60 protein-coding genes and 1 pseudogene (1 of these 61 cut by a window edge) are annotated in these 53,563 nt (G+C 71.0%); 25 read left to right on the forward strand and 36 right to left on the reverse strand.

Annotation, left to right across the window (positions count from 1 at the left end):
* Window positions 1-23: the 5' portion of an aquaporin gene (locus tag ACICHK_RS03440; protein WP_406835609.1), read on the reverse strand. 760 nt of this gene lie to the left of the window's left edge; the window shows 23 of its 783 coding nt (coding positions 1-23); its start codon is at window positions 21-23; the stop codon falls past the left edge of the window.
* Window positions 24-72: 49 nt separating this feature from the next.
* Window positions 73-387 (reverse strand): ArsR/SmtB family transcription factor, encoded by a 315-nt coding sequence (locus ACICHK_RS03445; protein WP_406835610.1) that lies wholly within the window; start codon window positions 385-387, stop codon window positions 73-75.
* Between the two features lie 106 nt (window positions 388-493).
* On the opposite strand from ACICHK_RS03445, the gene ACICHK_RS03450 reads away from it, so the two are divergent.
* Complete coding sequence (locus tag ACICHK_RS03450; RefSeq protein ID WP_406835611.1) at window positions 494-913, forward strand: arsenate reductase ArsC; 420 nt, start codon at window positions 494-496, stop codon at window positions 911-913.
* A 54-nt stretch (window positions 914-967) separates the two neighbouring features.
* Here ACICHK_RS03450 and ACICHK_RS03455 read toward each other — a convergent pair whose 3' ends face one another.
* The 6 genes from ACICHK_RS03455 to ACICHK_RS03480 all read right to left on the reverse strand — a co-directional run bounded on the left by ACICHK_RS03455 (window position 968) and on the right by ACICHK_RS03480 (window position 5,330).
* Window positions 968-1,342, reverse strand: a complete 375-nt coding sequence (locus tag ACICHK_RS03455) for a VOC family protein (RefSeq protein WP_406835612.1) — start codon at window positions 1,340-1,342, stop codon at window positions 968-970.
* Window positions 1,343-1,587: 245 nt separating this feature from the next.
* The gene (locus tag ACICHK_RS03460) at window positions 1,588-2,565 is read right to left on the reverse strand and encodes a CU044_5270 family protein (protein WP_406835613.1); all 978 of its coding nucleotides are present in this window, start codon (window positions 2,563-2,565) and stop codon (window positions 1,588-1,590) included.
* A complete protein-coding gene (locus ACICHK_RS03465; RefSeq protein WP_151471914.1) occupies window positions 2,558-3,175 on the reverse strand; it encodes an RNA polymerase sigma factor in 618 nt (205 codons plus the stop codon). Before ACICHK_RS03465 ends, ACICHK_RS03460 begins: the two co-directional genes overlap by 8 nt.
* Window positions 3,176-3,315: 140 nt before the next feature.
* The gene (locus tag ACICHK_RS03470) at window positions 3,316-3,699 is read right to left on the reverse strand and encodes a hypothetical protein (RefSeq protein WP_406835614.1); all 384 of its coding nucleotides are present in this window, start codon (window positions 3,697-3,699) and stop codon (window positions 3,316-3,318) included.
* Window positions 3,696-4,268 (reverse strand): MarR family winged helix-turn-helix transcriptional regulator, encoded by a 573-nt coding sequence (locus ACICHK_RS03475; RefSeq protein ID WP_406835615.1) that lies wholly within the window; start codon window positions 4,266-4,268, stop codon window positions 3,696-3,698. The genes ACICHK_RS03470 and ACICHK_RS03475 overlap by 4 nt, the downstream gene beginning before the upstream one ends.
* Before the next feature lie 279 nt (window positions 4,269-4,547).
* Window positions 4,548-5,330 carry an SDR family NAD(P)-dependent oxidoreductase gene (locus ACICHK_RS03480; RefSeq protein ID WP_406835616.1) on the reverse strand — a complete coding sequence of 261 codons (783 nt, stop codon included), beginning with the start codon at window positions 5,328-5,330 and terminating at the stop codon, window positions 4,548-4,550.
* A 53-nt stretch (window positions 5,331-5,383) separates the two neighbouring features.
* Between ACICHK_RS03480 and ACICHK_RS03485 the strand changes: the two genes are divergently transcribed.
* The 3 genes from ACICHK_RS03485 to ACICHK_RS03495 all read left to right on the forward strand — a co-directional run bounded on the left by ACICHK_RS03485 (window position 5,384) and on the right by ACICHK_RS03495 (window position 6,815).
* On the forward strand, window positions 5,384-5,818 hold the full coding sequence (locus ACICHK_RS03485; protein ID WP_225860728.1) for a MarR family winged helix-turn-helix transcriptional regulator: 435 nt from the start codon (window positions 5,384-5,386) through the stop codon (window positions 5,816-5,818).
* A gap of 66 nt (window positions 5,819-5,884) precedes the next feature.
* Window positions 5,885-6,223 (forward strand): co-chaperone YbbN, encoded by a 339-nt coding sequence (locus ACICHK_RS03490; protein ID WP_151471910.1) that lies wholly within the window; start codon window positions 5,885-5,887, stop codon window positions 6,221-6,223.
* A gap of 253 nt (window positions 6,224-6,476) precedes the next feature.
* Window positions 6,477-6,815, forward strand: coding sequence for a nuclear transport factor 2 family protein (locus ACICHK_RS03495; protein WP_151471909.1), 339 nt, complete (start codon window positions 6,477-6,479; stop codon window positions 6,813-6,815).
* 233 nt (window positions 6,816-7,048) lie between these two features.
* On the opposite strand, the gene ACICHK_RS03500 is transcribed toward ACICHK_RS03495, so the two are convergent.
* Together ACICHK_RS03500 and ACICHK_RS03505 are read right to left on the reverse strand one after the other, a co-directional pair.
* Window positions 7,049-8,056 carry a helix-turn-helix domain-containing protein gene (locus ACICHK_RS03500; RefSeq protein ID WP_406835617.1) on the reverse strand — a complete coding sequence of 336 codons (1,008 nt, stop codon included), beginning with the start codon at window positions 8,054-8,056 and terminating at the stop codon, window positions 7,049-7,051.
* Between the two features lie 137 nt (window positions 8,057-8,193).
* Window positions 8,194-11,790 carry a S8 family peptidase gene (locus ACICHK_RS03505; protein WP_406835618.1) on the reverse strand — a complete coding sequence of 1,199 codons (3,597 nt, stop codon included), beginning with the start codon at window positions 11,788-11,790 and terminating at the stop codon, window positions 8,194-8,196.
* Between the two features lie 446 nt (window positions 11,791-12,236).
* Between ACICHK_RS03505 and ACICHK_RS03510 the strand changes: the two genes are divergently transcribed.
* Complete coding sequence (locus tag ACICHK_RS03510; RefSeq protein WP_406835619.1) at window positions 12,237-12,809, forward strand: MarR family winged helix-turn-helix transcriptional regulator; 573 nt, start codon at window positions 12,237-12,239, stop codon at window positions 12,807-12,809.
* A 100-nt stretch (window positions 12,810-12,909) separates the two neighbouring features.
* Here ACICHK_RS03510 and ACICHK_RS03515 read toward each other — a convergent pair whose 3' ends face one another.
* Both ACICHK_RS03515 and ACICHK_RS03520 read right to left on the reverse strand, forming a co-directional pair.
* Window positions 12,910-13,620, reverse strand: a complete 711-nt coding sequence (locus ACICHK_RS03515) for a gamma-glutamyl-gamma-aminobutyrate hydrolase family protein (protein WP_406835620.1) — start codon at window positions 13,618-13,620, stop codon at window positions 12,910-12,912.
* Window positions 13,617-15,104, reverse strand: a complete 1,488-nt coding sequence (locus ACICHK_RS03520; protein WP_406835621.1) for an aldehyde dehydrogenase — start codon at window positions 15,102-15,104, stop codon at window positions 13,617-13,619. Before ACICHK_RS03520 ends, ACICHK_RS03515 begins: the two co-directional genes overlap by 4 nt.
* Window positions 15,105-15,223: 119 nt before the next feature.
* On the opposite strand from ACICHK_RS03520, the gene ACICHK_RS03525 reads away from it, so the two are divergent.
* The gene (locus tag ACICHK_RS03525) at window positions 15,224-15,934 is read left to right on the forward strand and encodes a type 1 glutamine amidotransferase (RefSeq protein WP_406835622.1); all 711 of its coding nucleotides are present in this window, start codon (window positions 15,224-15,226) and stop codon (window positions 15,932-15,934) included.
* A 15-nt stretch (window positions 15,935-15,949) separates the two neighbouring features.
* Here the strand turns inward: ACICHK_RS03525 and ACICHK_RS03530 are convergent, their stop codons facing one another.
* The 8 genes from ACICHK_RS03530 to ACICHK_RS03565 all read right to left on the reverse strand — a co-directional run bounded on the left by ACICHK_RS03530 (window position 15,950) and on the right by ACICHK_RS03565 (window position 23,877).
* A complete protein-coding gene (locus ACICHK_RS03530; protein ID WP_406835623.1) occupies window positions 15,950-17,410 on the reverse strand; it encodes an APC family permease in 1,461 nt (486 codons plus the stop codon).
* Between the two features lie 171 nt (window positions 17,411-17,581).
* Entirely contained in the window at window positions 17,582-18,208 is a 627-nt protein-coding gene (locus ACICHK_RS03535) for a TetR/AcrR family transcriptional regulator (RefSeq protein WP_406835624.1), read from the reverse strand.
* Window positions 18,209-18,363: 155 nt separating this feature from the next.
* Window positions 18,364-19,209 carry a fumarylacetoacetate hydrolase family protein gene (locus ACICHK_RS03540; RefSeq protein WP_151471900.1) on the reverse strand — a complete coding sequence of 282 codons (846 nt, stop codon included), beginning with the start codon at window positions 19,207-19,209 and terminating at the stop codon, window positions 18,364-18,366.
* A 12-nt stretch (window positions 19,210-19,221) separates the two neighbouring features.
* Window positions 19,222-20,157: a 3,4-dihydroxyphenylacetate 2,3-dioxygenase gene (locus ACICHK_RS03545; protein WP_406835625.1), complete on the reverse strand. Its 936-nt coding sequence runs from the start codon at window positions 20,155-20,157 to the stop codon at window positions 19,222-19,224.
* A complete protein-coding gene (locus ACICHK_RS03550) occupies window positions 20,150-21,613 on the reverse strand; it encodes an aldehyde dehydrogenase (RefSeq protein WP_406835626.1) in 1,464 nt (487 codons plus the stop codon). Before ACICHK_RS03550 ends, ACICHK_RS03545 begins: the two co-directional genes overlap by 8 nt.
* A gap of 34 nt (window positions 21,614-21,647) precedes the next feature.
* Window positions 21,648-22,454: an acetoacetate decarboxylase family protein gene (locus ACICHK_RS03555; RefSeq protein ID WP_406835627.1), complete on the reverse strand. Its 807-nt coding sequence runs from the start codon at window positions 22,452-22,454 to the stop codon at window positions 21,648-21,650.
* Between the two features lie 20 nt (window positions 22,455-22,474).
* The gene (locus ACICHK_RS03560; RefSeq protein WP_406835628.1) at window positions 22,475-23,683 is read right to left on the reverse strand and encodes an NAD(P)/FAD-dependent oxidoreductase; all 1,209 of its coding nucleotides are present in this window, start codon (window positions 23,681-23,683) and stop codon (window positions 22,475-22,477) included.
* Between the two features lie 5 nt (window positions 23,684-23,688).
* The gene (locus ACICHK_RS03565) at window positions 23,689-23,877 is read right to left on the reverse strand and encodes a ferredoxin (protein ID WP_037622194.1); all 189 of its coding nucleotides are present in this window, start codon (window positions 23,875-23,877) and stop codon (window positions 23,689-23,691) included.
* Between the two features lie 517 nt (window positions 23,878-24,394).
* Between ACICHK_RS03565 and ACICHK_RS03570 the strand changes: the two genes are divergently transcribed.
* The gene (locus tag ACICHK_RS03570; protein WP_406835629.1) at window positions 24,395-25,750 is read left to right on the forward strand and encodes a glutamine synthetase family protein; all 1,356 of its coding nucleotides are present in this window, start codon (window positions 24,395-24,397) and stop codon (window positions 25,748-25,750) included.
* Between the two features lie 31 nt (window positions 25,751-25,781).
* Window positions 25,782-27,098 carry a cytochrome P450 gene (locus ACICHK_RS03575; protein ID WP_151471894.1) on the forward strand — a complete coding sequence of 439 codons (1,317 nt, stop codon included), beginning with the start codon at window positions 25,782-25,784 and terminating at the stop codon, window positions 27,096-27,098.
* Between the two features lie 98 nt (window positions 27,099-27,196).
* Here the strand turns inward: ACICHK_RS03575 and ACICHK_RS03580 are convergent, their stop codons facing one another.
* Entirely contained in the window at window positions 27,197-27,931 is a 735-nt protein-coding gene (locus tag ACICHK_RS03580; RefSeq protein ID WP_406835630.1) for a calcium-binding protein, read from the reverse strand.
* A 231-nt stretch (window positions 27,932-28,162) separates the two neighbouring features.
* Complete coding sequence (locus ACICHK_RS03585) at window positions 28,163-29,530, reverse strand: DUF3500 domain-containing protein (RefSeq protein WP_406835631.1); 1,368 nt, start codon at window positions 29,528-29,530, stop codon at window positions 28,163-28,165.
* Between the two features lie 127 nt (window positions 29,531-29,657).
* Between ACICHK_RS03585 and ACICHK_RS03590 the strand changes: the two genes are divergently transcribed.
* Window positions 29,658-30,116, forward strand: a complete 459-nt coding sequence (locus ACICHK_RS03590) for a pyridoxamine 5'-phosphate oxidase family protein (RefSeq protein ID WP_406835632.1) — start codon at window positions 29,658-29,660, stop codon at window positions 30,114-30,116.
* Between the two features lie 93 nt (window positions 30,117-30,209).
* On the opposite strand, the gene ACICHK_RS03595 is transcribed toward ACICHK_RS03590, so the two are convergent.
* Window positions 30,210-31,250, reverse strand: coding sequence for an epoxide hydrolase family protein (locus ACICHK_RS03595; RefSeq protein WP_406835633.1), 1,041 nt, complete (start codon window positions 31,248-31,250; stop codon window positions 30,210-30,212).
* Window positions 31,251-31,287: 37 nt separating this feature from the next.
* Between ACICHK_RS03595 and ACICHK_RS03600 the strand changes: the two genes are divergently transcribed.
* Window positions 31,288-31,848, forward strand: a complete 561-nt coding sequence (locus tag ACICHK_RS03600) for a TetR/AcrR family transcriptional regulator (RefSeq protein WP_151473387.1) — start codon at window positions 31,288-31,290, stop codon at window positions 31,846-31,848.
* Between the two features lie 64 nt (window positions 31,849-31,912).
* Here the strand turns inward: ACICHK_RS03600 and ACICHK_RS03605 are convergent, their stop codons facing one another.
* On the reverse strand, window positions 31,913-32,572 hold the full coding sequence (locus ACICHK_RS03605) for a GNAT family N-acetyltransferase (protein ID WP_406835634.1): 660 nt from the start codon (window positions 32,570-32,572) through the stop codon (window positions 31,913-31,915).
* A gap of 136 nt (window positions 32,573-32,708) precedes the next feature.
* Between ACICHK_RS03605 and ACICHK_RS03610 the strand changes: the two genes are divergently transcribed.
* Window positions 32,709-33,434: a siderophore-interacting protein gene (locus ACICHK_RS03610; protein ID WP_406835635.1), complete on the forward strand. Its 726-nt coding sequence runs from the start codon at window positions 32,709-32,711 to the stop codon at window positions 33,432-33,434.
* A 418-nt stretch (window positions 33,435-33,852) separates the two neighbouring features.
* A complete protein-coding gene (locus ACICHK_RS03615) occupies window positions 33,853-34,302 on the forward strand; it encodes a hypothetical protein (protein ID WP_406835636.1) in 450 nt (149 codons plus the stop codon).
* Between the two features lie 51 nt (window positions 34,303-34,353).
* Here ACICHK_RS03615 and ACICHK_RS03620 read toward each other — a convergent pair whose 3' ends face one another.
* Window positions 34,354-34,977 carry an alpha-ketoglutarate-dependent dioxygenase AlkB gene (locus ACICHK_RS03620; protein WP_406835637.1) on the reverse strand — a complete coding sequence of 208 codons (624 nt, stop codon included), beginning with the start codon at window positions 34,975-34,977 and terminating at the stop codon, window positions 34,354-34,356.
* A 96-nt stretch (window positions 34,978-35,073) separates the two neighbouring features.
* The gene (locus tag ACICHK_RS03625; protein ID WP_406835638.1) at window positions 35,074-35,919 is read right to left on the reverse strand and encodes an NAD(P)H-binding protein; all 846 of its coding nucleotides are present in this window, start codon (window positions 35,917-35,919) and stop codon (window positions 35,074-35,076) included.
* Window positions 35,920-36,068: 149 nt separating this feature from the next.
* Between ACICHK_RS03625 and ACICHK_RS03630 the strand changes: the two genes are divergently transcribed.
* Both ACICHK_RS03630 and ACICHK_RS03635 read left to right on the forward strand, forming a co-directional pair.
* A complete protein-coding gene (locus ACICHK_RS03630) occupies window positions 36,069-36,458 on the forward strand; it encodes a helix-turn-helix domain-containing protein (protein WP_151473381.1) in 390 nt (129 codons plus the stop codon).
* A gap of 236 nt (window positions 36,459-36,694) precedes the next feature.
* Entirely contained in the window at window positions 36,695-37,258 is a 564-nt protein-coding gene (locus ACICHK_RS03635; protein ID WP_406835639.1) for a DUF6817 domain-containing protein, read from the forward strand.
* A 26-nt stretch (window positions 37,259-37,284) separates the two neighbouring features.
* On the opposite strand, the gene ACICHK_RS03640 is transcribed toward ACICHK_RS03635, so the two are convergent.
* Window positions 37,285-37,914, reverse strand: a complete 630-nt coding sequence (locus ACICHK_RS03640) for a TetR/AcrR family transcriptional regulator (protein ID WP_406835640.1) — start codon at window positions 37,912-37,914, stop codon at window positions 37,285-37,287.
* Window positions 37,915-38,126: 212 nt separating this feature from the next.
* On the opposite strand from ACICHK_RS03640, the gene ACICHK_RS03645 reads away from it, so the two are divergent.
* Complete coding sequence (locus ACICHK_RS03645) at window positions 38,127-38,339, forward strand: DUF4287 domain-containing protein (RefSeq protein WP_151473379.1); 213 nt, start codon at window positions 38,127-38,129, stop codon at window positions 38,337-38,339.
* 176 nt (window positions 38,340-38,515) lie between these two features.
* On the opposite strand, the gene ACICHK_RS03650 is transcribed toward ACICHK_RS03645, so the two are convergent.
* Complete coding sequence (locus tag ACICHK_RS03650; RefSeq protein WP_406835641.1) at window positions 38,516-38,839, reverse strand: hypothetical protein; 324 nt, start codon at window positions 38,837-38,839, stop codon at window positions 38,516-38,518.
* 390 nt (window positions 38,840-39,229) lie between these two features.
* On the opposite strand from ACICHK_RS03650, the gene ACICHK_RS03655 reads away from it, so the two are divergent.
* From ACICHK_RS03655 to ACICHK_RS03665, 3 genes and pseudogenes are all read left to right on the forward strand, one after another.
* Window positions 39,230-39,748, forward strand: a complete 519-nt coding sequence (locus ACICHK_RS03655; protein WP_406835642.1) for a hypothetical protein — start codon at window positions 39,230-39,232, stop codon at window positions 39,746-39,748.
* A 68-nt stretch (window positions 39,749-39,816) separates the two neighbouring features.
* Window positions 39,817-39,921, forward strand: a pseudogene (locus ACICHK_RS03660) (DUF6191 domain-containing protein); the annotation flags it as partial.
* 167 nt (window positions 39,922-40,088) lie between these two features.
* Window positions 40,089-40,829 (forward strand): VOC family protein, encoded by a 741-nt coding sequence (locus tag ACICHK_RS03665; RefSeq protein WP_406835643.1) that lies wholly within the window; start codon window positions 40,089-40,091, stop codon window positions 40,827-40,829.
* A gap of 112 nt (window positions 40,830-40,941) precedes the next feature.
* Here the strand turns inward: ACICHK_RS03665 and ACICHK_RS03670 are convergent, their stop codons facing one another.
* Entirely contained in the window at window positions 40,942-41,571 is a 630-nt protein-coding gene (locus tag ACICHK_RS03670; RefSeq protein WP_406835644.1) for a flavin reductase family protein, read from the reverse strand.
* A 66-nt stretch (window positions 41,572-41,637) separates the two neighbouring features.
* Between ACICHK_RS03670 and ACICHK_RS03675 the strand changes: the two genes are divergently transcribed.
* Window positions 41,638-42,348, forward strand: coding sequence for an ArsR/SmtB family transcription factor (locus tag ACICHK_RS03675; RefSeq protein ID WP_406835645.1), 711 nt, complete (start codon window positions 41,638-41,640; stop codon window positions 42,346-42,348).
* A gap of 148 nt (window positions 42,349-42,496) precedes the next feature.
* Here the strand turns inward: ACICHK_RS03675 and ACICHK_RS03680 are convergent, their stop codons facing one another.
* The 4 genes from ACICHK_RS03680 to ACICHK_RS03695 all read right to left on the reverse strand — a co-directional run bounded on the left by ACICHK_RS03680 (window position 42,497) and on the right by ACICHK_RS03695 (window position 46,210).
* Window positions 42,497-42,871: a signal peptidase I gene (locus ACICHK_RS03680; RefSeq protein ID WP_406835646.1), complete on the reverse strand. Its 375-nt coding sequence runs from the start codon at window positions 42,869-42,871 to the stop codon at window positions 42,497-42,499.
* A 188-nt stretch (window positions 42,872-43,059) separates the two neighbouring features.
* Window positions 43,060-43,626, reverse strand: coding sequence for a hypothetical protein (locus ACICHK_RS03685; RefSeq protein ID WP_406835647.1), 567 nt, complete (start codon window positions 43,624-43,626; stop codon window positions 43,060-43,062).
* Between the two features lie 142 nt (window positions 43,627-43,768).
* Entirely contained in the window at window positions 43,769-44,560 is a 792-nt protein-coding gene (locus ACICHK_RS03690; protein WP_406835648.1) for a maleylpyruvate isomerase family mycothiol-dependent enzyme, read from the reverse strand.
* A gap of 141 nt (window positions 44,561-44,701) precedes the next feature.
* Window positions 44,702-46,210 carry an MFS transporter gene (locus tag ACICHK_RS03695; RefSeq protein ID WP_406835649.1) on the reverse strand — a complete coding sequence of 503 codons (1,509 nt, stop codon included), beginning with the start codon at window positions 46,208-46,210 and terminating at the stop codon, window positions 44,702-44,704.
* Between the two features lie 113 nt (window positions 46,211-46,323).
* Here ACICHK_RS03695 and ACICHK_RS03700 point away from each other — a divergent pair, with 113 nt between their 5' ends.
* The 5 genes from ACICHK_RS03700 (at window position 46,324) to ACICHK_RS03720 (ending at window position 50,436) form a co-directional block, all read left to right on the forward strand.
* A complete protein-coding gene (locus tag ACICHK_RS03700; protein ID WP_406835650.1) occupies window positions 46,324-46,773 on the forward strand; it encodes a MarR family winged helix-turn-helix transcriptional regulator in 450 nt (149 codons plus the stop codon).
* A 217-nt stretch (window positions 46,774-46,990) separates the two neighbouring features.
* Window positions 46,991-47,590 (forward strand): DUF4328 domain-containing protein, encoded by a 600-nt coding sequence (locus ACICHK_RS03705; RefSeq protein WP_406835651.1) that lies wholly within the window; start codon window positions 46,991-46,993, stop codon window positions 47,588-47,590.
* A 53-nt stretch (window positions 47,591-47,643) separates the two neighbouring features.
* Window positions 47,644-48,216 carry an EF-Tu/IF-2/RF-3 family GTPase gene (locus ACICHK_RS03710; RefSeq protein WP_406835652.1) on the forward strand — a complete coding sequence of 191 codons (573 nt, stop codon included), beginning with the start codon at window positions 47,644-47,646 and terminating at the stop codon, window positions 48,214-48,216.
* Between the two features lie 384 nt (window positions 48,217-48,600).
* Window positions 48,601-49,674, forward strand: a complete 1,074-nt coding sequence (locus ACICHK_RS03715; RefSeq protein ID WP_406835653.1) for a glycoside hydrolase family 19 protein — start codon at window positions 48,601-48,603, stop codon at window positions 49,672-49,674.
* Between the two features lie 177 nt (window positions 49,675-49,851).
* The gene (locus ACICHK_RS03720; RefSeq protein ID WP_406835654.1) at window positions 49,852-50,436 is read left to right on the forward strand and encodes a DUF2231 domain-containing protein; all 585 of its coding nucleotides are present in this window, start codon (window positions 49,852-49,854) and stop codon (window positions 50,434-50,436) included.
* A gap of 223 nt (window positions 50,437-50,659) precedes the next feature.
* Here the strand turns inward: ACICHK_RS03720 and ACICHK_RS03725 are convergent, their stop codons facing one another.
* Complete coding sequence (locus ACICHK_RS03725) at window positions 50,660-51,010, reverse strand: hypothetical protein (RefSeq protein WP_406835655.1); 351 nt, start codon at window positions 51,008-51,010, stop codon at window positions 50,660-50,662.
* 207 nt (window positions 51,011-51,217) lie between these two features.
* On the opposite strand from ACICHK_RS03725, the gene ACICHK_RS03730 reads away from it, so the two are divergent.
* Window positions 51,218-51,946, forward strand: coding sequence for an SDR family NAD(P)-dependent oxidoreductase (locus ACICHK_RS03730; protein WP_406835656.1), 729 nt, complete (start codon window positions 51,218-51,220; stop codon window positions 51,944-51,946).
* A gap of 142 nt (window positions 51,947-52,088) precedes the next feature.
* On the opposite strand, the gene ACICHK_RS03735 is transcribed toward ACICHK_RS03730, so the two are convergent.
* Together ACICHK_RS03735 and ACICHK_RS03740 are read right to left on the reverse strand one after the other, a co-directional pair.
* A complete protein-coding gene (locus ACICHK_RS03735) occupies window positions 52,089-52,544 on the reverse strand; it encodes a hypothetical protein (RefSeq protein ID WP_151473364.1) in 456 nt (151 codons plus the stop codon).
* A gap of 31 nt (window positions 52,545-52,575) precedes the next feature.
* On the reverse strand, window positions 52,576-53,403 hold the full coding sequence (locus ACICHK_RS03740; protein WP_406835657.1) for an RNA polymerase sigma factor SigF: 828 nt from the start codon (window positions 53,401-53,403) through the stop codon (window positions 52,576-52,578).
* Window positions 53,404-53,563: the final 160 nt, after the last annotated feature.

A 53,563-nucleotide genomic window follows, 5' to 3' on the forward strand; every position in this document is an offset into this window, starting at 1 on the left:
GCGGCGGGCTCGGTGGCGGTCAAGGAAGGTTCTCCTCGGGCAGGTGAGGCAGGGCGGGCAAGGCGCGAGGGCCTACGGGCAGGACCGCTTGAGGTTCGCCTCGGCGGTGGTTCGCGCGGTCCGGGCGAGGTCGGCGAACTGACCGGCGAGCGTTTCGATGACTTCCGGGCGCAGGCGGTAGTAGATGTACCTCCCGCATGGCTCCGTCTCCACGACCCCGGCCTCCCGCAGCACCTTCATGTGGTTGGAGAGGTTCGTCTGCTTGGCGCCCGTTTCCTCCACGAGGTGGGTGGTGCAGAGCGTCTCGCGGGCGAGCAGGGTCACGATCTTGAGCCTGAGCGGGTCGGCGAGCACCCGGATCAGATCAGTGTCGACTGACGTCATCATCCGCTGATACTGTCACATCACCACGAGCTGATACCAGCCCTGGCTGAACCGTGCCGCCGGACGACGGTGGTGCCGCAGCCGCGCCTGCCACCACAAGGAAGAGCCGATGCCCGCGAACCCGCTCGCGTCCGTCCTGTTCGTCTGCATCCACAACGCCGGCCGCTCCCAGATGGCGGCCGGGTTCCTGCGCCACCTCGCCGGGGACCGTGTCGAGGTCCGCTCCGCCGGCTCGATGCCCGGCGACCGGATCAACCCCTCCGCAGTGGCCGCCATGGCCGAGCTGGGCATCGACATCTCCGACCAGAAGCCCAAGGTCCTCAGCCCCGAGGCCGCGCAGGCGTCGGACTACATCATCACCATGGGATGCGGCGACGCCTGCCCGTACTTCCCCGGCAAGACCTACCTCGACTGGCAGCTCGAGGACCCGGCCGGCCAAGGCGTCGAGGCCGTCCGCCCCATCAGGGATGAGATCAAGGGCCTCATCGAGGGCCTGATCGCCGAGATCGACACCAAGCAGAAGGCGTGACCCGGACACGCCCTGCCGGCCAGGCAGCGGTCAAGGCCACAGTCCCGGAACACGTCACCGGGCCGGGATCGGCTGGGTGAGGTTCACCGGGTTGCCGTCGGGGTCCTTGATGTGGGCGACGCGCTGTCCCCAGGGCATGTCGTCGGGGCCGCCGTGGACCGAGCCGCCCAGCGCCTCCACCCGGCCGAGCGTCTCGTCGACGTCGTCGACACCGATGCTGAGCACGATCCGCGGTGCCGCCCCGGCCGCCGCCTCCGCCTCCGTCTTGGCCACCAGCCCGAGGTCGGTGTCGCCGATGCGCAGGCCGAGGTAGAAGGCCGGGCCTTTTGCCGGTACCCGGAAGATCTCCTCGGCGCCGAACAACTTCGTGTAGAAGCCGGCCAGGACGTCCTGGTCGGCAGTGATGATCACTGGCTGGATGGTGGACATGGCACTCCTGTCGAGAACGGTCGCGTCGCCGGGTAGACCGTTCGAGGACGGTGAACTCATCGGCGGAACCGCTCCCGCCGGACGGTCCACGACACGGACCTCCGTCCACGACCGGCACGGGCACCCCGGAGCGAGGTCACGCCACCCCACCGTGAAAGTGCCTTCCCGGCCCGGAGTTCCCGGGCCGGGAGGGCACTTTCACGCTTCCGCACCGACGACGGCCTCGCCCGAACGGAACCGTGAGGCTACGGGCGCTCCTTCAGCCGGTCGACGATCGCCCACTCCACCACGTGCGACAGCTGGATGTACGTCTTGTCGCCGGACGCCGAGGTCCGTTCGTCGCGGAAGCCCAGGAATTCGTAGGACCCCGGGTCGAAGATGAGGTACTTGCCCTTCCCGAACGGGCTCTCGGGGCAGGAGATCCCCACCCCGGCGCGCCCGGCGGAGTCCTTCACTCCCGGGACCGCCTCGACACCGGGCACCAGGGCCAGCGCCTTGTACGCGGCGGGACGCAGCCCCTGGGGCAGCACCGGCCACTTCAGGAGCTCACCGAGCATGAAGTAGGCGTCGAACCAGTCCTGTGCGGTGAAGTCGCTCGTCGACCTGCTGGACGACCCGATGTCGGTGATGACCGGAATCAGTTTCTCCGGGTCGGTGGGCAGCCTCTTCAGCTCGCTCCACTTCCGGGGCGGCCACACGCCTTCGCCCTTCTTCATGGGTTTCTCCCAGATCACCCGGCCGAGTTCCATGGTCAAGGAGCGCTTGGAGCCGTCCACCGAGTCCCAGTTCACGTCCTCGTAGGTCTTGACCTCGCCGGTCCCGCGTTCCGTCTCCTTGATGATCCGCTTCGAGTAGATGTACTGGTCGTCGCGCGGCGCCACGGGCCTCTCGTGCCTGCCCGTCCGCGCCGCCGCCCCGTTCAGCACGGTCACGGCGCTGACGTTGCTCATCCTCGGGGTCGCCGTACCCGACACGCGGTCGGAGCGATCGCCCCCGTCGGCGCCGCCCTCGGTGATCAGCACCGCCGTTCCCGTGACCGCCACGGCGACCACCGCGGCGGTCGCGAGCCGGAGCGCGCGGCGTCGGCCGAGGACCGCGGCGGAGTGCCGCTGCGCACGCGCGATCGTGTTGAGCAGTCGGTGGCGGGCCTCCGCCCGGGCCGGGTCGGTGAGCGGGGCGGCGTCCGCGTCCCAGTCCCGCAGCAGTTCGAGTTCGTCAGTCATGGCCGGGTACCTCTCGCAGTGTCGTCGGATCGGATCCGCCCAGCGCTTCACGCAGCTTGCCGCGAGCCCGGTGCAACCGTGATCTGACCGTGCCGATGGGAACGCCGAGGGCCTGGGCCACCTCCTCGTAGCCGAGACCGCCCCACGCCACCAGCAGCAGTACGTCCCGGTGCCGTGCGGACAGCGCGGCCAGTCCCGCCGCCAGCTCGCGGCGTACGGCCTGCGCTCCCACCCGGGCCGCGGCACGGTCGGCCAGTGGCTCCTCGTGGTCGGCCGGGACCGGGACGCGGGCCAAGGCCCTGAAACGGCGGCCCTCGGCCCGCCGGTGCCGGCCGACCAGGTTGGTCGCTATGCCGAACAGCCAGGGCCGGGCGCCGTCGCCCGTGGCCCGCGAGGGGTCGTACCGGTGCCGCTGCTGGAAAGCGGTGGTGAAGGTCTCCGCCATGAGGTCGTCGGCCGGCTCGTCACCGAGCCTGCGGGCCAGATAGCGGTGCACCTCATCCGCGTACCGGTCGAAGAGCACGGCGAATGCTTCGGGTTCGTCCCGGGACCGCGCAATCACCGAGGCATCGCTCTCCGCCCCCGTGCGGACGCCTGGCTCGACGGTCATCGGGGCTCCTCTCGTTCAGGGGAACATGCTTCGAAGGTTTGGGCTTTCACCTCTCCTTCGCCGCTCGCCCCCGACGGGTTCCATCGGTGCCCCGGCCGATGTCGTCGAGGCGGCCGGGCGCGGCCTGGCCGTGGCCGGTGTCAGGACGGGGTGACCGCCCGCATGACGGCGTGCCAGGGGGTGGCGTCGAAGATGAGGCGGATGGCATCGATCCGGCCGTCGGTGAGGTGGAAGTGTTCGGCCGTGCGCTGGGTTCCGACGGCCGGGACCGAGGTGTGGACGTCGTAGAGCAGGGTGGCCTCGCTCTCGCCGTACAGTTCGCTGACCAGATCGACGCCGCTCACGATCCCCAGGAAGGCGTCCAGCCCGCCGAGATGGCCGTGCGGGCTGTCGGAAGTCAGCAGGGGGCTCTGGAAGCGGAAGGGCTCGGCGAGAGTCCGGACGGCGGCGGGGACGTCGCCACGGAACCGGGCCTGGTGGTAGGCGCGGACGGTGGCGCGTGTCGTGGTCGTGGCGCTTGTCATGCGGAGGTGGCTCCTTCGGCGGCGGCGAGGTGGGCGGCGATGCGCTGCTGGTTCTGGACGAGGCGCAGGCACAGGTGGCGGAGCTGGTGGAGTTCGGCGTCGGTGAATCCGTGGAACAGCGCCGCCATCGCCCTTTGCGTCGGCGCCCGGAACTCGTCCAGCCACGTCAGGCCGGCCGGGGTGATGCGGGCGAGGACGGACCGGCGGTCCCCGGGGTCGGGGTCGCGTCGTACGAGTCCCTGGCTTTCGAGCGTGTCGACCAAGCCGGTGGCGTTGCGGGCCGTCATGCCCGCGGAGCGCGCGAGGTCGCCGAGATGCGCACCGGCCTCCCCGAGAGTGCGCAGCCGGATCAGGACGTCGACGGCTCCGGCGCTGAGGCCCCGGCCTTCCGAGCCGTGTGCGCGAAGCCGTTCGACGGACCTGTGCGCGGCACGCGCGGCGGCTGCCGCCTCCAGGCGGAGGATGTCCTCCCCTGCCGCGAACTCGGCCATCGAAGCGCGGACTTGAGGGTCGTGGAGCAGCCCGTCCGCGTCACGGGTGAGCTCATCCGCATTAGTTACGTGCTTCATAATGAAGTACTACCGAAACTTGTCAGGTTCAGTCAAGGCGGGGAGGCGTCCGGGACGGCGGGGCCGACGCCGGGGTCCGCCGGTCACCGCACGCGGCAATGACAGGCGGGGCACCCAGCGACAGCACGCAGCAGGCAGCAGGCAGCAGGCAGCAGGGCAACCTCTCGCCGATGCCGGCGCGAGTGGCCGCATCGGAATCGGAGACACGCACTCCCCCAGGACGGGCCCCTGCGACCGGACCCGACGGGAGAAACCTCGCGACCTACCGGAGTGACGCCCTCACGCCACCCGGTCCTCGATCCAGGCCACCACGCGACCCCGCGCGCGAGCGTCGAGGGCCTGCTCGTGGGGTTGTGCGCGCTCGAACCGATGGAAGTACGCGCCGCGCACGTCGGCCAGTTCGGAGTCGAGTGCCACCCGGAGGACCGCCAGCGTCCCGTCGTCGAGCGTCGAGGCTATGGGGAATCCTCCCTCGACGACCATGGGGGTGGGCATCTCCCGTGCCGGGTGGACGACGTTCACCGGAACACCGTCTCGGGCCAGCTCGATCGCGGACATCACCAGGGCGACCTTGCTGCGGCAGTAGGCCCGGATCCCGGCGTAGTCGCGCTCGTGGTTCAGATCGTCCAGGTCGAGCGGCAGCTGTCCCATGCTGCCCACCTGCACGATCCGCCCCGCGGGGGTCAGCGCACCGGACAGCTCCCGGGCGATCAGGTGCGGCGTGATCGCGTTCACCGCCATCCGCAGCTCGACCCCCGCGGCGTTGGTCTCCCTGAGGGCGGGATCGGCTCCGCCACCGACCGCGGCATTGTTCACCACGAGGTCCAACCGGCCCTCCCCGGCGACGGTCCGGCACATCCGCCGGACCGCCACGTGGTCGGACAGGTCGCACTCGACGACCAGCGGTGCGGGCGCCCCCATCGCCCTCACGGCCGCCACCACGTCGTGCGCTCGCGTCGCGGTGCGCACGGGCAGCACCAGCCTCCAGCCGCGCCGGGCCAGGTCCAGCGCGATCTCGCGCCCGAGCCCGGAGGCGACCCCTGTCACCAAAGCAGTATTCATGCCTTGAAGATTATCAAGAGCTTGATGGTCTTCAAGGGCCGTAAGCTGGACGCATGGCACTGACGGTGAGCGAGCGGCTCGGGTACGACATCAAGGCCACCGAGATCGCGTTCATGACGGCGAAGACCGAGGCCCTGCGGTCGATGGGCCTCACGGTGGCCCAGTACGCCGCCCTGCTGGCACTTCGCGACAACCCCGGGATCAGCGGCGCGGGCATCGCCAGAGCGTGCCTGGTCACCCCTCAGGCATCGGCGGCCACGCTGAAGACCCTGGAGGCCAAGGGCCTGGTCGTGCGCGAGCAGGACGACTGGAACCGCAACAGCCGGCCCAACCGCCTCTCCGACGAGGGACAGCGCCTGATCGGCCTCGCGGACTCCGCCGCCGGCGCGGTCGAGCAGCGCATGTACGACGCCCTCGCCCCGGCGGACCGCGACACACTGCGACGCCTCCTCGGCCAGTGCCGGGCCGCGATCGCGGAGAACCCCTGACCACGTGCCCTCATCGCGCAGGGGAAGATGGGGAGCAAATGACGGAACGCGAGGTCAGGAGCCTCCATGGTGAAGCGGGTTCACCGACCCCGTGAGGACGCGGAGTTCGACTTCATCCTCAGGATGAGCGCGGTCCCGGTCCTCGCGTACTTCACCGGGACGTGGCCCAAGGCCGTCGAGCCCTGCCGGACGATGGACCTCGTCGTGGGTGCCGTCGCCGACGAGTACGCCGGCCGTCTGACGGCCGTCCGCGCCGACATCACGCGCTGCCCGGACACGACCAAGCGCCACGGGGTCACCGGAGCCCCTTCCTGCGTCCTGCTGAAGGACGGGGAGGCGGTGGCACACGCCACGGGGCCCATGACCACCACCGAGGTACGGAAGTTGCTGGACGACCACCTCTGAGCCGCCGGACGAGGCGGCAACGCGAGGACGCCCCGACTGCTGCGGCAGCCCACGAGACGGGGACGATGCGGCAGCCCGCGAGCGCCGAGCCCGGCGGATCGCCGAACGCCGGGCGGGCGGCTACTCTGAAGACCCGCCGTTCCGGCTCGGGCCCCGCGGTGCTCCCGGCCGACGTCGGGTCGCGGTTTCGCCGATCGCGGCGCACCTGGCGCGGCCCCCGGCGCACTGCCCGGCTCCGACCGAGGGACGTCGAATGAATGACACTCCGACACACATCGTCGAGGCGGCGTTCCGCCACTACCGGTCACAGGATCGCGAGGCGGCTCTCCCCCTCTACGCCGACGACTTCACCTTCACCAGTCCGCAGGACGACCACATCGACAAGGCGGCGTTCTTCGAACGGTGCTTCCCCACTGCCGGCCGGCTCACGGAGCAGCGACTGCTGCACGTGACTCCCGCGGATCGGGAACTCGTCTTCGCCCACTACGAATACGAGCTCACCACGGGCGAACGTCATCGCAATGTCGAGGCGATCACGGTGCGCGACGGGCTGATCCGAGAGGTGCAGGTCTTCTTCGGCGGCAAGGTCTGATCCTGCCGCCCGCCAGGACGTGCACGCACGGGCCGACCGTCGCCGAGCACAGCGGCCGGTCGTCCTCGCGCAAAGGAGGCCCGACGGCGATCACCTCGGTTCCTCCGGCCGACTACCGCTGCAGGTCGCACTCGTCGAGATGCCCGGCTCCAGACGGTCATGCGCGCCGAGGGAGTTGGCCACGGTGGTGCTCCGGCATCCGGCCGGGTACGTTGCGGCAGACAGGTCGAGGTTCAGCGCGTCGGTCCCGGCAGTGGCTCTGCCCAGCCGTGCCGGACCGCGTGGCCGCCGAGCTGCAGCCGGGTACGGACTCCGGCCATGTCCATGAGGTGGCGCAGGCGTCGATGCAGCGTACGCGGTGACACGCCCAGCTGGGCAGCGGCCGTCTGGTCGGTCAGACCGGCCAGCAGGAGCGCGAGGATCCTCCGGTCGAGGTCGGTCGGTCCTTCCGCACCGACCTCCACGGTGGTGTCGGCTTCCGTGCCGGCGTCCGACAGTTCGAGCGGGTGGGCGGTGCGCCATACCGTCTCGAACAGCGCGTCCAACGCGTCCAACAGGCCGCTGCGGTGCAGTAGTACGGCTCCCGGCTCTCCGGCCGGTGTGACGGCGAGCGGGACCAGGCCGAGGTCGGCGTCGGCCAGCACGAGCTTCATCGGCAGTCGGTCGGCGACACGCAGGAGCACGCCGTTGCGCAGGGAATCGACGGCATCGGCGACGATGCCCGGCTCTGCCAGGACCGCCCGGTCCAGCACTGCCCGGAAGTGCACGCCGCGGCCGATGGCCATGGGTTCGGCCGTGTTCTCGTCGGGCGGGACGGCGAGGAACGGCGCGGTGATGAAGGTGCGGACCTGCGTGCGGGCCGCCTGCTGCACCTGGAGGAAGCGATGGCGGATGGCGTCGCGGCCCGTGACGACTTCGATCAGATCGCTGATGCTGTTCCCGGTCATCGCCGCCCGGTGTTCCTCGGCGAGGGTCACCAGCGCCTGCTCGGCCATCCGCAGCCCGTCGCGGCGCTGGGTGATGAGAGCGCCGAACGCCACGGCCGGTGGCGCGGCGGTGAACCGCTCGTCCGCCGTCCCGATCACCAGTCCCCAATCGACCAGTCGGGACAAGGCCTTGTCGACCTGGGCCCGCGGCACGGCGAGCAGATCCGACAGGAGCGTCGCGGTGGAGGTCGGCCGTTTGACCAGCGCCCGGTAGACGGACTCGTCATCGGGTTCGAGGCCCAGGACATCCAGCATCGGCGACCGTGCTCCTTCCGCTTGCCGCAGCGGGGAGAGTATGCGCCATGGCGGCAGACCCTGAGTAGCCCCTGCTGGGAGCGGGTGTGACGGGAAGGGCCCCGGGGATTCACCTCCCCGGGGCCCGACGGTGCGGGTCATCGCAGGCCGTACGCCCGGATGATCTCGTTCTTGACGCTGAAGCCGCGGTCCGTCCCGGTGCTCGCGCGGACGGAGATGAAGCCCCCACGCTTCTTCGCCGTCCTGAACGACCCCTTCCAGTAGCCGTCGGCGCACTTGGTCAGGGTCACCTTCTGCCAGGTGGCGCCGTCGTCGTACGAGACGTCCAACTTCACCGTGGTGACCTTGCCCGGCACGGTGCCGAGGTCCATCGACACCGGCTTGAGCGCGATCCGCTGGGTCGCGTCGGCCTTGACGTCGCCGTGCAGGTCCGACTCCAGCTTGTAGTCCAGGTTCAGCACCGAGAACGGCTCGAAGGCGTCCGAGTCGACGGTGTCGGACATGAACGTCCACTCGGTGTGGGTGCGCGTCGACAGCCGGAAGACGTCACCGGGCCGCTCCACGTCGAGGACGGCGCGGTAGGGCAGGTTGCCCGCCGGCACCTCCTCCCACTGCATGTCTCCGCTGACCGGGTTGTCGTGGATCAGCGTGTCGCCCTGGAAGACCTGCAGGTGTGACGGCGTCTCACCCCACGGGAGGTAGCCGCCCAGCCGCATGGTGTCGCTCGCGGAGGCCCACGCCTGCACGTTCCAGGTCATGTGGTTCTGCCAGCGGGAGTTGTACACACCGAAGGATTCGCTCTGGCCGGGCCGGGTCGCCGGGGCGAACCAGTCCAGACGGGTGGTGCTGCCCTTGGCGTACGTGTTGTCGCCCGACACCATCGACCACGGCAGGGCGCCGTCGACACCCTGCGTGTGGAACTCCCTCCAGTCCTGGCCCGGAGTCACCCACTCGGTGCGGGTGCCCGGGTGCCATTCGCGCTCGGGGAGGTTGAACGACGGGCTGAGGGTGAAGTCGGACCGGTAGCCTTCCGCCGCCCCGCCGTCCGCGGCCGAGTAGTAGCGGGCGTCGATCCGCGCGAGGTCACGCTTGGCCGGCTTGTAGACCAGGGCCCGGTCCGGCACCTGGCCGGGGTAGTTCCGGGTCAGGTCGTAGACGAACGGCGTGTACTCGGTCTGCTTCACGGTCAGCTTGAAGACACCGGCCTTGGCCATCGAGACGAGGGTCTTGCCCGCGTCGCGGTGCACGGCGGCGACCGGGACGGCCGACTCGCCGACGTACTCCGCCAGAGCACCGACACCGTCGTTGACCACGATCAGCGCCTTCGCACCGGCCGCCGCCGCGGCCTCGGCGCGCTCCTGCGGCGAGACCTCGTCACTGCGCCTGACGACGACGACCTTCCCCTTGGCCCTGACCTTCTCGTACTCGGCGGCCGAGCCGTTGCCCGCGTAGACGGCGCCCAGCGTGTCCGTGGCGGTGCCCAGGGCACTGCCCGCCTGCACCAGTGCGTCGAAGCGGAGGCGACCGCCCTGCGTGGTCAGGCCGAGCAGCGGCTCACCCTTGCGCCAGCGGGTGGTCAGGATGAACTCGCCCTGCTTCATCGGCTCCGTCGGCGCGACGTAGACGTCGTCGTACGTCTGCGGCAGCACGTACGCGCTGCGGTAGTCCAGGTACGGGTCGAGGCCCTCGTAGTGGACGTTGAAGTCGACCTTGCGCTGACGGTCCTCGGTGCGCTGCGGCGCCTCGGTCCGCAGCAGGCGTGCCTTGCTCGCGTCCAGCACCACGTCCGCGGAGCCGTCCTCGAGGACGGTCTCCGGGGCGACCAGCACGGCCAGACCCGAGCGGTCCGCCTTCTCACCGGCCACGTCGAGGTATCCCGCGACGGTGTACGTACCGGGTGCCATGCGCATGGTGGTCGAGCCGTCGACGTAGATGCTCCACGGCCAGGAGTCGCCGGCCAGGTTGATCCCGACCCAGCCGGCAGCGGGCTTGCCGTCCCGGCCGACCAGCTTGATGTTCAGGTCGTAGCGCTCGTCCTCCTTGAGCAGCGCCACGGACGTGCGGGTCACCGGCTTCCCGGTGGCCGCGTCGGTGGCCGTCACGTAGCCGACGTGCCGACCGGCCGAGGCGGCTCGCGGGTCGCCGGTCACCGGGACGGCGGCGGTGCCGCCCGCGGGGACGGTCACCTCGGTCGCCCCGAGCGCGAACGGGCCGCCGCCGTCGGTCAGCGCCAGCTTCAGCGTGACGTCGGCCGAACCCGTGTTGGTGTAGGTCAGGTCCTTGGTGACGGCGACGTCGCTCGGCTTCTGCGGCCATGTGTAGCTGCCGAAGAAGAGCGATCCGGTGCCGCGGACCGTGGTGCGCACGGCGGCGGCCACGTCGACGCGGCCGGTGCCGACCTCGTACGGCGAGTACTCGTCGTCCAGACCCTTCGCGGTGCTCATCAGCTGTTCCTTGAGCTGAGCGCCGGTCCAGTCCGGGTGCCGCTGGGCCAGGACCGCCGCCGCGCCGACCACGTGCGGGGTGGCCATGGAGGTGCCGCTGAGGGTGCGGTAGAGACCCTCCCCTCCGTCGGTCATGTCCTGCGAGCGGGCCGCGGTGATGTCCACGCCGGGCGCAGAGATGTCCGGCTTCATGCCGCCGGAGTAGGTCAGCGGGCCGGTGCTGGAGAAGGACGCGAGCCGGTCCTGCTTGTCCGTGGCGGCCACGGTCAACGCCGAGGAGGCCGCGCCCGGGGCGGAGATGCTCTCCGGGCCCGCGTTGCCGGCGGCGACGACGAACAGGGTGCCGTACCGCGCGGACAGCGCGTCCACCGTCTGCGACATCGGGTCGCTGCCGTCCGTCGGGTAGGAGTCGCCGAGGCTCATGTTGACGACGTCCGCACCGGACTCGGCGGCCCACTGCATGCCGGCCATGACCCAGGAGTCCTGGCCGTAGCCCTCCGCGCCGCCGAGCACCTTGCCGACGAACAGGTCGGCGCCGGGGGCGACGCCCTTGTAGTCGCCTCCGGAAGCGGCGCCGGAGCCGACGATCGTGCTCGCCACATGGGTGCCGTGGCCGTTGACGTCGGTGACGTCCTCGCCCGGCACGAAACTGGTCGTACCGTCGATCACGCCGGCGAAGTCGGGGTGGTTGACGTCGATTCCGGTGTCGAGCACCGCGACCTTGACGCCCTTGCCGGTGTAGCCGTCCTTCCAGGCCTCGGGCGCGCCGATCAACGGCACGCTCTCCTTCAGGTTCGCCTTCACACGACCGTCGAGCCACAGTTTCGACACACCCGCGCCCAACGTCTTGCCGCCCTGCGGCGCGACGGTGGTCCAGAAGGTGCGGGCCTTGCGCTTCTCGGTGCTCAGCGCGGCGCCGCGGACGCCTTCGAGCCTGCGGGTCAGCTTGCTGCCGCGGGGGGCCGTCGGCTCTGCGGCGGAGCGGGACTTCGACGCGGCGTACGACGCGATCAGCGGCACCGTGGCCGACTTCGCGTCGTCGTAGCCCATCTCGATCAGGTCGGTGACGTTGAACAACCGCCGGTCCAGCTTCTTCGTGCCCAGCAACGGAGCCGCCTCGTCCGGGACGACGAACAGATCGCCCCCGACCTGCTGGATCTTCACGCCCCCGACGGCGCTGTCCGGACGGTCGACGGCGGCGGTCTGCTTGCCGTCGGCCATGGTGGTGACGGTGACGACGTCGCCGGTGACCAGGGTGACCTTGTGGGTCGCTGAGGGCTTGGCGGGCACCGCGGGCTTGCTCGGAGCGGCTTGTGCGGGCGCTTGCAGAAGCGCAAGCCCCGACGCCAGCAACGGCAACGCGGTAGCGACGGACAGCAGCCGCCGACGCCTGCGCCGAAAGGCGGAAGGCTGGGAGGGGGAAGACATGGCACGGGTCTACCGGCCGGTTCAGGCGGACGTGAAGGCCGGGTGGCGGCAAGTCCTTGCCATGGCAAGGACTTGCCGCCCGCAAACCGCGCGCGTCCGGGCACGGTCGCACTTTTCGGACATGGACGTTCAGCCGTCCATGACTGCCGACCTGGGACCGTCGCAAGGCTGTCCCACGCTGCTCCATGTCCTGGCCGTGCTCGCGCAGGAACAGGCGACCGCGGGCCCGCACCACGAACGAACCGACGAGCCGGGGCCGGGAGGCCGTCCCGTACAATTTGGGTCCGAACGATCAAGGGAGCGTGCCCGTGCCCGGCCATCGGTCCATCACCGAAGCGGAAAAGCTGGCGGCTGCGAAGCTGGGCGGCATACCGATACACCGCGAGCAGATGGCGGTCGTCGCGAACATCTACCGCGCCGCCTCCGCGGTCCGCCAGCACCTCGAGAACTCGGTCCTGCGCGACGCCGATCTGACCTGGACGTCCTTCGTCGTGCTCTGGGTGGTCTGGGTCTGGGGCGAGACGGAGACCCGGTACGTCGCCGAGGAGGCCGGAATCTCCAAGGGCACGCTCACCGGTGTCTCACGGACCCTGGAGGGACGGGGGCTGATGACACGGACCGGCCACCCCTCCGACGGCCGGCTCAAGCTGCTCGGCCTCACCGACGAGGGCGAGGCGCTGATGCAGCGCCTGTTCCCGCGCTTCAACGAGGAAGAGGCGTTCGTCGCCTCACGGCTCAGCGGCGAGGAGTGCCACACCGTCGCCGAAGGGCTGCGGCAGGTCGTGCGCCAGGTCGAGGAGGAGGGCGAGGAACGCCGCCTCACCCTCCTCGACGGCGCCGAACCGGCACCCCGCCGCAGCGGCCGGCGGGCGAAGGGCTGACGGGGCCGGGGGCCGGCAGGGCCGACGGGCGAAAGGCCGTGGCTCATGGTCCCGGCGGCCGGGACCATGAGCCATGGCCGCACGACAGTCCCGCGGGGGATCAGCGTCCGTCGCGCGCCGCGCCGACCAGCGCGTCGAACAGGGCCTGCTGCGCGGGATCCTCGTGCGCGGTGTCCTCCGGGTGCCACTGCACCGCGGTGAACCACCCTTGCGCACCGGGGAGTTCGAGGCCCTCCACGGTCCCGTCCGCCGCGCGTGCGGCGACCGTCAGACCCGGGCCGAGACGCTCGACCCGCTGGTGGTGGTAGCAGGACGCCTCCACCTTCTGTGCGCCGGTGGCCCCCTCCAGCAGGGTCCCGCGCTCGACGGCCACCGGGTGCACGACGTGCCGGTGTTCACGTTCGGGGCCGCCCATGTCCTGTTCCAGGGTGCCGCCGAGGGCCACGTTGACGACCTGCAGGCCGCGGCAGACGGCCAGCAGCGGAAGGCCCAGGTCCAGTGTCCGACGGGCGACTTCGAGGTCGAAGGCGTCCTGGAGGTCGTCGACGTCGTAGACGCTGTCGTGGGTGTCGGCGGCTCCGTAGCGGTGGGGAGCGAGGTCGCCGCCGCCGGGGAGCAGGACGCCGTCGAAACGGGCGAGGCGTTCGGCGACGTCCGTGGTGGCGGGGTCGGCCGGGTGGACGGTCGCCGGTTCACCGCCGGCCCGCCACACCGCCTCGATCAGCGCGCGGGCGTTGACCTCGGCGGCGTACCGCAGGGCGGAGGTCGTCGCGGAGAAGCGGGCGGGGACGGCGATCAGGGGGCGCGTCACAGCTGGATCCAAGTCGTCTTGAGTTCGGTGTACTTCTCCAGGGCGTGGGCGGACTTGTCGCGACCGTTGCCCGACTGCTTCATGCCGCCGAAGGGGACCGTCAGGTCGCCCTCCTCGTAGCAGTTGACCCAGACCGTGCCGGCCCTCAGGGCGCGGGAGACCCGGTGCGCGGTGGAGAGGTCGGAGGTCCACAGGCCCGCGGCGAGGCCGTACTCGGTGTCGTTGGCCAGCCGGACGGCCTCGTCCAGGTCGTCGAACGTGAGGACCGACAGGACCGGGCCGAAGATCTCCTCCCGGGCGAGCCTCATGCCGGGGTCCACCCGGTCGAAGACGGTCGGTTCCAGGTAGCTGCCGCCGGTCTCGGTGAGGGTGCGGGCGCCGCCGGTGCGCAGCCGGGCGCCCTCGGCCAGGCCGGTGGCGATGCGGTCCCGCACGCGGCCGAGGTGCGCCTCGCCGACCAGGGCGCCCATCTCGGTGGACGGGTCGAGGGGGTCGCCGATCCGCAGTTCGCGTGCCCGTCGCACGACGGACTCGATGACCTGCTCGGCGATCGAGGTGTGCACGAGGAGCCGGGAGGGGGCGGTGCACATCTCGCCCTGGTTGAAGAAGATGCCCCAGGCGGCGGTGGCTGCCGCCTTCTCCAGGTCGGGGGCGTCGGGAAGGATGATGTTCGGTGACTTGCCGCCCAGTTCGAGCCATACGCGCTTGAGGTTGGAGTCGGCGGCGTAGCGCAGGAAGTGACGGCCGACCTCGGTGGAGCCGGTGAAGGCGAGGACGTCGACCTCCGGGTGGAGGCCGATCGCCCGGCCCGCCACCGGTCCGGTGCCGCCGACGACGTTGAGGACGCCCGGCGGCAGTCCGGCCTCGGCGGCGATCCGGCCCAGGAGGAGCGCGGACAGGGGCGAGTTCTCGGAGGGCTTGAGGACGACCGTGCAGCCGGCGGCGAGCGCGGGGGCGACCTTCCAGCCGGCGAGGGTCAGGGGGAAGTTCCACGGCACGACGGCGCCGACGACTCCGGCCGGTTCCCGGGTGACCAGGGCGAGCGCGTCCGCGGCGGTGTGCGGGGACTCGTCGGTGACCTTGTCGGCCAGTTGTCCGTACCAGCGGAAGGTGTCGATCAGGGCGCGCAGTTCGATCTCGTACGCGTCGGTGACGGGCTTGCCCATCTCCAGGCTGACGGTGAGCGCGAGGTCGGCCCGGCGCTCCTGGAGGAGGTCGGCGACGCGCAGCAGCGCCGCACCGCGCTCGGCGGGTGCGAGGCGGGGCCAGGGTCCGGTGTCGAAGGCACGGCGGGCGGCGGCGACGGCCGCGTCCACCTCGGCGGTGCCGGCGTCGGCGATCCGGGCGAGCACCCGGCCGTCGCGGGGCGAGACGGCGTCGAAGGCCGCTCCCGAGCCGTCCTCGTCGGTGCCGTCGATGTGATGGGCACCGGAAAGGTCCAGGGACTTGGCTCGGAGCAGCCACTCCTCATGGGTGATGTCCATCGTACGGGGACCTCCAGAATCTCATTTGAATCCAAACGATAGAGTGGGCGCCGAGCGGGGGCAAGGGCTCCCGGCATCGATCCGGCAGGCCGCGGACCCCGCGGGGAAGGGAGCGCCACGTGCGCGCACTCGTCGTCCAGCACGACCACGTGACGGAGCCGGGGCTGGTCGGGGCCCGGCTCGAGGAACGCGGGTACGACCTCACCGTCCTGACGGTCGTGCCCGAGCACCGCCATCACGCCCCGGACGTCGAGTTCGACTTCCCGGCCGCCGGCGACTGGGACCTGATCGTGTCGCTCGGCGCCCCGTGGTCGGTGTACGACCGGACGGCCGTCGGCTCCTGGATCGACGGCGAGCTGGCCCTCCTGCGCGAGGCCGACCGCCTCGGCGTCCCGGTGCTCGGTGTCTGCTTCGGCGCCCAGGCGCTGACCACCGCGCTCGGCGGCCGGGTGGAGGCGTCGCCGCGCCCCGAGATCGGCTGGGTCGAGGTCGCCACGGACGACCCGTCCCTGGTGGGACCGGGCCCCTGGTTCCAGTGGCACTTCGACCGCTGCGTCCTGCCTCCGGGCGCCAAGGAGGTGGCCCGCAACGAGGTGTGCGTCCAGGCCTTCGAGACCGCGCACGGCCTGGGCGTGCAGTTCCACCCGGAGATCACCACCGCGATGGTGAGCGGCTGGATCGAGGCGGGCGGCGCGGAGCAGTGCGTCCGCCACGGCGTGGACCCCGGCGAGTTGCTGGAGCGGAGCCGGGCCATGGAACCCATGGCCCGGACGAACGCCCGCCGGCTGGTCGACGGCTTCCTCGGCCGGACGGCGTACCGGGCCGGCTGACCGGCCCGGTGTGCGTCAGCCGCCGGCGGAACCGGCCTTGTCGCGGGTGAGCCGTGCGGCCACGACGCCCAGGGCGAGGACGGCCGGGACGATCAGTTCGAGCACGAGGGCGGTGCCGCTCTCGCCGCCGATGAGCGTGGTGAAGTTCTGGACGATCAGCCAGATCGCCCCGGCCACACCGAGGGCTCCCAGGGAGGGGGCGATCAGGGTGTTCCACGGCCGGGTGTCGAGGCGTTCACGGCGGAAAAAGACCACCACGGAGACCGAGGTCATCAGGTACAGCGCCATGATGCCGAGGACGGCCACGCCACTGCCCCACGAGAACAGGGTCAGCACCGGGTCCTTGCCGGCCAGCGCGAACGGGACGACCAGCAGGACCGCGACGGCCGTCTGGACCCGGCCGGCCACGCTGGGCGAGTGCCGGCTGTTGATCGACGACAGCGCCTTGGGCAGCAGTCCGTCGCGGCTGAGCGAGAACAGGTAGCGGTTGGCGGAGTTGTGGAAGGCGAGGATGCCCGCGAAGAGGGAGGTGGCCAGCAGGACGGGCAGGACGTCGTTGACCCAGGTGCCGAACAGGTCGGCGATGGGCGCGAAGACGAAGCCCGTCGAGTCGCCGCTCTCCAGGGCCTTGCCCGCCGCCCCGGACACCTTCGAGGGGCCGTAGGCGGAGACCAGCATCCAGGAGGCGAAGCCGAAGAAGCCGGTGACGAAGGCGACGGCCGCGTAGGTGGCCCGCGGGACGGTCCTGCGGGGTTCGCGCGCCTCCTCGCCGTAGATCGCGGTGGCCTCGAAGCCGATCATCGACGCCACGGCGAACATCAGCGCCACGCCCGGGGCGCCGTCGAACGCCGCGCTCGGCGAGAAGGACTCCGTGAAGGCCAGCCCCTCGGGCCCGCCGCCCTTGAAGAAGGTGACCAGCGCGAAGACGCTGAGGATGCTGAACTCCGCCAGGACGAAGACCGCCAGCACCTTCGCGCCCATCTCGATGCCCGCGCTTCCGAGCACCTGGACGATCACCATCGTGACCAGGGCGCAGGCCCACCAGGCCACGTCGAGACCGGTGTAGTGCGCGAGCAGACCGCTGACGGTCGCCCCGTACAGGCCGTACATGGCCGCCTGGATCGCGCAGTAGGCGAACAGCGCGACCCCGGCGCTGCCGGTGCCGACCGTCCGGCCGAGCCCCTTGCCGATGTACGTGTAGAAGGCGCCGGCGTCCACGACGTGCCGGCCCATCGCCACGAAGCCGACGGAGAAGAGCAGTGTGATCAGGCCCGCCACCACGTAGGCGGCGGGCGCCCCCGCGCCGTTGCCCACGCCGACGGCGATGGGCACGGCTCCCGCGACGCCGGTCAGCGGCGCCTGGGCGGAGAGGACGAAGAAGAGGATGCCCAGAACGCCGAGCGAGTTGGGCTTGAGCTTGCCTGCCGTGGGGGCGTCGGGCGCGGTCTGGTTCACGACCGCGGTCTGACTGTCCACTCGGATCACCTGCCAGTGAGGAAAGAGGGATTCGTTTCAGGCCAAACGAGTTGCCTCATACTGGGCTGGAACTATCCGTTTGACAAGGGCCTGGGCCCGGTTTCCCTCCGCTGAACGCGCAAGGCCCCGGACGAGGGACGTCCAGGGCCTCGGAGCACGCGGGCCGGACCGTCAGTCGTGACCCTCGGCGCCGGTGCGCCGCCGGTCCTCCAGCAGCCGGAGCAGCGAGCGCAGCTCCTCGACGGCGGCGTCGGTGATCTCGGGGCCGCCGAAGACGAGCTGGTGCAGCACCAGGCCGTCGAGGGCGGCGAAGACGAGCCGGGTGAGCGGCTGCCCGGCGGCGTCGGGCAGCATGCGGGACAGTTCCCGTCCGGTGGCGTCGAAGTACTGGTCGTACAGCGCGCGCAGGTGCGGGAGCAGTTCGGGGCGGCGCCTGGCCTCCAGCAGCAGCTCGTACTGGAACGACTGGATGTCCGGATCGGCCGTGACCATCTCGGACACCCCCACCGAGAAGTCCTCGATCCTGCCGGTGCCGGGTTCGAGCGCGCTGGTGTCCAGGGAGGTGCGGATCGCGTGGGCGACCGCCTCCTCGATGAGGGCGTCCCGCGAACCGAAGTGGTGCACCACGAGACCGTGCGTGGTGCCGGCCTCCTCCGCCACGGCCCGGTAGGTGAGCCTGCGCAGCCCTCCCCGGGCCACGACGCGCACGGCGGCGTTGAGCAGGGCCTCGCGGCCCTCCCCGTAGTTCATGCGCCGGCGCGGCTTGCGGCCTTCAGGGGTCTCGGCGGTTTCGGTCACGGCCCCGACCCTACCCGCCTGCTCACGGGACCCGGCGCGGGTCGGCACGGGCCCCGTGGGCGCGCCGGAGCCGGGCTCGGCGCGCCGCTTGGTGGAGCGCCCCGCCGGGCGGCTCGTGCCGTCCTGCCCGGCGCGGCGCCCTCGTACGGGGGGCATCAGCGCCGGGGCGGGCGGATGCCGCGGAACTCCCAGTCCCCGCCGAGCGCGGTGGACAGGACCTCTTCGGACTCGGTGGGCTGGGCGCCGACGTCGGTGCGGATCGCGGTGGGTCCGGTCACGATGTGGTTGGTGAGCCGCCCGAGGCCCTCGACCTCGACCTCGACGACGTCACCGGGCTGCACGGGGCGGGAGTTGGCCGGGGTGCCCGACAGCAGCACGTCGCCGGGGTACAGGGTGATGGTGCGGGCGATGTCGGCGACGAGGTAGTGCATGTCCCACTGCATCTCGTCGGTCGAACCGTCCTGCACCACCTCGCCGTTGACGTAGGTGCGCAGGCTCTTGCCGCGGAAGTCCCAGTCGGTGACCAGGCCGGGGCCGAGCGGGCAGAGGGTGTCGGAGCCCTTGACGCGGAGCATGGAGCCGGCGTCGGTGTCCCGGAAGTCGTGCAGGCCGTAGTCGTTGGCGACGGTGTAGCCCGCGATGTACTCCCCCGCCTCCTCCGGGGAGATGTTCCGCGCGGTCCTCCCGATGACGATGGCGACCTCGCCCTCGTAGTTGAGCCACTTGCAGCCCTCGGGGCGGACGATGGCGCCCTTGTGGGAGTTGAGGGCCGAGGTCGGCTTGTGGAAGTACGTGGGAGTGGGCGGGAGGTCGATCCCGAACTCGTCGACGCGGCTCTGGTGGTTGAGGTGGACGGCGATCACCTTGGAGGGCACGACCGGGGGCAGGTGGTGCGCCTCCTCGGTCTTGACGCGGCGGCCGTCACCGGCGACGAGTTCGTCCCCGTCGACGGTGACCTGGACGGCGGCGCCGTCCAGGAGGATGCGGCGGTACTCGGGCATGGAGGTGCCTTTCTAGGCTCGACGGTGCGGGTTGTGGGGTGCGGCGGCCGCGGGGGTCCCCGCGCCGGTCCAGCCGTCGGCCGGACGGTCGAACCAGAGGTGTACCTGGCCGGTGCCGATGGAGTTCTCGTACGCGCCGTACTGGCGGGCCGTGGCGACGCAGGCTCCTTCGCCGAGGGCGCCGGCCATCATCAGGTAGTGGAAGAACTTCGCCTCGGGCTTGTACTTCCAGAACTCGTCCATGGTGTCGAGGACCTTGTCGTGACGGCCCTCCTTGAACCAGGCGATGCGCTCCAGGTCGGCCTCGCGCGCCTCGGGGGTGAAGATGTGCGCCGGGTCGCTGGACTCGTGGTCGCGCAGTTCGCGCAGGGGCCAGAAGGTGTGCGAGAGGGCGCCGGAGGCGATCAGCAGCACCCGGCGGCCGGGGGTGGCGGCGATGCCGTCGGCGAGGGCCCGGCCGAGACGGAGGTGGTCCTCCATGTCGCCGGTCTGGCACACCCCGATGGTCACCCACCGCTTGTCGGGCAGCCCCTCGCCGAGGAACTTCCAGAGGTTGATGGTGGCGTAGTAGACCGGCAAGTAGGCGTCGTCGATCGCGGTGATCCAGGTGCCGTGCTTGTCGGCGAACCTCGCGATGTTGTGCGCGAGTTCGGGGTCGCCCGGATAGTCGTACGGCATCCGGCTCATGCCGCGCGGCAGTTCCTCGGAGGTGAACAGGCCGGCCCTGCGGTCCTGCGCGGTGGCGACGAACTCGACGGTGGTCGCCCAGTGCGAGTCGAGGACCACGACGGTGTCGTAGTCGTCGCGCTCGAAGACGTCCTTGCGCAGCTCCTCCAGGCCGGTGACGAGGGTGATCTCCTTGCCCTCGTTCAGCTCCAGCCGGATCTCCTCGGGGAGCACGATGGTGGGGACATGGGCGAGGAGTCCCGCCCCGACGATCTCACCCATGGTCCTTCCAACCCTTCGGCGCGGTCACGGTGTTCTTCAGGTCGCAGTAGAAGTCGAAGCTCCAGGTGCCGCCCTCGCGGCCGACGCCGGAGTGCCGGGAGCCGCCGAAGGGCGCCTGGAGGTCGCGCACGAAGAAGCAGTTGACCCAGACCGTCCCGGCGACGAGCCGTTCGGTGACGCGCGCCGCGCGGTCCCGGTCGCCGGTGGCGAGAGTGGCGGCGAGCCCGAAGCGGGTGTCGTTGGCGAGGCGGACCGCCTCCTCCTCGGTGGTGAAGGTCTGGAGGGTCAGGACGGGGCCGAAGACCTCCTCCTGGACGATCTCCGAGTCCTGGGCGACGTCGGTGAGCAGGGTCGGCGCGTAGTACTGGCCCTCTCCGCGCCGGCCGCCGACGACCGCGCGGGCGCCCGCATCGAGGGCGCGCCGCACGAAGCCGTCGATCTTCTCCAGCTGGCGCTCGTGGATGTTGGGGCCGATGTCGGTGGCCTCGTCGCGCGGGTCGCCCTGCACGATCGTCGCGGCCTTCTCCGTGAACCGGCGGGTGAACTCCTCGGCGACGGACTCCTCGACCAGGATGCGGGTGGCGGCGAGGCAGACCTGGCCCGCGTTGTCGTACTGCTCGACGGCGAGGTCGACGGCGAGGTCGAGGTCGGCGTCCGCGAAGACCAACAGGGGTGACTTGCCGCCGAGTTCGAGGCTGAGCGGGGTGAGGTTCGCGGCCGCCGACGCGGTGATCCGCTTGGCCGTCGGCACGGAGCCGGTGAAGCTGATGCGGCGCACGTCGGGGTGCGAGGTGAGGGCGTCGCCGATCTCGGAGCCGTAGCCCTGGACGATGTTGAGGACGCCGGCGGGCAGTCCGGCCTCGGCGGCGATGTCCGCGAGCAGGGACGCGGTCAGCGGGGTCCACTCGGCGGGCTTGAGGACGACCGTGTTGCCCGCCGCGAGGGCCGGGGCGACCTTCCAGGTCGACAGCATCAGCGGCGCGTTCCACGGGGTGATGAGCACCGAGGGGCCCGCGGGGTCCCAGGACACGTGGTTGGTGTGGCCGCGGGTCTCGAAGTCCCCGTGCTCCAGGTTCAGGAGCCAGTCGGCGAAGAAGCGGAAGTTGTGGGCGACGCGCGGCATCACGCCCCGGCGGTGGGAGCGCAGCAGGGCGCCGTTGTCGGTGGTCTCGACGATCGCCAGGTCCTCGATCCGCTTCTCCACGCCGTCGGCGATCGCGTGGAGGACGCGGGCACGTTCGGCACGGGGGGTGGCGGCCCAGCCGGGGAAGGCCGCCTTCGCTGCGGCCACGGCCGCGGCGGCCTCCGCCTCGGTGCCGCGGGAGATCTCACCGATGACGCTGCCGTCGATCGGCGAGACATCGGTGAACGTCTCGGCGGAGGCGATGCGTTCGCCGCCGATCCAGTGCCGGGTGTCGACGGCGACCCCGGCCACCGTGAGGGTGTGCTCGGTCATGTCCGGACTCCAAGTCCTGTGGTGGGTACGGGGGTCACTCGGCGCCGGAGGTGCCGGACTCCAGAAGGCGTCCGCCGTCCCAGACGACGCCGACCTGCCGGTAGTAGGCGGCGATCGGCTCGCGGATCTCCAGGCGGGCCAGTTCCTCGGTGGGTGCCTCGAACAGCGTCAGGTCCGCGTCGCCGACCCAGGCCTGTCCGGCCTCGAAGGAGGCCGCGCCGGTCTCGATGAGCTCGTCGAGCGCGAGGCCCCTGCCCTTCTCGACGGAGGGCAGCCAGCGGTGGTGGGCCATGGGGTGGCCGTTGACGAAGCCGTTGGTCTCGGACGGCTCCCGCAGGGTGACCACGGCCTCGGCCAGGCGCCGGTCGGCGGCGGCGAGGGTGGCGCCGAAGCGGGCGCCGGCCTCGATGCGCGGGGCCGGGCCGTAGGGGTGCGGGCGGGTCTGGTGGATCGAGCCGAGCTTCTTCGGGTAGCCCTGGTGCAGTCCGCGGGCGATCGCGAAGTCCTTGTCGACCCAGATGTAGACGCAGCGGCTGTAGGTCTGCCCCCGGTACTGGCAGCGGACGACCGCGAAGGCCTCCTTGTACTGGGCGCGGACCGGGTCGAGCAGTTCCTCGGCGGAGCCGGAGCAGGACTGCCAGTCGGCCCAGATCAGCGCGACCGCGCCCGGGTCCTCGTCGGCCAACTCCAGCGGTTCGGGGAGCAGTTCACGCACGCGGGCGGGGTCCGTGCGGTACTCGACGGTGAGCAGGTCGCCCGAGTAGAGCCACGGCGGCGAGGGGACGAGCGACGAGGCACCGGTCGCCGTCTTGGGGTGGAAGAATCCACGGACACTGGTCACTTGGGGTTCCTTAGGCTTCGTTACGCGGTGAGGGCGGGCTGCTTGAGCAGCTGGGCGCGGTAGCGTGCCGCGCGCATCGCGGCGGACTGGCCGCCGAGGGCCACGACGCCGACCAGCAGGTCGCCGGTGTGGTAGCCGACCACGACGTCGCCGTCCGGGTCGCCTTCGAGGATCCGCACGTCGTCCTTGCCGAGCAGGGGCGAGCCGAAGGACTGGAGCCGGAACTCGTGCTGGTCGCTCCAGAAGGTGGGCAGCGGGGCGAACGGGGTCGACTCGGCTTCGGTGCCGCCGAGATGGGCGGCGAGGACCTTGGCGGCGTGCTTGGCGGTGTCGGTCGGGATGGACCAGTGCTCGACCCGGCGGGGTACGCCGTCGTAGCGGGCGTTGGGGAAGCGGGCGACGTCGCCGACCGCGACGACCTCGGGCCGTCCGCCGATGCGCAGGTGCTCGTCGGTGAGGACACCGTCGGACAGGTCGAGGCCGTTGCCGTCCAGCCACTCGGTGTTGGCGACCGAGCCGACCGACTCCACGACCACGTCGGCCGGGAGCACCGTTCCGTCGCCGAGGACGACTCCGGTGACCCGCTGGTCGCCCTCGAACCCGGCGACTCCGGCTCCGAGCACGAAACGCACTCCGCGCTCCTCGTGCCGCTTGAGCAGCGCGCCGCCCAGCAGATCGCCGAGCGGTCCCGCCATGGGCAGCGGCAGCGGATCGACGACCGTGACCTCCGCCGCGCCGAGGCCGACGGCGGTGGCGGCGACCTCGCAGCCGATGAATCCGGCGCCGACGACGACCACCCGTGCTCCGGGCCGGATCAGCGCGTCGCGCAGGATCTGGGCGTCGGCGAGGGTGCGGACGGTGTGGCGTCCGACGAGCGGGCCGGGGCACCGGAGCCGGCGGGGGCGCATTCCGGTGGCGACGACCAGTCCGTCGTACGAGAGCCGTTCGCCGTCGGCGAGTTCGACGACGCGCTCGTCCAGGCGGGCCGTGACGACCGGCGTCCCGAGCCGCCACTCCACGTCGGCCGCGGCGGCCTTCGGGGTGAAGGCGAGGGACTCGAACGAGGCTTTGCCCGCGAGGACTTCCTTCGAGAGGGGCGGCCTGTTGTAGGGCATGTGCGGCTCGTCGCCGACGACCGTGACGGCGCCGGTCCAGCCCGCCGCGCGCAGTTGTTCGGCGGCCCGCAGGCCGCCCATCGAGGCGCCCGCGACGACTACGCGTCCGGTCATGGCCCTCAGCCCTCGATCCGGATGGCCTGGAGCGGGCACACGTCGGCGGCTTCCTCGACCTCGTCGCGCAGTGCCTCGTCCACATCGGAGACGTAGGCGAGGTGGCCGGCGTCGTCCATCGAGAAGACGTCGGGGGCGGCGAAGACGCACTGGCCGTGGTCCTGGCACTTGATCATGTCGACGACGACCTTCATGGCCGGTCCTCCTGGGGATACGGGCGCCTGAGCAGGGAGAAGGGGGAAGAGAGGGGCCCGACCGGTGTCGGACCGGGCCCCTCGGCCAAAGGGATGCGGAGCCGCATCCCTGACTCGTTTGGCTTCAAACAACATAGGAAGCCGTTCGACCCTGGTCAATACCTGTCCAGGTGGATAAATTCTTGCCGTCACCCCCTTGCGGGGCCAGACCCCGGCTCATACCGTTCGGATTCAAACGACCGACTCGGGGTCCGACCCGGGGGTGTCGTCCGGGGCAGTCCGGACCAGGCCGCAGGGCCCGGTGCGGCGCCTCGCGGACGCGGAGCCTCATCCGCGTACGGGACGTGTGCCCGGGTGAGGTGACAAGGCCGCGAGGGCCGCGCCAGGCCCTGCAGACCCGGGCTGATCCGAACGACATCCCCGGCTCCCCCGCACCCCGGCTCCCGTTCTCTGCACACCACGCGTCCCCGGCGCCTCAGTCCCCGGGGACATCCACCCTTCCGCCAAGGAGACAACGGTGAGCGCATCCGACACCCCAGACATCCGCCGGCACATGGAGCGGCTCGCCGCCGAGGGCGTCGACGTGGTCCGGGTCGTCTATCCCGACCTGATCGGCACCGACCGCGCCCGTGACGTCCTGCTCGACCACCTGCCCTCGGCCTGCGAGCACGGACTGGCCTTCTGCCGCGCCGTCTACCACACCACCCCCCAGGGCGACGTGGTCCCCGTCGCGGGCGGCCTGGACGCCGGCCTGCCCGACGTGTCCGTACGCCCCGACCTGTCCACGGCGGCCGTACTGCCGTGGGAGCCCGGCGTCGCGACCTGCCTCGGCGAGGTCACCGACCCGGCGACCTCCGCCCCCGCCCCCGAATCACCGCGCGACCTGCTGCGCACCGTCCTGGCCCGGTGCGCCGAGCAGGGCCTGCGCCCCGTCGTCGGCCCCGAGCTGGAGTACTTCCTGCTGGAGCCCGCCCCCGAAACCCCCACCGGCTGGCGCCGCGCCCCGGAGACCACCGGCGCCGTCTACACCGCCGGACTGCGCGCCGACCCGGGCAACCACCTGCTCCGCACCCTGCGCGCACTGCGCGACCTGGGCCTCGGCGTCGTCACCGGCAACCACGAGTTCGACGGCGGCCAGTACGAGATCAACCTGACCCATTCCTCGGCCCTGGACGCGGCCGACCGCGCCTTCCGCTTCAAGGCCGCCGTCAAGGAGCTCGCCCGCAAGGAGGGCAACCTCGCCACCTTCATGGCCAAGCCCTTCGGCGACGCCGGCGGCTCCGGTTTCCACCTCCACCTGTCCTGCGAGGACACCGAGGGCCGCAACGCCTTCGACGACCCGTCGGGCGCGTACGGCCTGTCGGCCACGGCCCGCCACGCCATCGCGGGCATCCTCGCCCACGCCCCCGCGCTCGCCGCGCTCGCCAACCCGACCGTGAACTCGTACAAGCGCTTCGGACCCGACACGCTCGCGCCCTGGCTGATCGACTGGGGGCTCGACAACCGCAGCGCCATGGTCCGCATCCCGCCGGAGCGCGGCTCCGGCGCCCGCCTGGAACTGCGGCTCGGCGACGCCAGCGCCAACCCCTACCTGCTGGTCGCCGGAACCATCGCGGCCGCCCTGCTCGGCGTCCAGGCCGGCGAGGAGCCGGAGGCCCCGCTGGAGGGCTACGGCTACGACACCGCCCGCTCCGCCCTGCTGCCCACGAGCCTGTCCGCCGCACTGGACGCCCTGGAGGCGGACACCGCCCTGACCGACATCCTCGGCAAGGACTTCACCACGTCCTTCCTGACCTACAAGCGGGACGAGGTCGAGCGCTTCGGGCGGCACGTCACCGACTGGGAGTTCACCGAGTACGCCTACCACCTCTGATCCCCTCGAAGCCCGACCCAGGAGAACCACCATGACCAGCCCCACCGTTCCCGCCACGCCCACCACCGCGGCCGAACTGCGCGCCGCCCTCGCCGAGCCGCTGCCGCTCGAGGAGGTCGACCTCGCGAACCTCGACAACTTCGCCGACGGCATCAAGCCGTGGCGGATGTTCCACACCCTGCGCCACGAGGACCCGGTGCACTGGCAGCCCGAGGAGGCCCCCAACTCCGGCTTCTGGGCGGTCACCCGGCACGCGGACATCGCGACCGTGGACCGCGACGCGGAGACGTTCACCTCCTCGAAGTTCGTCAACCTCGAAGAGCTCGACGACGACCAGATCAAGAAGCGGGCGTCCATCCTGGAGCTCGACGGCGTCCGCCACCGCGCGATGCGCAGCGTCATCCAGCGCCAGTTCGGCGCGAGCGTCATCAACAGCTACAGCGACTTCCTGCGCGGGCTGACGGCGCAGACCCTGGACGCGGCCCTGGCCAAGGGCACCTTCGACTTCGTCGCCGACGTCTCCGCCGACTTCCCCATCAACGTGCTCGCCCGCCTGCTCGACGTGCCGCCGGAGGACAACCAGCAGCTCATCGACTGGGGCAACCGCATCATCGGCAACACCGACCCCGACTACGCGGACGTGCTCCTGCACAGCGCGGAGAGCGACAAGTACCGCGACCTGCCGTTCCGTTCGCCCGCCTCCCTCGAAGTCTTCGAGTACGGGCGCGAGCTGGCCCGCCAGCGCCGCGGCGGCAACGGCACGGACCTGGTCTCCAAGCTGGTCAACACCGTTCCGCGCGACGGGATCCCGCTGTCCGCGCAGGACTTCGACAACTACTTCCTGCTGCTGGTCGTCGCCGGCAACGAGACCACCCGCCACACCATCTCGCACTCGATGCTGGCGCTCCTCCAGCACCCCGAGCAGCTCGCCCGCCTCAAGGACGACCCGTCCCTGATCCCGGGCGCGGTCGAGGAGTTCCTGCGCTGGGCCTCCCCCGTCTACCACTTCCGCCGCACCGCCACCCGCGACGTCGAGCTCGGCGGCAAGCAGGTCAAGGAGGGCGACAAGGTGGTCATGTGGTTCGCCTCCGGCAACCGTGACGAGGAGGTCTTCGGCAACCCGTACGACTTCGACGTCACGCGCACCAACAACGACCACATCACCTTCGGCAAGGGCAGCCCCCACCTGTGCCTGGGCAACCTGCTCGCCCGCACCGAGATCCGCATCATGTTCGAGGAGCTGATCCCGAGGATCGCCGACATCAGGCTGGCCGGCGACGCGCCCCGCGTCCTGTCCAACTTCGTCAACGGCATCAAGAAGCTGCCGGTCGAGGTCACACTGGCCTGACCAGGGTGCCGCGCGGACCGCGTTCCGCGCCACGCGACACGGCTGTCCCCCCGTCCGGCCGGACGGGGGGACAGCCGCACGAACGTCTCGTGCCGGTCCTACTTCACGTCGACGTAGTCACCCGTGGCCGCCTTGGCGCCGGTGGTCGTGGTGCCGGCGAAGTTCCAGCGCCAGTAGCCGTCGGTGGAGGCGGTGACCGTGGTCTTCAGGGTGCCGGTGCTGCTGGTCTTCACCGTCTTGACGGTGGTGTAGGTGCTGGAGCCCTTCTTGCGGAACTGGAGCTTGACCGACTGCCCGGTGTAGCCGTGGTACTTGTAGTCGTCCCAGCTCGCGCGCTTGAGCGTGCCCGTGACGGTGATGGTCCTGCCCTTGGTCACCGGCTCCGGCGACGCGTTCACCGTCAGCGTGCTCGCGCGCTTGAGGTGGAAGCTGTCGATGCGGTCGTCCCAGCGGTAGTCGTCGTCGAGGGCGTCCACCCAGGAACCCACGTACCAGGTGCCCGCCTGGTCGTTGTACAGGTCGACCCGGGGATCGAAGGTGAACGAGTGCGTGCACTCGCTGTCGGTCTCGCAGATGGTCTCGTCGCTCGCGTAGCCGGCGCCGGGACCCTCCAGAGTGGTGTCCGCCGACAGCAGACCCCAGTCGTCGTAGGCGTGGATCGTGACGTCGAAGGTCTTCGCGGCGGTGGTGCCGATGACGACGTCCGAGCCGTGGTTGACGGTGACACCGAGGATCTCGGTGTCACCGTAGCCGCCGTCGGCGTGAGCCGCCGGTGCCACGAGGCCGACGACCCCGAACGCGGCGGCGACAGACAGCGCTACGCGCTTGCCCATGTGGTGTTTCTCCTTCAGTCGGGCCGCGCGCGCCAGGGGCGTCGCGGCCTCGTCTCGCAGGCGACCGTGACAGCACGGACCCGCCTCGGCAGCCGTTTCGCGCCGCGGCGGGATCCGCGCCCGGTCATGTGGTGAGCTGCGAGTTTCGCAGAAGGAAAGCACTCCGTGCAGCACTCGTGACGATCTCGTGACGATTGTGAAAACATGCAGCTCGGAGGAGCGAAAACGTCGTCAGTGGTCCGTTTCCAGATGGAGTTTGAGCAGGTCCACTCCGTAGTCGTTGCCGTTGGGCGTGCGGATGATGGTGTGGATGTGCTGCTGGGTCGGGGTGCCCTGGGGACCGCCCGGTCCACCGGGTCCCGCGCTCGCGGACGCGGAGGCCGAGGCGGGCTCGGAGGCGGAGGGGGAGGCCGAGGTGCCGCCGCCACTCTCGTGGTACCCGAGCGGGGACTCGGCGTCGTACTCGATCAGTACGACGGGACTGTGGACGCGGTAGTAGAACGCCGAGTCGTCGTCGTGTTCGCCGATCCAGTGGAAGTACGTGTCGTCGAGATGCCTCTCGATCTCGCGCAGCCGTACCCGCGCGTGCCCTTCGTCCTGGTAGCCGACGTACACCCCGGCCAGATCGAGCAGCAGCCTCCGCTGGCGGCGGTTCAGGGACGAGCCCTTGACCCCGGCGTACGGGACGACCGCGTTGTCCTGGCCGGCGCCCGCGATGAGGTCGGTGCCGGACTTCTCGTTCGCGGACAGCGCCCGGGCGAGCTGTGCGTCGTCCAGGGAGCGGAGGAGCTCGAGGCCCGCGAGGGTCTCCTCCCGGAACAGGTGGTAGTCCTTCCCCTCGTACGTGACCTTCGTCGGCTCGGAGCCCATGAACGTCGGGGTCATCACGACCTGGTCGCCCAGGACGAAGTAGTTGATGACGAGGTGGTGTCCCTCGAACTGGAATCCCCAGGCCCCGGTCGCCGACGGGGTGCCCATGACGGTGAACCAGTAGGCGTCCTCGTTGAGCGCCTTGGAGGTGTCGCCCTCGTACTCCCCGAGGAACTGGTTGAGCTTGCGGATGTCGTTGGCCTGGCGGAGACCGCGGGCCGACAGTGCCGCCCTGAGCAGCCTCGTGCCGAGCGCGTACTGCTTCTCGGTCAGATCGCGCAGGGCGACCCCGTCACGGTCGTCGGAGTCGACGTTGGTCCAGTCGAGCCATTGGTCGGAGTCGACGTCGAAGAGGGTGGCCGCCTTCTGCTCGTCCGTGAGCGAGGCGACGAAGGCCTGGGCCGCGCGGACCACCGGGACGGTGGAGACACCGGTGGAGTGGACGGCGTACAGATCACCGAGGACGGTGCCGTCCGTGGTGACGCCGACGAAGTCGTCGTACGCGATCGTCCGGCCGAAGCCGCCGCCGGGCGGCGGGCCCGACGGGGACGCGCTCGCCGTGGCGTCCGCGGAGCCCGCCTCCTCGGCGCCGGCCGAGGAGGCGGCCCAGCCGCCCATGACCGCGACGGCGGAGACGCCGCCCGTGAGCAGGGCCTTGTTCATGAACCACCGGCGGGAACGGTGGGCGGCCCGGGTACGCGGCTTGTGTCCGTGATTTTCGTTGACCATAACCCTGACGATTTCGTCAACACTTCGGGATACCGTGTCAGCGGCCTGTGCGTGCCATAGGAATCCGGGGCGGCCCTGTGCGGGCGCGAGGGGAAATACCCTGCCGCTCAACGGAGTTGACCTTGCCATGACTCAAGGACCAGCACCCCGCCCCCTGTCGGACGAGGCCCTGTCGGCCCTGCTCGGCGAGCAGCGGTTCGGCACCCTCGCCACGGTCAGGCAGAGCGGCCACCCCCACCTGACCACCATGCTCTACGACTGGGATCCCACCGCCCGCGTCATACGGATGTCCACCACGGCCGACCGCGTCAAGGCCAAGCACCTGAAGCACGACCCGCACGCCGCCCTGCACGTGCAGGGCAGCGACGTCTGGTCGTTCGCCGTCGCCGAGGGCACGGCCGAGGCCTCCGGACCGACGACGGTTCCCGGCGACGCCGTCGGACGGGAACTGCTCGAGATGATCCCCGCGGCGGCGCGGCCCGCGGACGAGGAGGCGTTCCTCGAGGAACTCGTCGCCGAGCGCAGGATCGTCATCCGGTTGCGGGTGGAGCGGTTGTACGGGACGGCCCTGGACATCGAGAACTAGTGCCATGACCACGGACATCCATGGCAGGGCGGCCACCGTGCCATGGGCCGGTCCGGGCGCACGGCGTCGGGCGGAGCATCTGCGAGCTCCGTCTCAGCCGCCGAGCTCGACCGCACGGCGCAGGTCGGCGGCGTAGGCCTCGGGCTGTTCCCAGGGCGCGAAGTGGCCGCCGGCACGGTGCTCCACATAGTCGCGGACGTTCAGGAACGCCTCGGCGTAGCTTCGCGGCTCCGGTTTGATGTCGCGCGGGAACACGGAGAGCACGGTCGGGGTGTCGATCCGGTCGGGGAGGGCGGCCGGTTCGGCATAGGTGGTGAACGAGGTGCCGATCGTGCCGGTGACCCAGTAGGCGGTGACCCAGGTGAGAAGTTCGTCCGGAGTGAAGGCCGACTCGTCGGACCAGGACTCCAGTTTCTCGATGATCCAGGCCGCGAGGCCGGCGGGTGAGTCGCCGAGTGCGACGGCGAGCGTGTTCGGCCGCGTCGACTGCTCCGCGATGTACCCGCCCTCGGTCCGGAACCACTGCGCCGACCGGCGGAGGTAGGCCGCCGCGTCGGGCGCGAGCTTCGCCGGGTCCGCCGTGAGCGCACGCTGCGGGGCGACGTTCGTGAGGTGCAGGGCGGCCACCCGGTCCGGGTGTTCGGCGGCGAGGAGTTCCGCGACGGTACCGCCCACGTCGCCGCCGGACACCGTGTACCGCGGGTGACCGAGTTCGTCCAGGGCGTCCGCGACGATCCCGGCGATCCGGTTGACCGACATACCGGGAGTGGTGAGCGGGGTCGCGAACGGGAAGCCCGGCAGCGCGGGAACCACCACATGCACGTCCGTGAGCAGAGGCAGGACACGCTCGAACCGCAGCACCGAGTCCGGCCAGCCGTGCAGCAGCACGACGACCGGAGCGCCGGGACTCGCGGACCGCTGGTGGATCACACGCAGGTCGATGTCGCCCGCCCGCACCGTCACCCAGGGGAACTCGCCTATGCGGCGCTCGTGCACGCCCCAGTCGTACCCGTTCGTCCAGCGTTCGAGCAGTTCGTCGAGGTGGGCGCCACCGATGCCGCGCGTCCCGTCCTCGCTCCACGGGGTCGCGACACGCCGCGTCCGCCGGAGTCGTTCCCGCGTCTCGTCATCCATGTGTATCAGCGTACATATGATGTGTATGCTCGTACACATGACTTCGCGCAACGCGGCTGCCACGAGACAGCGGATCCTGGAACACGCGCGACGCCAGTTCGCCCAGCACGGGTACGCGGCGATCACGGTCAAAGGCGTGGCCGACGCGGCCGGGGTGTCGCCCAACCTCATCACGCGCTATTTCGGCGGCAAGGACGGCCTTTTCCTGGCGGCGACCCAGGTGGAGATCCCGGTCTCCACCTCCTTCGACGGCGACCGTTCCACGCTGGGTCCGCGCCTCGCGGCGAGCATCGTCCAGCGCTGGTTCGGCGCACCCGGAGAGGATCCGCTGCTCGTGCTGCAGCGCGCCTCCGGCGAACGCCCGGAGGCGGCGGAGGCGCTGGCCGCCTTCCTCGACGCGCACTCGCTGGAACCGCTGCACCGCTACCTGCGCGACAGCGGCCTGGACGACGCGGACGCCCGCAGTCGGGCCGCGGCGATCGACGCCTTCGTGCTCGGCGTCTCGACCCGCCGCCGGGTCCTGCGTTCCGAACTCGGCGACCCCGCCGATCTCCAGGCCTGGCTGAGCACCACCATCCAACGCCTCGCCGACGGGTGACGCACGACAGCGAGAAGTGCCGGGACTCCGCTTCCGGTCAGCACCTGCGGCGCGGTCACACGCGTCAGAGGCCGTTCACCCCTACCGGCCGCCGGCGGGCAGGGGCGTCCGGAATCCCCTCCGGGAAAACCGTCTCCCGGGCCAAGAAGGCGAGTTGGGCCCGCTTCTCGGGGAGGTACACGTCGGGCAGGTCGACCTCCGGCAGCACGACCACCGGGCCCGGGGTGAATCCCTGACGACGGAAGCGGGCGATGGCCTTCTCGTTGCGTACGTCGGGATCGACCACGACGCGCTCGCGGTCCAGGCCCAGCAGGACGTACGACGCCACCGCGCTCAGCAGGGCGGTGGTCCAGCCGGGACGCCCACCACCCGGCCCGACCGGCGCGAGCAGCAGGTGGACTCCGATGTCACCGGGTTCGACCGGGTAGCACTCACCGACGCGGTCGGCCGTCGGCTCGTACGTCTGCAGCAGCGCGACCGGCTCACCGTCCTTCACGAGAAGGTGTGCGTGGTGGGTGTCGAGCGTCTCCATGTGGGCGTACGTAGAGGCGACTTGATCCACGGTCAGGTCTCTCATGCCCCAGAAGGCGGCCCGGTCCGCGTTCACCCAGCCGTGGACCACCGGAGCGTCGAGCCCGGCGTCCAGGGGCAGGACGCGGACGGTGCCGTATCCCTCGACGAGCTGCTCGTGCAGGGCCGTGCGCGTGGCGTATGTGTCGGACATCGGTCTCCCTCGTTCGGCCGGTCGCGTGCGCGCCCCGGCGGCTTCCTGTGACCCTCCTGTGCGCCACCCGGTCATATTAGGTTAGGCTCGCCTAACTATTTACCGAGATGCGGTCGTACCGAAGGGCGAAGAGGTCATGGGGCAGGCGCAAGGGCGGGGTTGGGAAGGCGCGGTTCTCAAACTCCTGCGCGCGAAGGACTACGTGTTCACCATGACGGGTTCGGAGGACGTCACCGCGGAGTACCGACGGGTGCGCTTCACCGACGGCGGCATGCTGGCGGTGACCGGCGTCCACCCCACGATGTGGGTGCGGCTGTGGTTCGACAACGCGGGCAAGCCCCACCAGCGGGCGTACACCCTGGTCGACCCCGATCCGGCGGCCGGTACCTTCAGCCTGGAGTTCGCCCTGCACGAGGGACGCGCGAGCGACTGGGCCAGGGCGGCGAAGCCAGGCGACACCATCGAGGCGACGGTCCAGGGAACGGGCTTCGAACACCCCGCACCCGAACCCTCGCACGTCATCGCCGTGGCCGACGCCGCTTCCCTGCCCGCCCTCAACTCCCTGCTCACCGCGCTGGGCCCGATCCCCGCGACGATCTGGTTCGAGGGCAGCCTGGAGGGCCTGCCCTGCCGGACCGCCGCGCATCACGACGTACGGCAGGTGGCGCGCCGGGACGCCGGACGCCATCTGGTCGACGAGGTGAAGGCGGGCCTGCCCGAACTGCTGAAGGACTGCCCCCAGCCCTACGTGTGGATCGCGTGCGACACGGCGACCACGCGCGCGCTGTCGGCGCACGTCCGCAAGGAGCTGTCGGTCCCGAAGCAGCGGGTCAACGCGCTCGGGTACTGGCGGGCGGACTGAGCGCACCCGCGTGACCGGGCGGAGGGGGCCGGGCACGGCAGCCGAACCCGCCGCCCCGGAGCGCCCGGCCTCGGCCGACCGTGCCGTGGGCGGGCCGTCCGGCACCTGACCGTGCCGCGGCCGACCCACGCGCCCGTACCGCGGTCCCTGCCGCCCCGCTCCCGGTACCGCCCGTTCGGCGGCGCTGAAAGCGGGGCGCGCCAGGAACCCATTCACCATGCAGTCCCTCACGCCGTACGCCGTCGCCGCCCGCCGAGCCGCATCCGCATCCGCATCCGCATCCGCATCCGCATCCGCATCCGCAGCAGCCGTCGCCCCGCCCGCGGCCGCGAAGCCCGAGCGGCCTGCCGGACCTCCCGCGCCTCCAACACCTCCCGGCGACGGCCTGGAAGCCCGTCTGGCCGCGGTCAAAGAGGAGATGGACGCCCGTCTCGCGCTGGCGGCCGTCGCCTACGAGGTCAACACGGCGCACATCGAGACGCCTCCGGTCGACTGGACCCGGATCGGCGCTCCACCGGCTCCCGCCGTGCTGCCCCTCACCACTCCCCCGGGTCCCGACCCGGACACCACACCCGTCGCGGCACTCCTGCACCGGGCATCGCTGCGGCTGCGGACGGACGGCTGGTGCGCGGGGACGCTGACGGACGAATACGGCTCCCTGTGTTCACAGGGCGCGATCCGCAAGGAGTCGGGCGGCGACCGGAACCTCGAAGTACAGGCCATGGCGGTACTGCTGGAAGCGATCCGCAGACGGTTCGGCCCCCACGTGGAATCCGTACCGTCCTTCAACGACTCCTGGGCCGACGGCCGGGAGCCGACCCGCATGCTGGAACAGGCCTCCGTCCTGGCCGACGCGCGCGGCGTCTGAATCCGCGGCCCGGCCCGGCGACCGGCCCGGTGACCGGCCTCGCGGCCATCGTCAGGCGGGGCCGAGGACGGTACGGAACGTCACCGACACCCGTCGGCCGCGAGGGACCCTGCCCCCGCCCTCCGGGTCGCTCTTGCGGGCGGCGATGCCGTGGCGCCAGTCGTACCGGGCCGGCCCCGTCATCACGCACAGGCTGCCGGGAGCCAGACGCACGGAGACTTTCCTCCCCTCCTCGGGGTGGGTGAAGTCCATGACGCAGCCGGAGCCGAGGGATATCGCGGCGACGACCGGTCCGAAACAGGGCACGCAGTCGACGTGAGCGCTGATGCCCTGGCCCGGCTGGTACTCGTTGACGATGACCTGGTCCGCCCGCTGGTCCATGATCCCTTCCCGGGCCAGCCGCGCGGCCTGCTGGAGCGCCCACGACGGCAGGGGCGGTGCGGCGGCCGCCGCCCGAGGGGCCGCCACGGAGCGCCGACCGTAGTCGTACCGGTGGCCGTAGTGCTGGACCCGTCGCCTGAGCTCCGTCGACCACGCCTCGTTCTCGATCGACGCGAGCATCTCCCGGCACGCGTCGGGACCGAGCCAGCCGTCGATGTGGCGCAATCCCGGAACGGGCACGGAAGCCGCCTCGTCCCCCGCGTCGAAGGACAGCTGTCCAAGGCCCTCAGTCATGCCCGAAGGGTAGCCAGCCCCACTGACAGGCCACCGTTCGAACGGCCGAGGGACGGGTGCCGGGCCGGGGCCGGGGCGGAGCCGGAAGCAGCGGTCTCACCGGAACGCGTCGACGTACCGCCGGGCCCAGTCGGCGAACGTCCGGGGCGCGCGGCCGAGGACCCGCTCGGCATCGGGGCTGACGCGCCGCTCGGCGGGGGTGGGGTCGCCGAGGATGGCCAGCGTGGTCTCGACCACGGGCTCGGGCATGAACCGCAGCATCTGCGCGCGGGCCTCGTCGCGGGTCTGCTCGATGAACCGGACGGGTTCACCGAGTGCGTCGGCGATCGCTTCGGCCCGCTGCCGGGGCGTGTTGAGCGCGGGTCCGGTCAACTCGTAGAACTGCCCGGCGTGGCCGTCCTCCCGCAGGGTCACGGCGGCGACCTCGGCGATGTCGTCCGGGTCGATCGTCGGCAGGCCGATGTCGGCGAACGGCGCGGCGACGGTCCTTCGGGCGCGGACCGACTCGGCCCAGGCGTACGCGTTGGAGTCGAAGCCTCCGGGTCGCAGGATCGTCCAGGTCATGCCCGACTGGCGGACGGCGTCCTCGATGGAGCGCGCCGTGTCCCCGTGCGACACCGACTCGGGCCGGGTCGCGACTCCTTGGGAGGACAACAGGACGACTCGTCCGACACCGCCGGCCTTGGCGACGTCGAGGATGTCCCGTGGGCTCAACAAGTGCGCGCCGGGGCCTCCGTTCTGCAGGAACAGCGCGTCGGCTCCGTCGAACACGGGCCGAAGGCTCTCGGGATCGGCCAGGTCCGCCCGTGTGTGCGCGACCCCTTCCGGCACATCCGTGCCCGAGATCCTCCGGGAGGTGGCGGTCACCCGCACCCCTGCCGCCGCGAGGACCCGGACGAGCGACCGGCCGACGTTGCCGGTTGCCCCCGTCACTACGAACATGAACAACTCCCGTGTCGATTCAGCATGGTTGACCCACCCGAAGCGGGGGGGGGACCGCCGCGGACGACTGCTCTCCGGGCGACACGGGGACGCTAACAGCGTCGATATAGTAGGTACCTAGAGGAAAGTGACTATCCCGAGGGGTGCGCATGGCCGGCGACACCGACTGGACGGCCGCTGCGACCGACCCCCAACTCGCCTGTCCGACCAGCGGAGTCGTGGACATCGTGTTCAGCCGGTGGACCACCCCGATCCTGTGGACCCTCAACACGCACGGCCGGCTCCGCTTCGTCGAGCTGGAACGACTGATCGGCACGATCACGCCGAAGGTGCTGACCCAGCGGCTGAGGCAGCTGGAGCGCGACGGCATGGTCGTCCGCACGTACCACCCGGAAGTCCCCCCTCGGGTCGAGTACGAGATCAGCGAGCTCGGCCGCAGCCTGGCCCCCCTCTTCGCGCACCTCGCCGAATGGGCCGCCGCCAACCTGGACAAGGTCGAACGGGCCCGGCAGGACTACGACACCGACCCGTCCCGGTAGCGGGCCGGCGAGAGGTGTCGATCCTCGGCGAGACCCAAGCCGCATCTTGGACACATGGAGCGTTTTCCCAGGATTGACCGGGGTTCCGGGGTGCCGGAGGATCGTCGGCGGGCACGGACGGCCATCCGTACGGTGCCTTCGCACGACGCTTCCGTACGACGCTTTCGTGCAACTCCGTGCCGGCGAAGGCCCCGTGCGGGCACCCACCGGACCGTCACCGAAGGGACACGGACGCCATGCCCGCCTTCCCCGCCGCGACCGATCAGGCGGTCGCCCTGCTGCGTCGGCTCGGCGCCGAGGACATCGCCCACCCCGGTGGCACCCTCCTGTCCCACCTCCAGCGCACACGGACACGGCTCGCGGCCTGGAACGCCCGTCCCGCTCTCCAACTCGCCGGCCTGTGCCACGCGTTCTACGGCACGGACGGCTTCGCCACCGCGTTGCTCCCACTGGACCGCCGCGACGATCTCGCGGCGGTGATCGGCGTCGAGGCGGAGGCCGTCGTGTACCTGTACGCCTCATGCGACCGGAAGGCCACCTACCCGGCACTCGGCCGGGCCGACGCCGCCCTCCACGACAGGTTCACCGGCCGGTCCGGCGTTTTTGAACCGCAGGCGCGCCGGGACTTCGCCGAACTGTCGGCCGCCAACGAGTTGGATCTCGCCGACATCGACCCCGCGTTCCGCGACAAGTGGGGACCTGAACTGCTCGCCCTGTTCGCCAGGCTCCAGGACTCGCTGAGCCCCGACGCCTGGCTCGCGTGCCGCACGGAGCTCACTCTGCCCGGCGGTCAGCCCTGATCCGCGCGGACCGCCGGGCAGGGTGGTCAACGGTATGCGGCGAGGAAAACCCTGACGCCGGCCGCCGCGTAGTGGTCGAGGTCGGCCTCGCTGTGCCGGGGCGAGCCGGTGAACATCGCCTCGTTCACCGGGATCCACAGCAGGAGGCCCGCGAAGTGGTTCGCGGCCAGGAGCGGATCGTCCATGTGGAGCAACCCCTGGTCGGCCAGTCTCCGGAAGGTGGCCGCCAGGGTGGCGAGGACCCGCTCGAAGCCCCGTTCGTACCAGGCGGTGCCCAGGTCGGGGAACGCTTCCGCGTTGGCGATGACGAGACGGCGCAACTGGAGGACCTGGGGCTGGGTGAGGGCACCCAGGAAACGGCGGGCGAGCAGGTTGAGGTTCTCGGTCAGGGACGCGGCGTCAGCCGGGATGTCGGCGACCATGTCGATCATCGCATCCACCCGGTCCGTGGTCGCCAACACCATCTCCGTGAACAGCTTCTCCTTGTCGGCGAAATGCTTGTACACGGTCTGCTTGGAGACCGCGGCCACCTTGGCGATGTCGTCCATGCTGGTGCCGGAGTAGCCCTTTTCCATGAACACCCGGGTCGCGGCCTCCATGATCGCCTGGTGCTTGCGGGCCGACCGGCCTTGCGGACCTTGCGCGTTGGCCTCCATGCCACCTCCCTCGACAAGTACTGGACAGTCTAGTTCTGTCATGGCTACCGTAACCCCCAGGACGCAGCAAGTACTACACCGTCTAGTTCTGAAGCTGAGGGAAACGCACCGGCGACACCGTCGCGACCGGCCGCAGGCGTCGCCCACCTGATGCGGGCACGGGCAGTTCCCGCACATGACCGACCGCCCGGCACCACCGACTGGAGATCATGATGACCGCACCGGCAAAGGGACCCGCGAGCTACTTCCCGTCGATCGAGAAGAAGTACGGCCGCCCGATCGCCGACTGGAAGGAACTGATCCGCGCCTCGCCCCTGACCAAGCACATGGAGCTCGTCGCCTGGCTCAAGGCCGAACACGGACTCGGCCACGGACACGCCAACGCACTCGTCGCCCATACCCTCGCGGAGGAAAGCGGCAAGTGACGCGGGCGGCCGTGCCGCTTCCCGGGCACCGCCCACGGCGACACCGCGCACGCGGAGAACTCCGCGGGCGGTGCCGCCGTGACCGTCGACCTGCCCTGCTGACGTCCCGCCCTGCCGACCACCCGGCTTGCCGGACAACGGCCGGAACGGCGGAGAGGGCGAGTGTCGCATCCTCCCTACGACGCCGAAGTCCCCCCAAGTTCGCGCCGCTTGGCGACCAGCGCCATCGTCAGCACCTTGTCCCGGAACGGGTTCGCGGGACTCAGGGCCGTCGCCACCGCCACCGCCTCGTCCAGCAGGGCCATCCGCTGCTCGGGCAGGTCCCGCACCAGAGGCGAGGTGCTCGCCTCCACCAGGACGTACGCCAGTTTCGACCCGTACGCCTCCGGATCGACCCGCGTCAGGGTCCGGTAGATCCACAGCCCTTCGACGCCACGCACCACCCGCCGGTTGGTGCTCAGCAGCATGACCCTCGCCCGCATGACGATGTCCTGATCCATCGGTCCATCCCCCTTCGTTCCGCCACTCCCGGTCCGCCCCGTCACACGACGAGGCAGCACGACGAACGCACCGGCAGCCCGATACGGGTGCCGGCACGCATGCCGGTGAGTGGATGACGACGAGTCTGCGGGCGGGACAGTGCCCGTGCCAAGACCGAACGGACGTGCGCTCCGTCCTACCGCGAACGCCTCCGAGCAGGCATGATGGACCTGACACTCTCCCAGGACTCTTACTGTGAAGCGGACTTCGTCGCCACCGCGGCCGTGACCACGTGGGTGGAGGGGACTCGGATCGGCCTCCGTGCTGTCCGAGAACGACCCGCCGACATCGACGTACGACAGGGCTCGCCGTACGCTTGCCGACTTCCGAGTGCACTCCGGGGGGATCTCGTGTACCGCTTCGTCCGCCATGCCGGCAAAGCTCTGACTGCCGTCGTGCTGCTCACCGGCACGGCAACGGCCTGTTCCGGCTCGCCCGCGACACCGAAGGCGCCGCAGTCCCGGAAGGCGACGGGCTCCGCCGCCGCGCCCACGGCGCAGCCGGCATCCCGGTCCGGCCAGGAGCGGCTGGACGAGAAGGCCCGCGACCTGCTCGACAGGACGGACCCCTGGGCCTCGGACGACGAAGGCCTGGTCTCGTCCGGCTCCCTCGCGATACCCGGACAGAACGTGGACGACACCGTCGAGTCCGGCACCGCCCTGCGGGTGGAGGTGGCATGCGCGGGAGAGGGCACGGTCACCTTCACGGCCGTCTCGGGCACCGCCAGGAAAGCCGAGCGCGTCGACTGCGCGCGGACGATGACGAACCGGTTCGACTTCACCACGGCCGAACCGAGTCTCACGATCCAGGCGGACTCCTCCGAGGCGGAAAGGGTGGGTACCGCCTACGTGGTGCGTCACATCACCTGACCGTACGGGCGCGTCGCGAACGCGCACTCGCCACCGAGGAAAGGCGCACGCCCGGGTCGGACCCCCACAAGGAACGTCAGTCCGCCCTGCTGCTGCGCGACGACGAGGACGGAGCGCCGCCGAACCGGACCACGGTGGATCTCGACGGAGGAACCGCGGTCGTCCGGATACCGGGCGCCGCCCGGCGGCAGACCTCGAGACTCCTGCCTCGGAGCGTATGCCGGCCGGCGCCGCGGGCGAGGTGCTCGACCGGCGGACGGGGTTCTCGACCGGCGGGCGGGACGTTCCCCCCGCTCGGCGGCAGCGCGTCGCCGCAGGGCACGTGCATAGGATCGCCCGCATGGCACTGCGACCTGTTCACGTGATCGTCAAGGCTCTCGACAGCTCGGCGGTCGGCCGGTTCTGGGCGGAGGCGCTGGGCTGGACCGCCTACAGTCCCGGCGTGGGCACCTACGTCGGGCCTTCCGGTGGCCTCATCTGGCCGCACCCGGTCGCCGTGGGCATCGACGTCGTTCCGGTGCCGGAGCCCGGAACGACGACGAAGAACCGGGTGCACCTCGATCTCGCCACCACTTCCGCGGCGCATCAGGCGGAGCTGGTCGAGCGTGTGAGGGCTCTCGGCGCGACGCCCGTCGACGTGGGCCAGGGCGAGGTGCCGTGGACCGTCCTCGCCGACCCGGAAGGCAACGAGTTCTGCGTGCTGGAACCCCGGGAGGTCTACCGGGACACCGGGCCGATCGCCGCGGTGGTGGTCGACTGCGCGGACCCGCGGGCCATGGCCCGGTTCTGGGGTGAGGCGACGGACTGGACCCTGCACGAGGTGGCCGACGATCACGCGACGCTGCGCTCGGCCGACGGCGTCGGTCCCTACCTCGAGTTCCTCCGCACGCCCGACGTGAAGACCGTGCCGGACCGCGTCCACCTCGACCTGCTGCCGTACCCCGGTGACGACAGGGAGGCGGAGGTGGCCCGGCTGCGGGCCCTGGGCGCCGCCGACCTCGACGTCGGCCAGGGTGACGTGCCGTGGACGTGCCTGACCGATCCGGAGGGCCACGAGTTCTGCGTCCTGGCCCCGCACTGACACGACGCGGCGCCCCGCCGAAAGACGCCACCCGGGCCCTGCGACGCGGGCCCCACCTCCTCGCGGCGGCCGGTGAGCGTCTCGCGTCCGGGTGGGGGTGCCGCGGTCCTCGTCATGCGGCACGGGTCGTCGTGTTCGCCGTTTCCGAGCGGAAGCCGTGGCCGACCTCCGGTGCCAGGCCGTGGTAGTGGCGGAAGTTGTAGATGAGCGGGCTCCAGAGAGCGGGGTCGATGTGGTGCGTGCCCGGCACGACGACGCGTTCGTCGGCGTGTACGCGCAGTACGTCGCACTCGACACTGAAGAAGAGCCCTGCTCCGCCCGGTGTCAGTGCACGGGCCCGTGCCTCCAACTGCAGGGCGCACTCGGCGACCCGTGGCGGCTTCACGATGTGGGAACCGGCCGGGGTGAACCCGGACGCGGCGAACTTGTCGGGCTCGTACCGGTACACCGCGCGCTTGCTCTCGGGCACCGGGTCGGCCCCGGTGAGCGGTGCCAGGCGCTCCACCTGCTCCCACAGCTCCGGCGAGGCCACGTTGACCACCAGCTCGGAGCGCGCCGCGAGGTTGCGCGCGGTCCGGCTCTCACGGCCCAGGCCCAGGACGATGTGCTGCCCCAGCGCCCAGACGGAGGAGATCGGGGCGAGGTTGAACGTGCCGTCGTCGTTCTCGGTGGTCAGCAGGACCACGGGCGTACCGAAGTGGAGGATGCTCGGCCGGACCACTCGGTGGGTGTCAGTCGTCATGCCTCAAGACGTTAGGGGCGGGACGTTTCGATGGGCGTCGAAGTGTCGGCCGACGACAATGGTGCTGTGATCAGCCCCGACACGTACGCCGAAGAACCGGACCTCGCCGCCCTGGGGGCGTTGCCGGCCGACCGCACCCGCGCCGCTTTCTGCCTCGCGCTGCTCGACGGCCGCGCGTGGACGGCGACGGAACTGGCACAGCTCGCGGGGATCGCACCGTCCACGGTCACCAGCCACCTGAACCGGCTGGTGACCGGCGGCCTGCCGGCCGAGGAGCGCAAGGGCCGGCACCGCCATGTGCGCCTGGCGGACCCCGCCGTCGCCGAGATGATCGAAGCCCTCGCCGCCCGGGCACCGCGGCGACCCGTTCCGGTCCGCTCGCTCGTCGCTGCCCGCCGGCACTGTGCCATGGCCTTCGCCCGCATCTGCTACGACCATCTCGGCGGCTCCTTGTCCGTGGCGATCACCGACGCGATGACCGAACGGGGATTCCTGGACTGGGAGTCCGGCCCGTCCCTCACTCCCTCGGGCGCCGCGTGGCTCACGGACACGGGCATCACCCAGGACACGGAACCACACGTACGCACGTGCCTGGACTGGACGGAGCGGCGCTTGCACCTGGCGGGCGCGGTCGCCGCGGCCCTGTTCCACCACGCGGTTCAGGAGTCCTGGCTCGTGCCGGCCGAAGGCTCCCGCGTCGTGCGGCTGACGGACCAGGGGCGCGACGCCTTCCGACGTCACCTGAGCCTGACCGACGAGGCGCTCACGGCTCGCTGACCGTTCTTCATGTCCGACGACCACCCGTCCGGCGATCGTCTCCGGGACGTCGTCCGGAGCATGAGGAACAAGCTCAGGGCCTGTCACGAGAACCGCGCGATCCCGCGCCGACGCGGGATCGCGGAATCATCCTCATCGGTCACCTTGATCAGTCACCTCGATCGGTCACCTTGTAGCCGGGGACGGAAGGCCAGCGAACCGTCAGGACCACGGACTCCTCCTCCGCGAACCAGGAGTGATCGACGCCCTGACCCCACACGACGTAGTCCCCCTGCTCGGCCAGGAGAACACTGCGCCCGGGCAGTTCCACTCGGAAGCGCCCGCTGACGAGGACCAACAGGGCGGTACGCTCTTCGCCGGTGACCCACTGGGCCCGCTCGTCGCCCCGCGGGTGGACGCCCCACTTGATCTCCACGTCCTCGCTGTGACGGGGATCCGAGGCGTCCTTGAAATGTCCCAGCAGCCATCCCCGGTCCAGCGCCGCGTCCTTGCCGGCATTGCCCACGTACACGTTGTCGGTCATGGCTCCGGAAGGTAGCAGCCGGTGGCATCGGCACTCACAGCAGCAGTTGTCACCGCTCTCGCGGCAGACCTGGACGGGATCGGGCCGCGGTCCGGTCCCTTCGTGGCGGAAGCCGGGTGTGGGAGCCGCGGCGGTCGCCACGGCTCCCACACCCCGCGATCAGGCCGGACACCGCCCTCACCGGCTCCTCACCAGCTGTGCGCGACGTCGATCACCAGGCGGCCGGACAGCTGGGTCACCCGGAACGGCAGGCGGGCCCGCACCCCGAGTCCCACCTGGGTGACCCCCTCGAAGCTGGCTCCGAACTTCGCGTCCCTGAAGGTCCGGTAGCCGGTCAGGTCGACGCCCGGAAGGGGCTGGCCGCCCCGGCCGGGGTAGGTCGCGGTGTTGGTCTCCGGGTCGTAGGAGGGGGCGGACACCAGGATCTCGATGATCGCCCCGCCGGAGACCGGTATGCGGATGCCGGACGGGTCCTGGATGAAGGCGTCGACGTAGTGCGCGGTGTACCCGATCCCCGTGGTGCCCGCGGTGGGCACGTCGAAGACCATGCGGTCGTAGCAATCGTGCCGTCCGGTCCTGATGTCGGTCAGCGAACCGTCGTCGGCGTCCGCCGCCGTCTTCGGAAGGCTGCCCCAGCCGGTCGGACAGGTGACCGCCGCCGTGGCCGCGCCCGCCGGTGCGGGTGCGGCCACGACCACGCCCACACCGGCCATCGTCAGGGCGGCCAGCACCGCCATGGATCGTCTCGTACGCATGGTTCCCCCTTGAACTCGCGGCTCTCGGTTGCCTGCCATGTACGACATGACGGTCATGGATTTGGTTGCACGGACCGCACCGGAACCGGCCCGTCGACCGCGCCGGCCGACCCGGCTGCCCCTGACCGGCCCGACCGGCCTTTCAGAACGCCGAGTTGTCGAACCAGAGGGTCATCAGGTCCTCGTCCCCGTCGTACGCGAAGACCTCCGCTCCCCGGTGGAGGCGGCCGTAGACGAGGAGCAACAGGTCGGCCGCGGTTCCCCGGACGGTCGCGTCGGCGGATCCGTCCGCCGTACCGGACGTGTCGAGCCCGAAGCCGTCGGGGCGCAGCCGGACCAGCCAGTCGCCGTCACCGTCGCTCGCCAGGAAGCGGATGGTCCTGTCGGGACCGCGCAGGTTGGCGACAGCGGGGGCGAAGGAACCGGCGAAGGGCAGGTTGACGAGGAACTCGTCGATCCCGTCGACCGCCAGCGGGCGGTCGACCGTCGGCGGCAGGCCGAGCGCCAGGTCCGCGTCCACCCGGTGCAGCAGGGTCTCGAAGAGCATCCGGCGCGCCCAGAAACGGGCGTGCTGGTCGACACCCCATGCCCACATCGGGAGGTCCGGGCCGGTGGCCGCGAAGGCCTCCGCGGCCACCGTCGCGCTCTCGGCCAGCCAGTCGGCGTAGCCGTCCCACCCGTCCGGAAGCCGCAGGTCCACGTCACGGGTTCGCGGGGGTTCCTGGACGCGGGCGTGCAGGAGGGCCGAGAACCAGCGCTGGACGCTGCCGGTGTGTCTGACCAGGTCCGCCAGCGTCCAGCCGGGACAACTCGGCACCGCCGTCGTCGAGTCGGCGTCCTTGAGCGCCGCGACGAATCGGGCGGTCTCCACCGCGATCGCCGCGCGATGGTCGACCGGAGTCGCTCCACGTGCGTGGCCGTCCGAGGAAATCATCGTCGATGTGCCTTTCTACGAGGGTTGGGTCCGGCTCTGTCGAACAGCCGGTCCGCGGTCAGGGGCAGCCGAACAGGCCGACGTACTCGGGGTGTCGGACGGCGGCGGGCCGGTCCCGCGGGCGAGGACCGGCCCGATCGATCACACGGACGTGGTCTCGGACCCTGCCGACGCGAGCTCGGTGGCCTCGGGCGTGACGGCCTTGCGCACCACGGGAGTGCGCGGCGCGTGCGCCGCCTTGAGTCCGACGAGGGCGACGACGGCGACCAGGACGAACGCCCCTCCGGCGATGGCGAAGCTCAGCGTGAACTGGCTCTCCTGCGGGAGGGCGGGCATTCCGGCCGGCAGCGGTACGGACTTCGACGCCAGGAGCGAGGTGATCACCGCGCTCGCGACGGCGCTGCCCACGGAGCGGGAGATGGAGTTGATGCCGTTGGCGATGCCGGTCTGGTGGGCCGGGACCCCGGCGACGATGAGGGCGGGCATGGAGGCGTAACCGAAGCTGATCGCCAGGCCGATGAGCATGCCCGCGCTGATGACGGAGGCGCTGGTGTCGTGGGCGGCGGTCAGCCAGGTGAAGCCGAGCACTCCGAAGCAGGCTCCGGCGGCCAGCGTGACGCGCGCGCCGAGCCTGCGCACCAGCACCCCGCCGAACTGGGCGCCCACGAGGGAGACGAGCGTGGTCGGCAGCAGATAGACGACGGACGCGGCGAGCACCGAGGCGCCGAAGCCGTAACCGACCAGCTTCTCCGGCATCTGCACGAGGTACGAGACGCCGATGAACTGGGTGAACATCGCGAATCCCAGCAGCAGTCCGGCCAGGTTGGTGAACAGGACGGGCCGGTGGACGAACATCTTCATGTCCACCATCGGTTCCTCGACCCGGTTCTCGGTGAACACCCACACGCCCGCCATGACGACCGCGCCGGCGAAGGTGCCGAGCGTGCGGCCGGACGTCCAGCCCCATTCGTGCCCCTGCGAGATGGGCAGGAGCAGGAGCACCAGCAGCGCCCCGAGGGTCAGCGCGCCCAGCCAGTCCGTGCGTCCACCCGTCTTGGTCCGGGAAGGGGGCACCGTGATCAGTACGCCCGCCAGGGCCACCACGGCGAGCACGACCGCCAGCCAGAAGGGCCGGTGGTAGTCGGGGTGGGAGCCCTGGGTGAGGAGGCCCGCGCCGACCAGAGCGAGCCCGCTGCCGAACGCGAGCGTTCCGCTGACCAGGGCCATCGCTCCGTGCAGCTTCTCCGGCGCGATCTCCTCGCGCAGGACGGAGAGGGCGAGCGGGAAGATCGCGGTCGCCGCCCCCTGCATCACCCGTCCGACGATCAGCCAGGTCAGCGAGGTGGTGGTGGCGGCGAGCACCGACCCGGCGATCATCACGACCAGCACGCCGACGAGCGTGGGCTTCTTGCCGTGCTGGTCACCGAAGCGGCCGAGCAGCGGGGTGAACACGGCGGCGGACAGCAGTGTGGCGGTGGTCACCCAGCTGACGCTCGCCGTGCTGGCCTTCAGATCGCTCTGGATCATCCCCAGGATCGGGACGACCAGGGTCTGCATCATCGAGACGACCATGGCGGCGAGCCCGAGCACCAGGACGATCCTGATGTGCCCGGAGGACCTCGACGACGCCGCTTGCTGTGTGTGAGACACGGAGAGTCCGCCCTAACTACTTAACAACCTCGATGCTTGAGAACTTCAAGCAATAGCTGACCGTAGCCGCCGATATTTGAGATGGTCAAACTTCCTGGCGTAGGGTGACCCACATGACAGGAACCAGTGGTGTGGACTCGGACCAGCTCATGGAGCTCCTGTCGGTGTCGCTCGGTGCCTACTACGGCGACTTCACGGTGGCCGCGGCGAGCGAGAACCTCACGGCCAGCCAGGGCAAGACGCTCAACGTGCTGCGTCGCGGTCCGGCCGCGATGCGCGCCCTCGCCACCATCCTGACCTGCGACGCCTCCAACATGACGGGGATCGTCGACCGGCTGGAGAAGCGCGGCCTGGTCCGGCGCGAGCCCAGCCCCACCGACCGCCGCGTCAAGAACGTCGTCCTCACGGCCGAGGGCGAACGCGTCATCGACGTGATCCGCGGGAAGATGCACGCCACGCGCGCCGGCCTGGACAGGCTCAGCGACGAGGAGCGGGACACCCTCCACTCCCTCCTGGAACGCGCCTTCACCTCCCGGCCCGCCACTCCCCGGCCGAGCGCCTGAGCGCTTCGGCACCCGAGGGCTCCCACCCGGCCCGGAACGAGCGGGCCCGCACGCCGGCGGTCACCCTCGACCGCTGAACGGCCGGCCACCGCCGGGGACTCGCGCCCCGGACGGAAGACTCGAACATCGCACACGCGTACGGCGACCGGGCTCTATGATCACTCCGCCCCAGCGACCGCTGCGATCGCGCACGCCTCCGAGACAGGCCGGGAAGAACATGACGAGCACCACCCGCAAAGCCCCCAGAACACTCGCCCGTTGCGCCCAGGCGGCGATAGGGGTGGCCGCCGTGGCGGACGCGTTCCGGGCGACGGCGCTACGGAACCACAGGCTGCACCCCTCGGATCCGTCCCCGGAATCGGGCAACGCCTCCATGGTCTTCGTCTACCTGATGACTCTCGCGATCGTGCTGTTCCTCATGTGGCTCGCCGAATCCCGGAGCAACGCCCAACTGCTGTCCCCCCGGAGTTCGCTCCCGACGCCGGGCTGGACGATCGGCGCCTGGTTCATCCCCGTGGTCAACCTCTTCGCGCCCCGCCGGTCGGTCCTCGACATCGGACGCGCGAGTTCCCCGTCGTGGGAGGAGAAGCGGGGCACCACGCTGGTCGATCTGTGGTGGGCCGCCTGGATCGTGCACGGGCTGGCGCTCGTGACGGCGAACCAGGTGGCCCCGAAGTCGCTCGCCCTGCTCGTGGTGGCCGAGGTCTCCATGATCGCGGCGGCCGTGCTGCTCGGACTCGTCATCGAGCGCATCACGTCGCTGCAGAGCGCCGCGCTCAGCGCCACCGTTCCCGCCGAACCCCTCCCCCGGACGTGAGGCCGGCTCCCCGGGAACCGTCACCGGCGCACCCCGCGGAAGCTCCGTTCCTGATGTCGGTCGAAGGCGTCTTCCCCCCACGGCGGGTCAGTTCGGCCCCCCGGCGGGGCAGGCCGGTCATGGCGGCGGGCCGGATCGAACGTGGCCGGATCCGCAGGGGCGACCTGGTGGAGATCGTGGGCCCGAACGCCGGCCTGACCGCCGTCGTCGCGGACATCGAGCACTCCCACGTGTCCGTCGCGGAGGCGGGTGCGGACATGAACGTGGGAGTGCTGCTGCCGGGCGCCGCCTCGGTCGCCCTCGTCCTGGAACGCGGCCAGGTGCTCGCGACGCCGGGCTCGATCAGCGCCCTCGCCGGCTTCACCGCCGACATCGACGTGTTGTCCGAGGAGCACGGCGGCACCGAGATCCGCTCCGGCGACCGTCTCCAGTTCCACATACGGAGCGCCACGGTCCTGGGCACCGTCTCCCTCCCCGAGGGGACCGACGTGATCCGTCCGCTCCACCGGGCCGAGGCGGTCGTGACGCTCGAACAGGCCGTCGCGCTGGAGGAAGGCCAGTCCTTCGCGTTCCGTTGCCACGGTCGCGCGACCGGCTCCGGCACCGTGACCCGCCTCGCGCGCTGAGCTCCACCTCGGCGGTGGCGATCCCGGGCGGGCGTGGCGGCAGCGGGATCACCGACGGCCGGAAATCGGAGCGTGTCGGCGGCCGCGGCCCGCGAGACCCCACAGGGCCGCCGATACCGCCGCCGACCAGAGACCGCACCCACCCGCCCGACCCAACTACCGGGACAGGCAAAGGGGTTGGGCGTCCTGCGACACACGGCACTTTTTCGCCAATGACACGGAACTCGATTGGTCTACACCTTGACTGGTACAGACCAAAGCGGTTGAGTATGGCTCCACACCCCCCACCACGGTCGTCCGGACTCCGCGGCACCGGCGTTCCGTCGGCGTTCGCGCGGCTCCCCCTGCCTCCGGAACGGCCCTGCCCCGCAAAGGACTGATTCCGTGTCACAACGTCGCGCCGCCTCCCTCCTGGCCGCGATCCTGATCGGAGGCTCCGCACCGGTTCTGCTGCCGGCCGCCGGCGCCTCCGCCGCCTCCTGCGCGAGCTACCCGGACTGGGTGGCCGGCAGGTCCTACGTCACCGGCAACGTCGTCCGGTACACCGACGGCAAGGCCTACATCGCCGAACACGACAACCCGGGCTACGACCCCACCATCAGCACCTGGTACTGGGAGCCCTACGGCTGCGACAGCGGCTCGGGCAACACCGGCGGATCCTGTGCGAGCTACCCGGACTGGGTGGCGGGCAGGTCGTACGTCACCGGCAACGTCGTCCGGTACACCGACGGCAAGGCCTACATCGCCGAACACGACAACCCGGGCTACGACCCCACCATCAGCACCTGGTTCTGGGACCCCTACACCTGCGACGGCGGCGGCTCGACGAACCCCTCCGACGGCTTCGTCGTGAGCGAGGCCCAGTTCAACCAGATGTTCCCGAACCGGAATTCCTTCTACACCTACAACGGCCTCAAGGCCGCCCTGAGTTCGTTCCCCGGCTTCGCCAAGACCGGCAGCGACACCGTCAAGAAGCAGGAGGCGGCGGCGTTCCTCGCCAACGTCAACCACGAGACGGGCGGCCTGGTCCACGTGGTGGAGCAGAACACCGCCAACTACTCGCACTACTGCGACTGGAGCCAGCCCTACGGCTGCCCGGCCGGCCAGTCGGCGTACTACGGGCGCGGGCCGATCCAGCTCAGCTGGAACTTCAACTACAAGGCCGCCGGCGACGCGCTCGGCATCGACCTGCTGGGCAACCCCAACCTCGTCCAGACCGACGCCGCCGTCGCCTGGAAGACCGGCCTCTGGTACTGGAACACGCAGTCGGGCCCCGGCACCATGACCCCCCACAACGCGATGGTCACCAGCGCCGGATTCGGCCAGACCATCCGCAGCATCAACGGCTCGCTGGAGTGCGACGGCAGGAACCCGGCGCAGGTGCAGAGCCGTGTCGACGCCTACCAGCGCTTCACGTCGATCCTCGGCGTCACGCCGGGAGCCAACCTCTCCTGCTGAACGGACCGGGCCACGGGCCCGTCGGGCCGAGGGCGCGCCGCCGGTGCGGCGCGCCCTCGGCGTGCGCGGTGCACGTACGATCCGCCCCTCGTTCACCGGGCCTCGGCACCGCGGGCCGGGACCGTGCCACACCCACGGCCGATGGGAGAGCCCCGTCCTGCCGGGTAGTCGTTGGACATGAACGAATACGATTCCGGCATTTCCACAGAGGAACGGACGGTCCGGACATCGGGCACCGTCTCGGCTCGATGGCTGACCGGCCTGGCCCGCATCGAGCGGTCGGGGGCGACGGACCCCGTGATCCGGACGCTGCAGCGGGGAATCCGCTCGCTGCCGCTGGGCGGGGCCCGCGATCTGCTCCGCGGCAGGCCACTGGGCCATCCCGTGCACCCCGTTCTGGTGCAGGTCCCGATCGGCTGCTGGCTGTCGGCCGCCGTCATGGACGCCGTGCCGGCGGGGCAGCGTGCCGCGACGACCCTGACGGCCGTCGGACTGGCCGGGGTCGCCCCGGCCGCGGTCACCGGGTGGGTCGACTGGGCGGACCTGGCGCCCGAGCAGGCCCGCGTCGGACTGGTGCACGCCGTCGCGAACGTGGCCGCGGTGGCGTTCTACGCCGCGTCCCTCACGGCACGGCTCCGCCACCACCCGGCACGGGGAAGGCTGTGGTCGCTGGGCGGGCTGGTGGCGGTCGGCGTCAGCGGCGCGCTGGGCGGACACGTGGCCTACCGGCGGGCCGTGGGAGCCTGGCCGACGACCTGGTGACCCGAGGGCGCCCCGGGGCCGGGCGGGATCGCCGCCCGGCCGGGCGCACGCCCGTACGCACTGTTCGCGCGATCGCCTCCCGCGCGCGACGGGAATCCGCCGCATCACCACGTCGAGGAGTCGAGGAAGGGGAAGGGCATGGGGCCACGACGGCGCCGACGCCCCGGGGACCGCCGCGCCCTCGTCCTGGCGCGCGATGCCGAGGGCGGTGCCCGGCAGTCCGTCAGGCCGTGACGGTGTACGCGGTGGTGACGGCGACGTCGATGCGGGAGTGGACGACGAGCCGGGAGCCGTTGAGGGCGGCGGCGGCCTCGAACAGCCTCCGCGCGAACGCGCTGTGGGTGGCCACCGATGTGAGGACATCGAGGTCTCCGCACTCGCCGTAGGCGTCCACGAGAGCCCCGACCACCCCCGGCGTGGCCGCGGCTTCGTCGATGACCACGACGACCGGTGCCGGCTCGTGGGCGTGGACGAGGTCACGGATCTGCGCGGTGAACTCGGCCCGGGGCCCGGCGCCGGGGTCCTCGTGGACCGTGACGACCAGGACACCGTGATCGAGGCTGCGGGACAACATCAGGGGCTCCTCACCGGGACCTTCACCGCGGAACGGCTTCTGCGTATCCACTGCGGGTTCCCATGCGTTCGCCCCTCATGCGGCACTCGCGTGGGCAGTTGAACGGCCGCGGACGGAACTCGGGGTACCGCCCCGAGTGATGACCCGCACCGGAAGGTGATGTTCCGTTTCCCGCATGGCCCGAGCACCCGGGGTACTCATCACGGCATGACCCCCAACAGACCTTTGGCCGTCGTCACCGACGGCTCCAGCGGCATCGGCTTCGAACTCGCCCGGCAGCTCGCCGCACGGGGCTTCGACCTGATCGTCACCGCCGAGGACCACGACCGGCTCCAGGAAGCGGCGGCACGGATCCGGGCGGAAGGCGCTCAGGTGGAGACGGCCGTGGCCGACCTCAGGCGTTTCGAGGAAGCCGAGCGCTTCTACACCGCCACCAGGGTCATGAGCCGGCCGGTCGCCGTGGCGGCCCTCAACGCCGGGGGCGGGCACGGCGGCGCCTTCCTGGAGACGGACCTCCTGGACGAGCTGGAGGTCGTCGACCTGAACGTCCGTGCGACGGTGCACCTCGCCAACCGGTTCCTGTGCGACATGGTCTACGAGGGCGAGGGAAGGGTTTTGATGGCCTCCCCGCCCACGCCGGCGACCCCCGGCCCGTTCCAGGCGGTGTACGACGCGTCCAGGTCGTTCCTGCGGTCCTTCGCCCGGGCGCTGCGGGCCGAGCTGAGGGGAACCGGCGTTTCCGTCACCGCGCTGACACCGGGGTCGGCCGGGGGCACCTCGGTACACCGCGTCGGCACGGACGGCGTCAGGCTCGGCCGACAGGGCGAGGACGATCCGGCCCGGATGACCGAGCAGTGCCTGGACGCCCTCTTCTCCGACGAGGACGAGACCGCCGCCGGACCGGCGAAGGCCGAGGCGCAGCAGCTGGTCGGCTGAGCGGCCGCGCGGACGGACGGGGGCTGCCGCGCGGACGGAGCGGACCGCGCCTGCCGCGCGAGGAGGCGGCACCGGGGTCGTCAGACCGTACCGGACGGGCGGCACGGCCGGTTCCCGCGGTGGTCCCGGGTGCCGCGTCCGGTCAGGTCCCGGGTGCCGCGTCCGGCGTGGCCCGGTGGTCCGGGTGCCCATGGGTACGGCGCTCCTCCTTGAGCCGGGCCTCGAAGAGGTGGTCGGCGCCGCCGGCGAGTTCCTCGCGGATCTCGGCCTCGACCGTCTTGAACGCCTCGTAGTAGGTGGCGTTGTACGCCTCGACGATCTGGAACGTCCAATGGCCGGGAATGACGTTGCGTCCCAGGATCTCCCGCTCGACCCGGTCGGCGGACGCGGCGTGACCGGCCTCGCGCAACAGCCTCACGGCGCGGTCCAGTTCGAAGTCGGCACCGCCCGTCAGCTGGTGGAAGTCGTACAGACGCCCCCGAGCCCGTTCGGTCGTCTCCAAGGCCTTCGACAACGCGCCCAGGGCGTCCACGGTGGCGTCCGGGACACCGTCGGGACGCTGCTGGGCCTCTTCCGGATTCCCGCAGTGATCGCTCATGGCTTCATGGGTAGCCCGATCGGCCGGACATTCACCTGTCCGCGGCGGACGGAGGGGAATCTCCGTTCCCGGTCTCCGCCAGCACCTCCTCGCGCAGGGCGGCGCAGCAACTGCTGAGCAGGCGCGAGACGTGCATCTGGGAGACACCCAGCCGCTCCGCGATGCCGCTCTGCGTCATGTCGCGGAAGAACCGCAGGTAGAGGATCGTCTGCTCGCGCTCGGGCAGTCTGCGCAGGGCGGGCTTCAGCGCCTCGCGGTCCACGACGAGGTCGAACCCGGCATCGGGTTCCCCCATCGCGTCCGCCAGGGAGTACCCGTCGTCGCCGTCGGTGATCCGGGCGTCCAGCGACAGGGTCGCGAAGCTGTCCAGGGCTTCCAGCCCCACGCGTACGTCGTCCTCGCTCAGCTGCGCGTACTCGGCTATCTCGGCGATGCCCGGGGACCGGTCCGAGTTCGCCGGTGTCAGGTCCTTCACGGCGCCGCGGACCCTGTTGCGCGCTTCCTGGACACGGCGCGGCACGTGTACGGCCCACATGTGATCGCGGAAGTGACGCTTGATCTCACCGACGATGGTCGGGACCGCGTAGCTCTCGAAGGCGTTGCCCCGGCCGGGGTCGTACCGGTCGACGGACTTCACCAGGCCCAGTGCGGCGACCTGGATCAGGTCCTCGACGGACTCGCCTCTGCCGCGGTACTTGCCGGCGATGCGTTCCGCCATCGGCATCCAGGCCTCCACGATCTCGTCGCGCAGGGCCTGCCTCTCGGGCCCGTCGGGAAGCCCCGCGAGGTGCGAGAAGGCCGCGTCGGTGTCAGGGGCGTCGTCGTACCGACGGCGTTGCGTGGTTGTGGTGCAAGACATGTGCGACAGCTCCCTCAGGGGGGTTGCTGACTGACAGAAACACCATGGGGGCGCACACAATTTCGGGACACACCCGTGCATTGGAGCGAACGCTCTCACGGACGTGCCTTTTATCCGAAGCACTGCTTTTCAAATCCCCCTATTTCCGGATAATAAACAA

Origin of the sequence: Streptomyces sp. AHU1 (genome assembly GCF_045343905.1) — a bacterium.
Classification (GTDB): Bacteria; Actinomycetota; Actinomycetes; order Streptomycetales; family Streptomycetaceae; genus Streptomyces; species Streptomyces triticiradicis.

Excerpts from the sequence above, each read along its gene's own strand:
- ACICHK_RS03445 (WP_406835610.1), bottom strand. The coding sequence starts at position 387 with ATGATGACGTCAGTCGACACTGATCTGATCCGGGTGCTCGCCGACCCG.
- ACICHK_RS03450 (WP_406835611.1), top strand. The coding sequence starts at position 494 with ATGCCCGCGAACCCGCTCGCGTCCGTCCTGTTCGTCTGCATCCACAAC.
- ACICHK_RS03455 (WP_406835612.1), bottom strand. The coding sequence starts at position 1,342 with ATGTCCACCATCCAGCCAGTGATCATCACTGCCGACCAGGACGTCCTG.
- ACICHK_RS03460 (WP_406835613.1), bottom strand. The coding sequence starts at position 2,565 with ATGACTGACGAACTCGAACTGCTGCGGGACTGGGACGCGGACGCCGCC.
- ACICHK_RS03465 (WP_151471914.1), bottom strand. The coding sequence starts at position 3,175 with ATGACCGTCGAGCCAGGCGTCCGCACGGGGGCGGAGAGCGATGCCTCG.
- ACICHK_RS03470 (WP_406835614.1), bottom strand. The coding sequence starts at position 3,699 with ATGACAAGCGCCACGACCACGACACGCGCCACCGTCCGCGCCTACCAC.
- ACICHK_RS03475 (WP_406835615.1), bottom strand. The coding sequence starts at position 4,268 with ATGAAGCACGTAACTAATGCGGATGAGCTCACCCGTGACGCGGACGGG.
- ACICHK_RS03480 (WP_406835616.1), bottom strand. The coding sequence starts at position 5,330 with ATGAATACTGCTTTGGTGACAGGGGTCGCCTCCGGGCTCGGGCGCGAG.
- ACICHK_RS03485 (WP_225860728.1), top strand. The coding sequence starts at position 5,384 with ATGGCACTGACGGTGAGCGAGCGGCTCGGGTACGACATCAAGGCCACC.
- ACICHK_RS03490 (WP_151471910.1), top strand. The coding sequence starts at position 5,885 with ATGGTGAAGCGGGTTCACCGACCCCGTGAGGACGCGGAGTTCGACTTC.
- ACICHK_RS03495 (WP_151471909.1), top strand. The coding sequence starts at position 6,477 with ATGAATGACACTCCGACACACATCGTCGAGGCGGCGTTCCGCCACTAC.
- ACICHK_RS03500 (WP_406835617.1), bottom strand. The coding sequence starts at position 8,056 with ATGCTGGATGTCCTGGGCCTCGAACCCGATGACGAGTCCGTCTACCGG.
- ACICHK_RS03520 (WP_406835621.1), bottom strand. The coding sequence starts at position 15,104 with ATGGACATCACCCATGAGGAGTGGCTGCTCCGAGCCAAGTCCCTGGAC.
- ACICHK_RS03540 (WP_151471900.1), bottom strand. The coding sequence starts at position 19,209 with ATGCCCGAGTACCGCCGCATCCTCCTGGACGGCGCCGCCGTCCAGGTC.
- ACICHK_RS03545 (WP_406835625.1), bottom strand. The coding sequence starts at position 20,157 with ATGGGTGAGATCGTCGGGGCGGGACTCCTCGCCCATGTCCCCACCATC.
- ACICHK_RS03550 (WP_406835626.1), bottom strand. The coding sequence starts at position 21,613 with ATGACCGAGCACACCCTCACGGTGGCCGGGGTCGCCGTCGACACCCGG.
- ACICHK_RS03560 (WP_406835628.1), bottom strand. The coding sequence starts at position 23,683 with ATGACCGGACGCGTAGTCGTCGCGGGCGCCTCGATGGGCGGCCTGCGG.
- ACICHK_RS03565 (WP_037622194.1), bottom strand. The coding sequence starts at position 23,877 with ATGAAGGTCGTCGTCGACATGATCAAGTGCCAGGACCACGGCCAGTGC.
- ACICHK_RS03575 (WP_151471894.1), top strand. The coding sequence starts at position 25,782 with ATGACCAGCCCCACCGTTCCCGCCACGCCCACCACCGCGGCCGAACTG.
- ACICHK_RS03580 (WP_406835630.1), bottom strand. The coding sequence starts at position 27,931 with ATGGGCAAGCGCGTAGCGCTGTCTGTCGCCGCCGCGTTCGGGGTCGTC.
- ACICHK_RS03585 (WP_406835631.1), bottom strand. The coding sequence starts at position 29,530 with ATGGTCAACGAAAATCACGGACACAAGCCGCGTACCCGGGCCGCCCAC.
- ACICHK_RS03590 (WP_406835632.1), top strand. The coding sequence starts at position 29,658 with ATGACTCAAGGACCAGCACCCCGCCCCCTGTCGGACGAGGCCCTGTCG.
- ACICHK_RS03595 (WP_406835633.1), bottom strand. The coding sequence starts at position 31,250 with ATGGATGACGAGACGCGGGAACGACTCCGGCGGACGCGGCGTGTCGCG.
- ACICHK_RS03600 (WP_151473387.1), top strand. The coding sequence starts at position 31,288 with ATGACTTCGCGCAACGCGGCTGCCACGAGACAGCGGATCCTGGAACAC.
- ACICHK_RS03605 (WP_406835634.1), bottom strand. The coding sequence starts at position 32,572 with ATGTCCGACACATACGCCACGCGCACGGCCCTGCACGAGCAGCTCGTC.
- ACICHK_RS03610 (WP_406835635.1), top strand. The coding sequence starts at position 32,709 with ATGGGGCAGGCGCAAGGGCGGGGTTGGGAAGGCGCGGTTCTCAAACTC.
- ACICHK_RS03615 (WP_406835636.1), top strand. The coding sequence starts at position 33,853 with ATGGACGCCCGTCTCGCGCTGGCGGCCGTCGCCTACGAGGTCAACACG.
- ACICHK_RS03620 (WP_406835637.1), bottom strand. The coding sequence starts at position 34,977 with ATGACTGAGGGCCTTGGACAGCTGTCCTTCGACGCGGGGGACGAGGCG.
- ACICHK_RS03625 (WP_406835638.1), bottom strand. The coding sequence starts at position 35,919 with ATGTTCGTAGTGACGGGGGCAACCGGCAACGTCGGCCGGTCGCTCGTC.
- ACICHK_RS03630 (WP_151473381.1), top strand. The coding sequence starts at position 36,069 with ATGGCCGGCGACACCGACTGGACGGCCGCTGCGACCGACCCCCAACTC.
- ACICHK_RS03635 (WP_406835639.1), top strand. The coding sequence starts at position 36,695 with ATGCCCGCCTTCCCCGCCGCGACCGATCAGGCGGTCGCCCTGCTGCGT.
- ACICHK_RS03640 (WP_406835640.1), bottom strand. The coding sequence starts at position 37,914 with ATGGAGGCCAACGCGCAAGGTCCGCAAGGCCGGTCGGCCCGCAAGCAC.
- ACICHK_RS03645 (WP_151473379.1), top strand. The coding sequence starts at position 38,127 with ATGACCGCACCGGCAAAGGGACCCGCGAGCTACTTCCCGTCGATCGAG.
- ACICHK_RS03650 (WP_406835641.1), bottom strand. The coding sequence starts at position 38,839 with ATGGATCAGGACATCGTCATGCGGGCGAGGGTCATGCTGCTGAGCACC.
- ACICHK_RS03665 (WP_406835643.1), top strand. The coding sequence starts at position 40,089 with ATGGCACTGCGACCTGTTCACGTGATCGTCAAGGCTCTCGACAGCTCG.
- ACICHK_RS03670 (WP_406835644.1), bottom strand. The coding sequence starts at position 41,571 with ATGACGACTGACACCCACCGAGTGGTCCGGCCGAGCATCCTCCACTTC.
- ACICHK_RS03680 (WP_406835646.1), bottom strand. The coding sequence starts at position 42,871 with ATGACCGACAACGTGTACGTGGGCAATGCCGGCAAGGACGCGGCGCTG.
- ACICHK_RS03685 (WP_406835647.1), bottom strand. The coding sequence starts at position 43,626 with ATGCGTACGAGACGATCCATGGCGGTGCTGGCCGCCCTGACGATGGCC.
- ACICHK_RS03690 (WP_406835648.1), bottom strand. The coding sequence starts at position 44,560 with ATGATTTCCTCGGACGGCCACGCACGTGGAGCGACTCCGGTCGACCAT.
- ACICHK_RS03700 (WP_406835650.1), top strand. The coding sequence starts at position 46,324 with ATGACAGGAACCAGTGGTGTGGACTCGGACCAGCTCATGGAGCTCCTG.
- ACICHK_RS03705 (WP_406835651.1), top strand. The coding sequence starts at position 46,991 with ATGACGAGCACCACCCGCAAAGCCCCCAGAACACTCGCCCGTTGCGCC.
- ACICHK_RS03710 (WP_406835652.1), top strand. The coding sequence starts at position 47,644 with ATGTCGGTCGAAGGCGTCTTCCCCCCACGGCGGGTCAGTTCGGCCCCC.
- ACICHK_RS03720 (WP_406835654.1), top strand. The coding sequence starts at position 49,852 with ATGAACGAATACGATTCCGGCATTTCCACAGAGGAACGGACGGTCCGG.
- ACICHK_RS03725 (WP_406835655.1), bottom strand. The coding sequence starts at position 51,010 with ATGTTGTCCCGCAGCCTCGATCACGGTGTCCTGGTCGTCACGGTCCAC.
- ACICHK_RS03730 (WP_406835656.1), top strand. The coding sequence starts at position 51,218 with ATGACCCCCAACAGACCTTTGGCCGTCGTCACCGACGGCTCCAGCGGC.
- ACICHK_RS03735 (WP_151473364.1), bottom strand. The coding sequence starts at position 52,544 with ATGAGCGATCACTGCGGGAATCCGGAAGAGGCCCAGCAGCGTCCCGAC.
- ACICHK_RS03740 (WP_406835657.1), bottom strand. The coding sequence starts at position 53,403 with ATGTCTTGCACCACAACCACGCAACGCCGTCGGTACGACGACGCCCCT.